The organism is Streptomyces sp. DT190 (genome assembly GCF_049846985.1).
In the GTDB taxonomy this organism is placed as follows: Bacteria; Actinomycetota; Actinomycetes; order Streptomycetales; family Streptomycetaceae; genus Streptomyces.
Window position 1 is genome coordinate 1 of record NZ_JBNCNM010000027.1, and the last position, 56,388, is coordinate 56,388.

The 56,388-nt window shown below is 73.5% G+C and carries 50 protein-coding genes and 3 pseudogenes (1 of these 53 only partly in view); 36 read left to right on the forward strand and 17 right to left on the reverse strand.

What is annotated here, in order from left to right:
- The 5 genes and pseudogenes from ACPXCS_RS33640 to ACPXCS_RS33660 all read left to right on the forward strand — a co-directional run.
- Window positions 1-911 (forward strand): annotated as a pseudogene (locus ACPXCS_RS33640) (alpha-1,4-glucan--maltose-1-phosphate maltosyltransferase); the annotation flags it as partial.
- Window positions 908-2,626 carry a maltose alpha-D-glucosyltransferase gene (gene treS / locus ACPXCS_RS33645; RefSeq protein WP_425951305.1) on the forward strand — a complete coding sequence of 573 codons (1,719 nt, stop codon included), beginning with the start codon at window positions 908-910 and terminating at the stop codon, window positions 2,624-2,626. The pseudogene ACPXCS_RS33640 and the gene treS, both read left to right, overlap by 4 nt.
- A gap of 28 nt (window positions 2,627-2,654) precedes the next feature.
- Window positions 2,655-4,025 carry a maltokinase N-terminal cap-like domain-containing protein gene (locus ACPXCS_RS33650; protein WP_425951306.1) on the forward strand — a complete coding sequence of 457 codons (1,371 nt, stop codon included), beginning with the start codon at window positions 2,655-2,657 and terminating at the stop codon, window positions 4,023-4,025.
- A 3-nt stretch (window positions 4,026-4,028) separates the two neighbouring features.
- Window positions 4,029-6,236 (forward strand): 1,4-alpha-glucan branching protein GlgB, encoded by a 2,208-nt coding sequence (gene glgB, locus ACPXCS_RS33655; protein ID WP_425951307.1) that lies wholly within the window; start codon window positions 4,029-4,031, stop codon window positions 6,234-6,236.
- Between the two features lie 109 nt (window positions 6,237-6,345).
- Entirely contained in the window at window positions 6,346-7,434 is a 1,089-nt protein-coding gene (locus tag ACPXCS_RS33660) for a glutamate--cysteine ligase 2 (RefSeq protein WP_425951308.1), read from the forward strand.
- Between the two features lie 25 nt (window positions 7,435-7,459).
- Here ACPXCS_RS33660 and ACPXCS_RS33665 read toward each other — a convergent pair whose 3' ends face one another.
- Window positions 7,460-7,693, reverse strand: a complete 234-nt coding sequence (locus ACPXCS_RS33665) for a DUF6480 family protein (RefSeq protein ID WP_425951309.1) — start codon at window positions 7,691-7,693, stop codon at window positions 7,460-7,462.
- A 151-nt stretch (window positions 7,694-7,844) separates the two neighbouring features.
- On the opposite strand from ACPXCS_RS33665, the gene ACPXCS_RS33670 reads away from it, so the two are divergent.
- Both ACPXCS_RS33670 and ACPXCS_RS33675 read left to right on the forward strand, forming a co-directional pair.
- Window positions 7,845-9,743: an AMP-dependent synthetase/ligase gene (locus tag ACPXCS_RS33670; protein WP_425951310.1), complete on the forward strand. Its 1,899-nt coding sequence runs from the start codon at window positions 7,845-7,847 to the stop codon at window positions 9,741-9,743.
- Window positions 9,744-9,860: 117 nt separating this feature from the next.
- On the forward strand, window positions 9,861-10,295 hold the full coding sequence (locus tag ACPXCS_RS33675; RefSeq protein ID WP_425951311.1) for an ATP-binding protein: 435 nt from the start codon (window positions 9,861-9,863) through the stop codon (window positions 10,293-10,295).
- Between the two features lie 64 nt (window positions 10,296-10,359).
- Here the strand turns inward: ACPXCS_RS33675 and ACPXCS_RS33680 are convergent, their stop codons facing one another.
- On the reverse strand, window positions 10,360-10,731 hold the full coding sequence (locus ACPXCS_RS33680) for a PRC-barrel domain containing protein (RefSeq protein ID WP_425951312.1): 372 nt from the start codon (window positions 10,729-10,731) through the stop codon (window positions 10,360-10,362).
- Window positions 10,732-11,066: 335 nt separating this feature from the next.
- Between ACPXCS_RS33680 and ACPXCS_RS33685 the strand changes: the two genes are divergently transcribed.
- From ACPXCS_RS33685 to ACPXCS_RS33725, 9 genes and pseudogenes are all read left to right on the forward strand, one after another.
- Window positions 11,067-11,459 carry an STAS domain-containing protein gene (locus tag ACPXCS_RS33685; RefSeq protein ID WP_425951313.1) on the forward strand — a complete coding sequence of 131 codons (393 nt, stop codon included), beginning with the start codon at window positions 11,067-11,069 and terminating at the stop codon, window positions 11,457-11,459.
- A 274-nt stretch (window positions 11,460-11,733) separates the two neighbouring features.
- Window positions 11,734-12,621: an STAS domain-containing protein gene (locus ACPXCS_RS33690; RefSeq protein WP_425951314.1), complete on the forward strand. Its 888-nt coding sequence runs from the start codon at window positions 11,734-11,736 to the stop codon at window positions 12,619-12,621.
- Window positions 12,618-13,037, forward strand: coding sequence for an STAS domain-containing protein (locus ACPXCS_RS33695; protein ID WP_425951315.1), 420 nt, complete (start codon window positions 12,618-12,620; stop codon window positions 13,035-13,037). Before ACPXCS_RS33690 ends, ACPXCS_RS33695 begins: the two co-directional genes overlap by 4 nt.
- Complete coding sequence (locus tag ACPXCS_RS33700; RefSeq protein WP_425951316.1) at window positions 13,037-13,477, forward strand: anti-sigma regulatory factor; 441 nt, start codon at window positions 13,037-13,039, stop codon at window positions 13,475-13,477. Before ACPXCS_RS33695 ends, ACPXCS_RS33700 begins: the two co-directional genes overlap by 1 nt.
- Window positions 13,477-13,899 (forward strand): annotated as a pseudogene (locus ACPXCS_RS33705) (ATP-binding protein); the annotation flags it as partial. The gene ACPXCS_RS33700 and the pseudogene ACPXCS_RS33705, both read left to right, overlap by 1 nt.
- Window positions 13,900-14,127: 228 nt before the next feature.
- Window positions 14,128-14,955: pseudogene (locus ACPXCS_RS33710) on the forward strand (PP2C family protein-serine/threonine phosphatase); the annotation flags it as partial.
- The gene (locus tag ACPXCS_RS33715; protein WP_425951317.1) at window positions 14,952-16,676 is read left to right on the forward strand and encodes a PP2C family protein-serine/threonine phosphatase; all 1,725 of its coding nucleotides are present in this window, start codon (window positions 14,952-14,954) and stop codon (window positions 16,674-16,676) included. The pseudogene ACPXCS_RS33710 and the gene ACPXCS_RS33715, both read left to right, overlap by 4 nt.
- Before the next feature lie 215 nt (window positions 16,677-16,891).
- Window positions 16,892-18,262, forward strand: coding sequence for an NAD(P)/FAD-dependent oxidoreductase (locus tag ACPXCS_RS33720; protein WP_425951318.1), 1,371 nt, complete (start codon window positions 16,892-16,894; stop codon window positions 18,260-18,262).
- 87 nt (window positions 18,263-18,349) lie between these two features.
- A complete protein-coding gene (locus ACPXCS_RS33725; protein ID WP_425951319.1) occupies window positions 18,350-20,593 on the forward strand; it encodes an FUSC family protein in 2,244 nt (747 codons plus the stop codon).
- A gap of 30 nt (window positions 20,594-20,623) precedes the next feature.
- Here ACPXCS_RS33725 and ACPXCS_RS33730 read toward each other — a convergent pair whose 3' ends face one another.
- From ACPXCS_RS33730 to ACPXCS_RS33755, 6 genes are all read right to left on the reverse strand, one after another.
- A complete protein-coding gene (locus ACPXCS_RS33730) occupies window positions 20,624-21,058 on the reverse strand; it encodes a hypothetical protein (RefSeq protein WP_425951320.1) in 435 nt (144 codons plus the stop codon).
- 28 nt (window positions 21,059-21,086) lie between these two features.
- On the reverse strand, window positions 21,087-21,920 hold the full coding sequence (locus ACPXCS_RS33735) for a DUF1206 domain-containing protein (protein WP_425951321.1): 834 nt from the start codon (window positions 21,918-21,920) through the stop codon (window positions 21,087-21,089).
- Window positions 21,921-22,064: 144 nt separating this feature from the next.
- The gene (locus ACPXCS_RS33740; RefSeq protein WP_425951322.1) at window positions 22,065-22,925 is read right to left on the reverse strand and encodes an ANTAR domain-containing protein; all 861 of its coding nucleotides are present in this window, start codon (window positions 22,923-22,925) and stop codon (window positions 22,065-22,067) included.
- Between the two features lie 120 nt (window positions 22,926-23,045).
- Entirely contained in the window at window positions 23,046-23,312 is a 267-nt protein-coding gene (locus ACPXCS_RS33745) for a DUF5133 domain-containing protein (protein WP_425951323.1), read from the reverse strand.
- Between the two features lie 27 nt (window positions 23,313-23,339).
- The gene (locus ACPXCS_RS33750) at window positions 23,340-24,203 is read right to left on the reverse strand and encodes an RNA polymerase sigma factor SigF (RefSeq protein WP_425951324.1); all 864 of its coding nucleotides are present in this window, start codon (window positions 24,201-24,203) and stop codon (window positions 23,340-23,342) included.
- A 210-nt stretch (window positions 24,204-24,413) separates the two neighbouring features.
- A complete protein-coding gene (locus ACPXCS_RS33755; protein ID WP_425951325.1) occupies window positions 24,414-24,848 on the reverse strand; it encodes an ATP-binding protein in 435 nt (144 codons plus the stop codon).
- 274 nt (window positions 24,849-25,122) lie between these two features.
- Here ACPXCS_RS33755 and ACPXCS_RS33760 point away from each other — a divergent pair, with 274 nt between their 5' ends.
- The 3 genes from ACPXCS_RS33760 (at window position 25,123) to ACPXCS_RS33770 (ending at window position 27,590) form a co-directional block, all read left to right on the forward strand.
- Window positions 25,123-25,344, forward strand: coding sequence for a hypothetical protein (locus ACPXCS_RS33760; RefSeq protein ID WP_425951326.1), 222 nt, complete (start codon window positions 25,123-25,125; stop codon window positions 25,342-25,344).
- 45 nt (window positions 25,345-25,389) lie between these two features.
- Entirely contained in the window at window positions 25,390-26,871 is a 1,482-nt protein-coding gene (locus ACPXCS_RS33765; protein WP_425951327.1) for an aminotransferase class I/II-fold pyridoxal phosphate-dependent enzyme, read from the forward strand.
- Window positions 26,872-27,134: 263 nt separating this feature from the next.
- Window positions 27,135-27,590 (forward strand): cyclic nucleotide-binding domain-containing protein, encoded by a 456-nt coding sequence (locus tag ACPXCS_RS33770; protein WP_425951328.1) that lies wholly within the window; start codon window positions 27,135-27,137, stop codon window positions 27,588-27,590.
- 13 nt (window positions 27,591-27,603) lie between these two features.
- Here ACPXCS_RS33770 and ACPXCS_RS33775 read toward each other — a convergent pair whose 3' ends face one another.
- Both ACPXCS_RS33775 and ACPXCS_RS33780 read right to left on the reverse strand, forming a co-directional pair.
- Window positions 27,604-28,896, reverse strand: coding sequence for an MFS transporter (locus ACPXCS_RS33775; RefSeq protein ID WP_425951329.1), 1,293 nt, complete (start codon window positions 28,894-28,896; stop codon window positions 27,604-27,606).
- 82 nt (window positions 28,897-28,978) lie between these two features.
- Complete coding sequence (locus ACPXCS_RS33780; protein ID WP_425951330.1) at window positions 28,979-29,596, reverse strand: LysE/ArgO family amino acid transporter; 618 nt, start codon at window positions 29,594-29,596, stop codon at window positions 28,979-28,981.
- A gap of 70 nt (window positions 29,597-29,666) precedes the next feature.
- Here ACPXCS_RS33780 and ACPXCS_RS33785 point away from each other — a divergent pair, with 70 nt between their 5' ends.
- Entirely contained in the window at window positions 29,667-30,566 is a 900-nt protein-coding gene (locus ACPXCS_RS33785; RefSeq protein ID WP_425951413.1) for a LysR family transcriptional regulator ArgP, read from the forward strand.
- Here the strand turns inward: ACPXCS_RS33785 and ACPXCS_RS33790 are convergent.
- Complete coding sequence (locus tag ACPXCS_RS33790; protein WP_425951331.1) at window positions 30,532-31,305, reverse strand: TetR/AcrR family transcriptional regulator; 774 nt, start codon at window positions 31,303-31,305, stop codon at window positions 30,532-30,534. The two genes, ACPXCS_RS33785 and ACPXCS_RS33790, sit on opposite strands and share 35 nt — an antisense overlap.
- Before the next feature lie 126 nt (window positions 31,306-31,431).
- On the opposite strand from ACPXCS_RS33790, the gene ACPXCS_RS33795 reads away from it, so the two are divergent.
- Both ACPXCS_RS33795 and ACPXCS_RS33800 read left to right on the forward strand, forming a co-directional pair.
- Entirely contained in the window at window positions 31,432-32,649 is a 1,218-nt protein-coding gene (locus ACPXCS_RS33795; RefSeq protein WP_425951332.1) for a saccharopine dehydrogenase family protein, read from the forward strand.
- Between the two features lie 113 nt (window positions 32,650-32,762).
- Window positions 32,763-33,014 carry a WhiB family transcriptional regulator gene (locus tag ACPXCS_RS33800; protein WP_425951333.1) on the forward strand — a complete coding sequence of 84 codons (252 nt, stop codon included), beginning with the start codon at window positions 32,763-32,765 and terminating at the stop codon, window positions 33,012-33,014.
- Between the two features lie 106 nt (window positions 33,015-33,120).
- Here ACPXCS_RS33800 and ACPXCS_RS33805 read toward each other — a convergent pair whose 3' ends face one another.
- Window positions 33,121-33,564 carry a DUF6098 family protein gene (locus tag ACPXCS_RS33805; RefSeq protein WP_425951334.1) on the reverse strand — a complete coding sequence of 148 codons (444 nt, stop codon included), beginning with the start codon at window positions 33,562-33,564 and terminating at the stop codon, window positions 33,121-33,123.
- A gap of 145 nt (window positions 33,565-33,709) precedes the next feature.
- On the opposite strand from ACPXCS_RS33805, the gene ACPXCS_RS33810 reads away from it, so the two are divergent.
- On the forward strand, window positions 33,710-34,060 hold the full coding sequence (locus ACPXCS_RS33810; protein WP_425951335.1) for a DUF488 domain-containing protein: 351 nt from the start codon (window positions 33,710-33,712) through the stop codon (window positions 34,058-34,060).
- Between the two features lie 24 nt (window positions 34,061-34,084).
- On the opposite strand, the gene ACPXCS_RS33815 is transcribed toward ACPXCS_RS33810, so the two are convergent.
- On the reverse strand, window positions 34,085-35,758 hold the full coding sequence (locus ACPXCS_RS33815; RefSeq protein WP_425951336.1) for an FAD-binding dehydrogenase: 1,674 nt from the start codon (window positions 35,756-35,758) through the stop codon (window positions 34,085-34,087).
- A gap of 16 nt (window positions 35,759-35,774) precedes the next feature.
- On the reverse strand, window positions 35,775-36,416 hold the full coding sequence (locus ACPXCS_RS33820; protein WP_425951337.1) for a TetR/AcrR family transcriptional regulator: 642 nt from the start codon (window positions 36,414-36,416) through the stop codon (window positions 35,775-35,777).
- 112 nt (window positions 36,417-36,528) lie between these two features.
- On the opposite strand from ACPXCS_RS33820, the gene ACPXCS_RS33825 reads away from it, so the two are divergent.
- The 3 genes from ACPXCS_RS33825 to ACPXCS_RS33835 all read left to right on the forward strand — a co-directional run bounded on the left by ACPXCS_RS33825 (window position 36,529) and on the right by ACPXCS_RS33835 (window position 39,308).
- The gene (locus tag ACPXCS_RS33825) at window positions 36,529-37,161 is read left to right on the forward strand and encodes an alpha-ketoglutarate-dependent dioxygenase AlkB (protein ID WP_425951338.1); all 633 of its coding nucleotides are present in this window, start codon (window positions 36,529-36,531) and stop codon (window positions 37,159-37,161) included.
- A gap of 126 nt (window positions 37,162-37,287) precedes the next feature.
- Window positions 37,288-38,034: an MBL fold metallo-hydrolase gene (locus ACPXCS_RS33830; protein ID WP_425951339.1), complete on the forward strand. Its 747-nt coding sequence runs from the start codon at window positions 37,288-37,290 to the stop codon at window positions 38,032-38,034.
- Window positions 38,035-38,075: 41 nt separating this feature from the next.
- Window positions 38,076-39,308 (forward strand): DUF4032 domain-containing protein, encoded by a 1,233-nt coding sequence (locus ACPXCS_RS33835; protein ID WP_425951340.1) that lies wholly within the window; start codon window positions 38,076-38,078, stop codon window positions 39,306-39,308.
- A 1-nt stretch (window position 39,309) separates the two neighbouring features.
- Here the strand turns inward: ACPXCS_RS33835 and ACPXCS_RS33840 are convergent, their stop codons facing one another.
- On the reverse strand, window positions 39,310-40,203 hold the full coding sequence (locus tag ACPXCS_RS33840; protein ID WP_425951341.1) for a universal stress protein: 894 nt from the start codon (window positions 40,201-40,203) through the stop codon (window positions 39,310-39,312).
- Window positions 40,204-40,394: 191 nt separating this feature from the next.
- On the opposite strand from ACPXCS_RS33840, the gene ACPXCS_RS33845 reads away from it, so the two are divergent.
- From ACPXCS_RS33845 to ACPXCS_RS33865, 5 genes are all read left to right on the forward strand, one after another.
- On the forward strand, window positions 40,395-42,071 hold the full coding sequence (locus ACPXCS_RS33845; RefSeq protein ID WP_425951342.1) for an FAD-dependent oxidoreductase: 1,677 nt from the start codon (window positions 40,395-40,397) through the stop codon (window positions 42,069-42,071).
- Window positions 42,068-43,513 carry an ATP-binding protein gene (locus tag ACPXCS_RS33850; RefSeq protein ID WP_425951343.1) on the forward strand — a complete coding sequence of 482 codons (1,446 nt, stop codon included), beginning with the start codon at window positions 42,068-42,070 and terminating at the stop codon, window positions 43,511-43,513. Before ACPXCS_RS33845 ends, ACPXCS_RS33850 begins: the two co-directional genes overlap by 4 nt.
- Window positions 43,510-43,866, forward strand: coding sequence for a UBP-type zinc finger domain-containing protein (locus ACPXCS_RS33855; protein WP_425951344.1), 357 nt, complete (start codon window positions 43,510-43,512; stop codon window positions 43,864-43,866). Before ACPXCS_RS33850 ends, ACPXCS_RS33855 begins: the two co-directional genes overlap by 4 nt.
- Window positions 43,867-43,949: 83 nt before the next feature.
- Entirely contained in the window at window positions 43,950-46,883 is a 2,934-nt protein-coding gene (locus tag ACPXCS_RS33860) for a helix-turn-helix transcriptional regulator (RefSeq protein ID WP_425951345.1), read from the forward strand.
- Window positions 46,884-47,034: 151 nt separating this feature from the next.
- The gene (locus ACPXCS_RS33865) at window positions 47,035-49,242 is read left to right on the forward strand and encodes an RICIN domain-containing protein (protein ID WP_425951346.1); all 2,208 of its coding nucleotides are present in this window, start codon (window positions 47,035-47,037) and stop codon (window positions 49,240-49,242) included.
- 6 nt (window positions 49,243-49,248) lie between these two features.
- Here ACPXCS_RS33865 and ACPXCS_RS33870 read toward each other — a convergent pair whose 3' ends face one another.
- Window positions 49,249-50,490: an SGNH/GDSL hydrolase family protein gene (locus ACPXCS_RS33870; RefSeq protein WP_425951347.1), complete on the reverse strand. Its 1,242-nt coding sequence runs from the start codon at window positions 50,488-50,490 to the stop codon at window positions 49,249-49,251.
- Between the two features lie 38 nt (window positions 50,491-50,528).
- Entirely contained in the window at window positions 50,529-50,792 is a 264-nt protein-coding gene (locus ACPXCS_RS33875; protein ID WP_425951414.1) for a glycoside hydrolase family 95-like protein, read from the reverse strand.
- A 32-nt stretch (window positions 50,793-50,824) separates the two neighbouring features.
- Here ACPXCS_RS33875 and ACPXCS_RS33880 point away from each other — a divergent pair, with 32 nt between their 5' ends.
- The 5 genes from ACPXCS_RS33880 to ACPXCS_RS33900 form a co-directional block, all read left to right on the forward strand.
- Window positions 50,825-52,192, forward strand: coding sequence for a CAP domain-containing protein (locus tag ACPXCS_RS33880; protein WP_425951348.1), 1,368 nt, complete (start codon window positions 50,825-50,827; stop codon window positions 52,190-52,192).
- 80 nt (window positions 52,193-52,272) lie between these two features.
- Window positions 52,273-52,950, forward strand: a complete 678-nt coding sequence (locus ACPXCS_RS33885) for an AIM24 family protein (RefSeq protein ID WP_425951349.1) — start codon at window positions 52,273-52,275, stop codon at window positions 52,948-52,950.
- A gap of 216 nt (window positions 52,951-53,166) precedes the next feature.
- Window positions 53,167-54,222 carry a tetratricopeptide repeat protein gene (locus tag ACPXCS_RS33890; RefSeq protein WP_425951350.1) on the forward strand — a complete coding sequence of 352 codons (1,056 nt, stop codon included), beginning with the start codon at window positions 53,167-53,169 and terminating at the stop codon, window positions 54,220-54,222.
- 242 nt (window positions 54,223-54,464) lie between these two features.
- Window positions 54,465-55,490 carry a polyprenyl synthetase family protein gene (locus ACPXCS_RS33895; RefSeq protein WP_425951351.1) on the forward strand — a complete coding sequence of 342 codons (1,026 nt, stop codon included), beginning with the start codon at window positions 54,465-54,467 and terminating at the stop codon, window positions 55,488-55,490.
- 126 nt (window positions 55,491-55,616) lie between these two features.
- Window positions 55,617-56,388: the 5' portion of a threonine/serine dehydratase gene (locus tag ACPXCS_RS33900; RefSeq protein ID WP_425951352.1), read on the forward strand. 188 nt of this gene lie beyond the right edge of the window; only the first 772 of its 960 coding nucleotides appear in the window; its start codon is at window positions 55,617-55,619; its stop codon lies off the right edge, out of view.

The window sequence follows — 56,388 nt, forward strand, 5'->3', positions numbered from 1 at the left end:
CCGAGACCTGCCGGGTGCTGCGGCACTGGATGGACTGCGGGGTGCGCATCTTCCGGGTCGACAACCCCCACACCAAGCCGGTGGTGTTCTGGGAACGGGTCATCGCGGACGTCAACCGCACCGACCCCGACGTGATCTTCCTGGCCGAGGCCTTCACCCGCCCGGCGATGATGCACACCCTGGCCCAGATCGGCTTCCAGCAGTCCTACACCTACTTCACCTGGCGCAACACCAAGGAAGAACTCACCGAGTACCTCACGGAACTGTCCGGTGAGACCGCGAGCTACATGCGGCCCAACTTCTTCGCCAACACCCCCGACATCCTGCACGCCTACCTCCAGCACGGCGGCCGGCCCGCCTTCGAGGTCCGCGCCGTCCTGGCCGCCACCCTCTCACCCACCTGGGGCGTCTACTCCGGCTACGAACTGTGCGAGAACACCCCGCTGCGCGAAGGCAGCGAGGAGTACCTCGACTCCGAGAAGTACCAGCTCCGCCCCCGCGACTGGGAACGCGCCGAACGCGAGGGCCGCACCATCGCCCCCCTGCTCACCCGGCTCAACACCATCCGCCGCGCCCACCCCGCGCTGCACCGGCTCAGGAACCTGCGCTTCCACCACACCGACAACGACGCGCTCATCGCGTACAGCAAGCGCACCGGTTCCGACGTCGTCCTCGTGGTCGCCAACCTCGACCCGCACCACGCCCAGGAGGCCACGGTCTCGTTGGACATGCCGCAACTCGGCCTGGACCGGCACGAGTCGGTGCCGGTGCGCGACGAACTCACCGGCGAGACCTACCACTGGGGCCGGAACAACTATGTGCGCCTGGAGCCGGGGCGGGCTCCGGCGCACGTGTTCCACGTCCAGTCGCCGCCCGCCGCGCAAGGGAACGGAGGGGCAGGAACGTCATGACCGTGAACGAGCCCGTGCTGGACACCTTCGAGGACACTCCCGTCAGGGACCGCGACCCCGAGTGGTTCAAGCGCGCCGTCTTCTACGAGGTGCTGGTCCGATCCTTCCAGGACAGCAACGGCGACGGCGTCGGTGACCTGAAGGGCCTGACCGCCAAGCTCGACTACCTCCAGTGGCTCGGCGTCGACTGCCTGTGGCTGCCGCCCTTCTTCAAGTCGCCCCTGCGCGACGGCGGCTACGACGTCTCCGACTACACGGCCGTGCTGCCGGAGTTCGGCGACCTGGCCGACTTCGTGGAGTTCGTCGACGCCGCCCACCAGCGCGGCATGCGCGTGATCATCGACTTCGTCATGAACCACACCAGCGACCAGCACCCCTGGTTCCAGGAGTCGAGAAAGGACCCGGACGGGCCCTACGGCGACTACTACATGTGGGCCGACGACGACAAGGGCTACCCGGACGCGCGGATCATCTTCGTCGACACCGAGACGTCGAACTGGACCTTCGACCCGGTGCGCGGCCAGTACTTCTTCCACCGCTTCTTCTCGCACCAGCCCGACCTCAACTACGAGAACCCGCGCGTCCAGGAGGAGATCCTGGCCGCGCTGAAGTTCTGGCTGGACCTGGGCATCGACGGCTTCCGGCTGGACGCCGTGCCGTACCTCTACGCGGCCGAGGGCACCAACTGCGAGAACCTGCCCGCCACCCACGCCTTCCTGAAGCGGGTCCGCCGCGAGATCGACGCGCAGTACCCGGACACGGTGCTGCTCGCCGAGGCCAACCAGTGGCCCGAGGACGTCGTCGACTACTTCGGCGACTACGCCGCCGGCGGCGACGAGTGCCACATGGCGTTCCACTTCCCGGTCATGCCGCGCATCTTCATGGCCGTCCGCCGCGAGTCCCGCTACCCGGTCTCCGAGATCCTGGCCAAGACACCGGCGATCCCGTCGAACTGCCAGTGGGGCATGTTCCTGCGCAACCACGACGAGCTGACCCTGGAGATGGTCACCGACGAGGAGCGCGACTACATGTGGGCCGAGTACGCCAAGGACCCCCGCATGCGCGCCAACATCGGCATCCGGCGCAGGCTCGCCCCGCTGCTGGACAACGACCGGCACACCATCGAGCTGTTCACCGCGCTCCTGCTCGCCCTGCCCGGCTCGCCGATCCTGTACTACGGCGACGAGATCGGCATGGGCGACAACATCTGGCTCGGCGACCGCGACGCGGTGCGGACCCCGATGCAGTGGACGCCGGACCGCAACGCCGGGTTCTCCACCTGCGACCCGGGCCGCCTCTTCCTGCCGGCGATCATGGACCCGGTCTACGGCCACCAGGTGACCAACGTCGAGGCGTCGATGTCGTCGCCGTCGTCGCTGCTGCACTGGACCCGCCGCATGATCGAGATCCGCAAGCAGAACCCGGCCTTCGGCCTCGGCTCCTACACCGAACTGCCCTCCTCCAACCCGGCGGTGCTGGCGTTCCTGCGGGAGTACGAGGACGACCTGGTGCTGTGCGTGAACAACTTCGCGCGGTTCGCCCAGCCGACCGAACTCGACCTGCGCGAGTTCGCCGGCCGGCACCCGGTGGAGCTGTTCGGCGGGGTCCGCTTCCCCGCCATCGGTGAACTTCCGTATCTGCTGACGCTCGGGGGCCACGGCTTCTACTGGTTCCGGCTCACTCGAGTCGCATCCCGCATCGGCAGGCGACTGTGAGCATGCGCCGACGAAAGGAGGCGTGACCATGCCGAAGACCGCATCCCTCCGCCCGGACCTCACGCGCCTGGCCGAGCCCATGGAGTCGCTCGGCGGGCTCCTGCGCGACTGGCTGCCGCGGCAGCGCTGGTTCGCGGGCAAGGACCGGCCCGTCACCGAGCTCGGCCTGCTGTCGATGACCGAGCTCTTCCCGGGCTGTCTGCACCTGCTCGTCCACGCCGGCCACGCGGGCCACACGGGGGTGCCCTCCCCCGGCGGGGCGCCCCCGGCCGGCGACTGCTACCAGCTGCTGCTCGGCGTACGGGAGCACCCGGCGCCACGGCTCGGCCGGGCGCTGATCGGGCGGGTGCAGGACGGGCCGCTGGCCGGCCTGACCGTCTACGACGCGCTGCACGACCCGCGGTCGGCCCAGTTGCTGCTGGACCGGCTGCGGCACCCGGGCACCGCCGGCCCCCTGCGCTTCGAGTGCGACCCGGACCAGCGGGTGCCCGGCGGGCTGGTACCGCGCCTGCTGGACGCCGAGCAGTCCAACTCCTCGCTGGTGTACGGCGACGAGTACATCCTGAAGGTGTTCCGGCGCATCCAGCCCGGCGTCAACCCGGACCTGGAGGTGCCGGGGGCGCTGGCCCGGCAGGGCTGCCACCGCGTCCCGGCGCCCGTGGCCTGGTTCCAGACCAGGCATCCGTTCCAGGCCACCCTCGGGGTGCTCCAGCCGTACCTGCGGGACGCCTCCGACGGCTGGACGCTCGCGCTGCACGCGCTGGCCGCCGGTGACGACTTCACGGCCCAGGCGCGGGCGCTGGGCGCGGCCACGGCGGAGGTGCACCTCGCGCTGGCCTCGGCCTTCCCCGTCGGCGCCCCCGGCGAGAACGGGCGCACGGCCTCGGCCATGGTCGAGCGGCTGGACGCCGCGGCGCACTGCGTCCCCGCGCTGCAGCCGTACGTGCCGGGCCTGCGGGCCGCGTTCGCCGCGCTCACCGGCTGCGACGCCGGGCCGCCCGCCCAGCGCATCCACGGCGACCTGCACCTCGGTCAGGTGCTGCGGGCCGGGCGCGACTGGTTCGTCATCGACTTCGAGGGCGAGCCGTCCCGGCCGCTCTCCGAACGGCGCAGCGCCCACTCCCCCGTGCGGGACATCGCCGGGATGCTGCGCTCCTTCGACTACGCCGCCCGGCAGCGCCGCCCCTGGCGCCCGGAGTGGGCGCGGCGCTGCCGCGAGGCCTACTGCGCGGGCTATGCCGCCCGCGCCGGCTGGGACCCCCGGAAGAAGCACGGCCTGCTCCGCGCCTACGAGACGGACCGGGCCGTGTACGAGGTGCTGTACGAGGCACGGCACCGCCCCGACTGGCTGCCTGTACCGATGGCGGCGATCGAGCGCCTCGCCGTGAGAGGAGACTGAGCCGTGGCCCTGCGAGACACCTCAATCCCGGAGCCGTCCGGCCCGGTCCCGAGCCCGACCGCACCCGCCCTGAGCCCGGAGGACCGCGGGCGCCTGCTGGCGGGCGCCCACCACGATCCGCACGCGCTGCTGGGCGCCCACCCGGTCCCGGGCGGGGTCGTGTTCCGGGCCCTGCGCCCGTTCGCCCGCGCCGTGAGCGTGGTGATCGACGGGCGGCGCACGGCCCTGGTCTCGGAAGGCGACGGCCTCTTCTCGGGCGTGCTGCCGCTGACGGAGATCCCCGCGTACACCCTGCACATCGTCTACGCGGAGGGCGAGCAGGAGACGCCCGACCCGTACCGCTTCCTGCCCGCGCTCGGCGAGCTCGACCTGCACCTGATCCGGGAGGGCCGGCACGAGCAGCTGTGGCAGGCGCTCGGCGCGCAGCCCATGACCCACGAGGGCGTGCCGGGCACGCGCTTCACGGTGTGGGCGCCGAACGCGCAGGGCGTGCGGGTGGCCACGGACTTCACCCACTGGGACGGGACGCAGTTCCCGATGCGCTCGCTCGGCGCGTCCGGTGTGTGGGAGCTGTTCCTGCCGGGTGTCGGTGAGGGCACCGCGTACAAGTTCGAGATCCACTCCCGGTACGGGCACCGCTTCCTCAAGGCGGACCCGATGGCCCGCCGCACCGAGGAGCCGCCCAACACGGCGTCCGTCGTGACGGCCTCGCACTACGAGTGGGGCGACACGGAGTGGATGGCGCACCGCGCGGACCGGCCGGTGCACGAGGCGCCGTTCTCGGTCTACGAGGTGCACCTGGCGTCCTGGCGGCCGGGGCTGACCTACCGGGAGCTCGCCGAGGAACTGCCGAAGTACGTCAAGGACCTGGGCTTCACCCACGTCGAGCTGATGCCGGTCGCCGAGCACCCCTTCCACGGCTCCTGGGGTTACCAGGTCACCGGCTTCTACGCGCCCACGGCCCGTCTCGGCACGCCCGACGACTTCCGCTTCTTCGTCGACGCCTGCCACCGCGCGGGCCTCGGCGTGATCATGGACTGGGTGCCGGCCCACTTCCCGAAGGACGACTGGGCACTGGCCCGGTTCGACGGGGAGCCTCTCTACGAGCCCGGTGACGACCGGCGTGCGGAGCACCCCGACTGGGGCACCTACGAGTTCGACTTCGGCCGCACCGAGGTGCGCAACTTCTTGGTCGCGAACGCCGTGTACTGGTGCGAGGAGTTCCACATCGACGGGCTGCGGGTGGACGCGGTCGCCTCGATGCTCTACCTCGACTACTCGCGCGAGGACGGCCAGTGGGAGCCCAACGCCCACGGCGGCCGAGAGGACCTGGCGGCCATGGCGTTCCTGCAGGAGATGAACGCCACGGTGTACCGGCGGACGCCGGGCGTGGTCACGATCGCGGAGGAGTCCACCGCCTGGGGCGGGGTGACCCGGCCCACCGACACCGGCGGGCTCGGCTTCGGGCTGAAGTGGAACATGGGCTGGATGCACGATTCGCTGGAGTACATCTCCCACGAGCCGGTGCACCGCAAGTACCACCACCACGAGATGACGTTCTCGATGGTGTACGCCTACAGCGAGAACTACGTCCTGCCGATCTCCCACGACGAGGTCGTGCACGGCAAGCAGGCGCTGGTGACGAAGATGCCGGGCGACTGGTGGCAGCGGCGGGCGAACCTGCGGGCCTACCTCGGCTTCATGTGGGGCCACCCGGGCAAGCAGCTGCTGTTCATGGGGCAGGAGTTCGCGCAGGGAGCCGAGTGGTCGGTGGAGCACGGCCCGGAGTGGTGGCTGCTCGACGAGGGCTACCACTCGGCGGGCGACCACCGCGGTGTGCGCGACCTGGTCCGCGACCTGAACACGGCCTATCGGGCGACGCCGGCGCTGTGGCAGTACGACACCCGCCCGGAGGGCTTTCGTTGGGTGGCGGTGGACTCGGCCGACGACAACGTCTACGCGTTCCTGCGCTACGACGCCGAGGGCAACCCGCTGCTGGCGGTGTCGAACTTCTCCCCCGTGGTCCGCGAGGACTACGGCCTGTGGGTGCCGGGCGACGCCGTCGCCTGGCAGGAGGTCCTCAACACCGACGACACCCGCTACGGCGGCAGCGGCGTGACCAACCCGGACGCGGTCAAGCCGGAGGACGGCATGGTCCGGATCACCCTGCCGCCGCTGGCCACGGTGTGGCTCACGCCGTCCGTGGGGTGATGTCCGCTCGTCGCACCAGGTGTCCGACCGGCCTGTGAGGGGCACTGGGGGTCTACCCCCGGGAAAACCCGGGGGTCGACGCTTCGGAGTCTTGGAAGGCGGGCATCAGGTGCGGACCGTGGGAGTGGAGGAGGAACTCCTCCTGGTCGATCCGGAGTCCGGGGAGCCGCGGGCACTGTCCGCGGCGGTCCTGGCGCGGGCGGCTCAGGACGACGCTGGTCAGGACGTGTTCGAGAAGGAACTCCACGAGCAGATGCTGGAGTTCGCGACGCATCCCCAGTCGTCGATGGAGGAGCTGCACGCGGAGATCGTCCGCTGCCGCAAGGAGGCCGCCCGGCACGCCGGGGAGATCGGCTGCACGGTGGCGGCGCTCGCCACGTCGCCGCTGCCGGTGAGCCCGGCGGTCGGGCTGAACCGGCGCTACCAGTGGATGGCGGACCAGTACGGCATCGCCACCCAGGAGCAACTCGTCCTGGGATGTCATGTGCATGTGTCGGTGGAGTCGGACGAGGAGGGTGTCGCCGTCGTCGACCGGCTGCGGCCCTGGCTGCCGGTGCTCAGGGCGATCAGCGCGAACTCGCCGTTCTGGCAGGGCAAGGACACGGGGTACAGCAGTTACCGCAGCCGCGTGTGGCTGCGGTGGCCGTCGGCCGGCCCCACCGAGCTCTTCGGCTCGCCCGAGCGGTACCACCGCCAGATCGCGGACATGGTGGCCACCGGGGCCCTCCTCGACGAGGGGATGATCTACTTCGACGCGCGGCTGTCCCCGCGCTACCCGACGGTGGAGCTGCGGGTCGCGGACGTCTGCCTGCACGCCGGGACGGCCGTGCTGATCGCCAGCCTCGTGCGCGGACTGGTCGAGACGGCCGCCCGTGAGTGGCGCGAGGGCCGGGAGCCGCTGGACCACGGCGTCAGCCTGCTGCGGCTGGCGGACTGGCAGGCCGCCCGCTGCGGGCTGACGGGCGAGCTGCTGCACCCCACGACCATGCGGCGCATGCCCGCCGAGTCCGTCCTGCGGGCGCTGCTGGACCACGTCGAGGAGGCCCTCGACGGCACCGGCGACCTGGACCGGGTCCGGGTGGCCTGCGAGGAGCTGCTGCGCGACGGCAACGGCGCGCAGGTGCAGCGCGAGCTGATGGAGCGCACGGGGAGCCTGCGGGACGTCGTCACCGAGTGCGTGCGCCACACGCAGGGCTGAGACGTCCCGGGGTGTCGTCGCCTCCTCAGAGGATCAGGACGAGGGCGTAGGCCAGGAAGAAGGCCGCGATCAGCACCGTCAGGACGATGATCACGGCCATCGGCGCCTTGGCCCAGCCCTTGGTCGGGCTGTGGGGCTCCCGCGGCAGTGCCTCGGGCATGCTGCTCTCCGCGGGCGGGGTCTCGCCCGGCGGCACACCGCCGCCGGGCTCGAGACCGGTGCTGCGCTCGGGCTCGGGATCCGGACTGTAGTGACTCATGTCTGCCGGGTCCCCCGATCGCGTCGAGATCATCAGCGGACCCACTTCCGTATTTCCCGACCCCGAAGGGTCCCGACTCGACTACATTCGAGCACCGCCGATGACGGTGGCCGTCGGCAGCGTCACCCCCCGTACATGTCAGGAGCAGTGCATGCGCGACCTCGCCCTCGCTCCACCGGCCGTCTCGCCCCTGACCGGCGGGCTCGCCGACAGCGTCTTCGAGACGGCGGACCGGGAACCGGCCCGGCCGGTGCTCGCCCGCCGCGCCGACCCGGCCTCCACCGTCTGGGAGGAGGTCACGGCGATCGAGCTGCGCGACGAGGTGGTGGACGTGGCGAAGGGCCTGATCGCCGCCGGGATCGCGCCGGGCCACCGCGTGGCGATCATGGCGCGCACCCGCTACGAGTGGACGGTCCTGTGCTACGCGCTGTGGGCGGTGGGGGCCGAGGTCGTGCCGATCTACCCGACCTCCTCGCGCGACCAGGTCGAGTGGATCCTGCGGGACGCCGGCTGCGTGGCCGTGGTGGTCGAGGACGAGCAGGGCGTCATGACCGTCGGCTCGGTGTGCGCCTCGCTGCCGTTGCTGGGCCACGTCTGGCAGCTGGACGCGGGCGCGCTGCGGGAGCTGGCGGTGCGCGGCCAGGACGTGCCGCTCGCCACGGTCGACTCCATGCGCCGCATCGTGCTGCCGGACTCGACGGCCGTGATCGCCTACACCTCCGGTACGACCGGCCACGCCATGGGTTGCGCCCTGAGCCACCGCAACCTCGCCGGCACCTGCGACACCCTGCTGGCGGGCTGGGGACACACGGCCGCACCGCGCGGCGAGCAGGGCTCGGTGCTCGCGTTCCTGCCCTTCTCCCATGTGTACGGGCTGATGATCCAGGGCCTGTGCGTACGCGGCGGACTCCTCATGGGGCACCAGGCGGACCTCGGCGCCGAGGCGCTGTCGGCGGCGCTGCGCTCCTTCCGGCCCACGTACTTCTACGCGGTCCCCTCGGTCTTCGAGAAGATCTACAAGAACTTCCTGCGCACGGCGCAGCAGGGCGGCCACGGCGGACTCTTCGAGCGGGCCGCCGGGACCGCCCGGGACTTCGCCGCCGCCCTGGAGCGCCAGCGGCTGGGCCGGGGCCGCGGGCCCGGCCTCGACCTGCGGTTGCAGCACGCCCTGTACGAGCGCACGGTCTACCGCCGGCTGCGGGCCGCGCTCGGCGGCCGGGTGCAGCGGGCGACGTCCGGCGGCTCGCCCCTCAGCCGCGACCTGTCGCTCTTCTACGAGGGCATCGGCATCTACGTGCACGACGGGTACGGCCTGACGGAGACCTCCGGCGGGGTGACGATGCAGCCGCTGGGCCGGGAGAAGTCGGGCACCGTCGGGAAGGCGCTGCCGGGCACGGAGATCCGGGTGGCCGAGGACGGCGAGATCCTGGTGCGGGGGCCGTCGGTGTTCCAGGGCTACGTGGGCGACGAGGCGGCCACCCGGGCCGCGCTGCGCGGGGGCTGGCTGGCCACCGGTGACCTCGGCCGGCTGGACTCCGAGGGCTACCTCACGATCACCGGCCGCAAGAAGGACATCATCATCACCAGCAGCGGCAAGAGCGTCGCCCCGGCCGCGCTGGAGCAGCGGCTGCGGATGCACCCGCTCATCCACCAGGCCGTGGTCGTGGGTGACAACCGGCCCTGTGTGGGTGCCCTGATCACGCTGGACCCGGAGTTCCTGGCGCACTGGCGGGCCGCGCTGGCCCTGCAGGGCGAGATGCGGGAGGCCAGGGAGGAGAACGCGCTGCGCGAGGAGGTCGCCCGGGCCGTGGCCGCGGCCAACAGCGCCGTGTCGCCGTCGGAGTCGATCCGGGTGTTCCGGGTGCTACCGGAGCCGTTCGACGTGACCAACGGGCTGCTGACCCCGTCCATGAAGCTGCGCCGCGACGAGATCGTGCGCCACTGCGCCGGCGAGATCGACGCGATGTACGCCACCCGCAGGCGTCCTGGGCGGCCGAGCACGCCGGACGAACCCTCGCATTGGGACGATTCGGACAGTGTGTTCCGTTGAGCACGCCACCGGACGCGTAGGCCTCGCCCCCTCGGGAACACGCAACAGTGGCGACGCAAGAGAAAGGACGACAGCCCTGACGACAGCTCTAGCTGACGCCCGGGCCGGAAAGGCGATATGTCAACCGAGCCGCGTGGGGACGACGCCCTGACCTCCGAGGAGATCCCGAGCCGCACGAACAGCTTCGTGGGCGAGCCGCATGACGTCACGGGTGCGCGGCTGGCCGCGGAGGAGTTCCTGCGTGACCTGGCACGCTCCGCACCGCCCTCCGCCCCCGAGTACTGGGACGACATCCTGCTGGTGGTGACGGAACTGGCCGCCAACGCGGTCCAGTACGCGCCGGGACCTTTCGCGCTGCGGATGCGCCGCACCTTCGACGGCGTGCACGTGGTCCTGCGCGACACCAGCACCACCGAGCCCGCCCCGCGGCCCTTCGATCCGCGCAGCGGTGGCGGCGGGATCGGCTGGCACCTGATCCACACCCTGTGCGACCAGGTGAGCGTGGTGACCGACGAGCGGGGCAAGGACGTCCACGTCTTCCTGCCCTGGTGAGCCGCGAGCGGCACGGGCGCGGTACACCCGTGCCGCCGGCATCGGCGACCTCGGACCCCGGTTCTCAGACCGGGGTCGTCTCGCGTGGGGGCAGCCTGTCGTAGTAGTCCCCCACGGTCCGCAGGTACTGCTGGTCCCGCGTCTCGCTGTCGGTCTGGAAGCGGGGGGCGGCCTTGGCGTCCGCCCTCGTGCAGGCCAGTGTGACCTTCCGGGCCTGCGTGTCGATGCCGGTGACGACCCCGGCCGGCACCAGCACGCTGCGGCCGAACACCCAGACGCCGGTGTCGACGACCAGGTGCCGCAGGCCGTGCGGAGCGGCCTCCCGGTCCACGTGCCCGATGGTGCCGTCGGCCGCGGCGACGGCGAAACCGGTCAGGTCCTGCCCCTCGACGTGACCGCTGTCCGGCGCGTACGACCAGATTCTGTCGATGGTCACGCTGCTCCATCCTCCCTGACGGTGTGCGGATCGCTCGAGCCCGGCGGACGACTCGCCGCCCGCCCCGCTCCCCAGCCAATTACCCCTCTGTCGCACGCGCATTCGGCGTACCCGTGTACCAGCGCCCGGGAACACGATCCGGGCGGGATCCAGATCGGGGGGAATGGAGGGCGGTTTCCGGGGTAATCGCGGGGGCGCGGTGGAAACGGAGCCCGGCAGCGAAGGGAGGCACATGACAGACGGCAGTCGAGCCCGCGACACGACCGGCATCGCCCCGCACCGCGGTCATCCCCAGAGGTGACCAGCCCAGGCCGTAGCACTTGTTGGAGGTACCCGTGCCCCTCGCCCAGAACCCGCTGTCCGTGGAAGTCGAACTCCCCCGGGAGGACGTGGCCCTGATCACGGTCGACGGCTACCTGGACGTCGACACCGCGACCGAGTTCCAGGCCCATCTGGCCAACCAACTCCACCACGGCCGACGACACTTCCTGCTCGATCTCTCGTCCGTCCCGTTCATGGACTCCTCGGGCATGAACATCATCCTGCGCGTCTACCAGGAGACCCGGGGCGACGGCGGCAGCGTGCACGTCATCCGGCCGACTCCGGCCGTGCGCCGCATCCTCGACCTGACCGGCGTGAGCATCACGGTGCCGATATCGGAGAACGTGGAGGAGGCGCTGGCCCGCGTCGACGCGGGCCCGGTGGTTCCCGAGGAGCCGGAGGCGTAGGGCGCCCGACCCACGGGCGACCCTGGGCCCGGCGCCGGTGGGAACCGGTCGGCCGGGGCCCGGCTTCGCCCTGCCCGAACGGTGGTTCACCCCCCGCGCACGCCGGAGACGGCGGTGCCCGACCGCCGTCGCCCGGGACCGGGCCGCCTGCACCGGATCCGGTGTCGTACGAGGTCGGCGCATGGTTAGAGTTGTCGCCCGGCAAGTGTCACATCGCCGTTCTCGTTGCCAGAAGCGGGCTCGGTCGACGCAACGCGGATGAGGAGAGAACCAGGTGCCGGAGCACGAAGCGGACGGACAGCTCGCCACGCCGACGCACGAGGTGCGGGACTTCCTGCACCGACGGCGTGAGCAGATCGCCCAGCGGTGGGCGGACGAGCCCCTGTTCCGCACCGTGTTCACCGTCTCGCGCGACGAGGCGGTGGAGGCGGGCAAGGCCGTCGTCGACGCGCTGGCCCAGGTGGCCGACTCGGATCAGGTGGAGGACCCGGACGCCGCGGGCTTCAGCGGGGTGCGCGAGCAGCTGGCCCGCATGGGCGCGGCCCGCTCCCGCGCCGGGCTGTCCAACACCCAGGTCTCCAGCGAGCTGGCCGCCCTGAGGCCGCCCGTGGAAAATCTTTTGGCCTCCGATCTCGAGCAGGCCCCGCCCGAGCATCTGCGCGCGTGTTCCACCGCGCTGACGGTGCTGATGGGCACCCTGCGCCTGGTGGCCATGCAGACGGCACTGAGCGAGTGGCAGGCGCTCAGCGACCGGCAGCGCATGCAGCTGCTCGAGGTGGCGACGCCGGTCATCAGGCTGTGGGACGGCATCGTGGCCGTGCCCCTGATCGGGACGCTCGACAGCGCCCGCAGCCAGGTGGTGATGGAGACGCTGCTGAACGCCGTCGTCGACCAGCACGCCCGGTTCGCCATCCTGGACATCACGGGTGTGCCGACGGTCGACTCGCTGGTGGCGCAGCACCTGATGAAGACGGTGGCGGCGGCGCGGCTGATGGGCGCCGAGTGCATCGTCTCCGGCATCCGGCCGGCCATCGCACAGACCATGGTCCATCTGGGTCTCGACCTGGACGTCCTCACCCGCGCGAGCCTCTCGGACGCGCTGGGGTACGCGCTGCACCAGCTCGGCGCGGACATCGTGAACCCGGGTGCGGGTCACCGGTGAGCGACACACACCCCCGACCCGTCCCGGGCCACGTGCCGGTGCTCCGGCTCGGTGACGTCCTGCTGGTCACGCTCCAGGGGGACCTGCACGACACCACGGCGCAGCAACTGCAGCAGGACCTCGCGGAGACCATCTCCCGCACCGGCGTCCGCGGTGTCCTCATCGACATCTCCGGCGTGGAGATCGTCGACTCCTTCCTGGGGCGGGTGCTGGCCGAGATCGCCGCGCAGGCCAAGCTGCTGGCCGCACGGACGGTGGTGGCCGGCATGCGCCCGGCCGTCGCCATCACCCTGGTGGAACTGGGCCTGACGCTGCCGGGCCTGAGGACCGCGCTCAGCACGGAGGCGGGCATGGAGCTCCTCTCCCCGCACTCGCCGGTGACCCGAGCCCGCGGCCCGCGTCTGGAGAGTCCGTGATGCACACTGCCGCGGGCGTCGAGGCCTGCCTGCCCATCCGGTCCGACATGGACCTGGTGTGGGTGCGCCAGCACGTACGGCAGGCCGCTGCCCAGCTCGGCTTCGGCCTGGTGGAGCAGACCAAGCTGGTCACCGCCGCCAGCGAGCTGGCCCGCAACACCCTCGTGCACGGCGGGGGCGGACAGATGGAGGCGACCCGCGTCCGCAGCGGCGCCGTACAGGGGCTGCGGCTGTCCTTCAGCGACGAGGGGCCGGGCATCGCCGACCTCGACCAGGCGCTCAGCGACGGCTACACCTCCGGCGGCGGGCTGGGGATGGGGCTGAGCGGTGCCCGGCGCCTGGTGCACGACTTCGACATCGACAGCACGCCCGGCTCCGGCACGACGGTGCGGGTCACCTGCTGGGTGGCCCAGCCGCCGCGGCCCCGCGAGGAGGCCTGATGCCGCGCGTGTGGGACATCCCGGTGCGCGACTCGACCCGGGTGCGCGACGCACGGGTGGCCGCGGAACAGGCGGCCGCGCTGGCCGGTCTCGACGAGCGCCGCGCGGCGGCCGCCGCGCTGGTCGCCACCGAGCTCGCCACGAATCTGCTCAAGCACGCGGAGGGCGGGCAGGTGCTCATCGACATCGTCGCCCCGCCCGTGCTGCTGGGCGGTGGCGATGAGTCCCGCGTCGTGCAGATCGCCGCGATCGACCACGGCCCCGGCATCCACGACGTCCCCGCGGCCGTGCGCGACGGTTTCTCGACGACCCGCTCGCTCGGCGCGGGCCTCGGCACGTGCCGGCGTCTCGCCGACGACTTCGGCCTGCACAGCACGCCCGGCCGCGGCACGGTGGCGGTCGCACGCGTCGGCGCCACGCCCCGGGGCGGTGCCGAGTCCACCGCTGCGGCGGCCTCCGCGTGGGCCGACGGAGCCACTGGTGCCGCCGGCCCGGACGCCGGCCCCTGGACGGGGCCCGGAGACTCGGCCTCCCAGGACGGGCCGGGGGCGGGCGGCGCCCCGTCCACGGCACCGTCTCCGCTCGCGGCCATGGCGTGCGGCGGCCTGACGGGGCACGCGGCGGCCCGCACCGACACGCCCGGCCCCGCCGGGCCGGGTGACGCCACCGCGCGGGACGCTCTCCGGAACGGTCCGGCACCGGCCGGCTCCGCCATCGGCCCCGTGGGGCCCTCCGCGCCGGCCGGTGTGCCGGGCGGGGAGGCCCCCGGGCGTCCCGGCGGGCCGGGCCGGGTGCCGGCCGGTGGTGGCACCGTGGAACGCGCGACGCGGGAGGTGTCGGCGCGTGACCGCTCCGGGCCGCTCGCCGGGGTACGGGCCGGCGGTGTGAACATCCCCTACGGCGGGGCGGAGTACTCGGGTGACGCCTGGACCTGGGCGCGGTCCGGGGACCGGGTGACCCTGATGCTGGCGGACGGGCTGGGGCACGGGCCGGAGGCCGCCCGGGCCTCGTCCGCCGCGGTCACGGCGCTGCACCGGTGGGCCCACCTCTCCCCCGCCGAGGCGCTGCGGCACCTCCACGACGCGCTGCGGGGCACCCGCGGCGCCGCCGTCGCCCTGGCCCAGCTCGACCTGCGGGCCGGGCGGCTGAGGTTCGCCGGCATAGGGAACGTGGGGGCGCGGCTGCGCGCCGACGGCACCTGGCGGCACCTGCTGTCGCGGCCCGGCATCGTCGGCGTCCACCGACCCACCACCCTCCGCGAGGAGGAGGCGGGCTGGGCGGACGACCGGCTGCTCGTCCTGCACTCGGACGGGCTGCCCAGCCGCTGGGCACCGCCGTCCGACGACCCCGGCGCGCCCGCGGCCGACCCGGCCGTGACGGCCGCCGTGACGATACGCGACGCGAGCAGTCCCGCCCGGCCGGTGCGGGACGACATCGCCGTGGCCGTGCTGACTCCCACCCCGCCGGAACGCCCATGATGCGCACTTGGCAGATCACCACCCTCACCGACGCCGCACGCGCCCGGATCGCCGTCGCGCGGCTGGCCGCCGCCTACGGTGTGCCGACCCTCGAACGGACCCGGCTCACCGCCGGCCTCAGCGCCCACCTGCGGCAGTGCCTCACCAAGGGCGGCACCTGGCTGCTCACCCTCAACCTCGCCGGGTCGCCCGCCGAGGAGGGGCTGCTGCACGCCGTGGTGACCCCGCCGCCGGAGGCGAGCGCCGCGGGGGAACCGCCCTGGGAGGTCACCGTCACCTGCCCCGAGGCGGCCGAGGCCACCGAGGCCGGCACGGTCTCCGAGGACCCCGCGGCCCTCGCCGAGGCACTGCTCGGCGCCGACGAGGACACCGGCGTGGTCCTGGACAAGCTCACCGAGCAGGAGGACCTGGTCGCCTTCCACCGGGAGGAGCTGCACCAGACCAACCAGGGCGTGCTGGCCCTGCACGCCGAGCTGGACGCGGCAGGCCGGGCCCAGCGTGAGGCCTTCGCCGCCGAGCGCAGCGCCCGCAACGAGGCGGAGAGCGCCCGCCGCAGGCTGACGTTCCTCGCGGACGCGAGCGCCGTGCTGACGGCCTCCCTCAACCACGAGGAGATCGTGCGCCGGCTGCCCGAGCTGCTGGTGCCGGAGTACGCGAGCAGCGTCGACGTCTGGCTGTTCGACGAGGACGACAAGCACCGGTCGACGCCGCACGCGGCCGCCGCGGTGCTCGCGGCGCGGACCGGGCGGCCCCAGTACGCGGCCGACCACCCGGGCAGGCTGCCCGGCGTCGACGACCAGCCGCCGTCGGCGCTGCACCCCGGTACGCCGCTGCTGTGCGTGCCACTGCCGACGCGGCGGGCGCCGCTGGGCGTGCTCACGCTGTCGCCGCCCGGTGCGCGCTGGGACCCGGACGACGCGGTGATGCTGATCGAGCTCACCCGGCGGGCCAGCATCGCCATCGACAACGCCCGGCGCTTCGAGCACAACCGCGACATCGCCGAGACGCTGCAGCGGGCCCTGCTCACCGACCTGCCGGCCACGCCCGGCCTCAGCCTGGCCGCGCGCTACCTGCCGGCCACGCACGGGCTGAACATCGGCGGTGACTGGTACGACGCCTTCCCCCAGCGCGACGGCGGCCTCATCACCGTCATCGGCGACGTGACCGGGCACGGGCTGCACGCCGCGGTCATGATGAGCCAGCTGCGCACCGCGCTGCGGGCGTACGCCGTCGACGGCGACAGCCCGGGCCGGCTGCTGACCCGGCTGCACCGGTTCCTGCACCACCTGCAGCCGGATCTGTACGCCACGGCCGTCATCGCCCGGTTCCACCCCGACGAGCCCACGCTGACCTGGGCCGCAGCCGGTCATCCGCCGCCGGTGCTGCGCCTGGCCGACGGCACCGTGCGCACCCTCGACGCCAAGCCCGGCGCGATGCTCGGCATCCCCCTGACCCAGGAGATCCACGACCACACGGTGCAGTTGTCGCCCGGTTCCACGCTCGCGCTGTACACGGACGGGCTGGTGGAGCGGCGTGCGCAGGGCATAGACCCGGGGATCGAGCGGCTCGCCGCGGCGCTGGGCGGATTCGGTTCCGCGGAACTCGACGCGGATCTGGAGGGCGCGGCGGACCGGATCCTGCATCCGCTGCTGAGCGACTCCGAGCGCGACGACGACGTGTGCCTGCTGCTGTGTCACGTCCGGGGGGACGCCGCGTCCTGACGGCCGGTCCCCCGCCCGGTGTGCACGCCTTCTTCACTCCCGGCCGGTGCTTTTCGGCCACCGCGCGGGCATGGTGGTGATCGACGGGTTCGTCTGCCTGCCACGTCCGACTGGCGTCCCGGCCGCACACCAGGTGGGATCAAGAGGGTGCGAACCGGCGATCCAGGGGCAGTCGGAAGGCGTTCGAGGCAGACCGCCTGGAGCCGCAGAAAGGGATGAACACCGTGACACGACCCAGGATCCTGGTGGTGGGCGCAGGCTTCGCCGGCGTGGAGTGCGTCCGCCGTCTGGAACGGAAACTCTCCCCGGACGAGGCCGACGTCACCCTGGTGACGCCGTTCGCCTACCAGCTCTATCTTCCGCTGCTCCCCCAGGTCGCCTCCGGCGTGCTGACGCCGCAGTCGATCGCCGTGTCCCTGCGCCGCAGCAAGAAGTACCGCACGCGGATCATCCCGGGCGGCGCCATCGGCGTCGACCTGAAGGCGAAGGTGTGCGTCATCCGCACCATCACCGACGAGACCGTCAACGAGCCGTTCGACTACATCGTGCTGGCGCCCGGCAGCATCACCCGGACCTTCGACATCCCGGGCCTGACCGAGCACGCCTTCGGGATGAAGACCCTCGCCGAGGCTGCGTACATCCGGGACCACGTCATCTCCCAGCTGGACCTGGCCGACGCGAGCCAGGACCCGCAGGAGCGGGCTTCCCGGCTGCAGTTCGTGGTGGTCGGCGGCGGCTACGCGGGCACCGAGACCGCGGCCTGCCTGCAGCGTCTGACGCACGCCGCCGTCAAGCGCTACCCGCGGCTGGACCCGGGCCTGATCAAGTGGCACCTGATCGACATCGCGCCGAAGCTCATGCCGGAGCTCGGCGAGAAGCTGGGCAGCAGCGCGCAGGAGATCCTGCGGCGCCGCGGCATCGAGATCTCCCTGGGCACGTCCATCGCGAAGGCCGGCCCGGAGGAGGTCACCTTCACCGACGGACGGGTGATCCCGACCCGCACGCTCATCTGGACCGCCGGTGTCGTCGCCAGCCCGCTGATCGCCACGCTGGGCGCGGAGACCGTCAAGGGCCGTCTCGCGGTCGCCCCCGAGATGAACCTGCGGGGCAGCGACGGCGTGTTCGCGCTCGGCGACGCGGCCGCCGTGCCCGACCTGGCCAAGGGCGACGGGGCCATGTGCCCGCCCACGGCGCAGCACGCGCTGCGGCAGGGCAGGCACGTCGCCGACAACGTCATCGCCTCGCTGCGGGGCCGGTCGATGGCACCGTACGTCCACAAGGACCTGGGGCTGGTCGTGGACCTCGGCGGCACCGACGCGGTGTCCAAGCCGCTGGGCATCGAGCTGCGCGGCCTGCCCGCGCAGGCCGTCGCCCGCGGGTACCACTGGTCGGCGCTGCGCACCAACGTCGCCAAGACCCGGGTGATGACCAACTGGCTGCTCAACGCGGTCGCCGGCGACGACTTCGTGCGCACGGGGTTCCAGGCCCGCAAGCCGGCGCGGCTGAAGGACTTCGAGTACACCGACGCCTATCTGACGCCGGACCAGGTGCGGGCGCACGTCGAGGCGGCCGGACGGCAGGAGTAGCACCCGGCCCGGGCGGGGGCCGCCGCGCATGGCATGACATGCTGAGGTGCGGATCTTGGTGTGCGAGTCGGGAGAGAGTGCGGCGGCGTGAAGGCAGCGGGACACTCGGTGCGGACGCGGCTGCGGGACCGGATCGCCGCGTCCGACCCGGGGCTGCTGCGCCTGACGGCCGGGCTGCGGACGGTCGGCGCGATCGCCCTCACCCTGGCCGTGCTCGCCCTGTTCGGGACGGACGTGCCGCACCTGGTGGCGGGGGCCATGGCGGCCATGGTCGCCACCTTCGCGATCCGGGAGAAGCAGCCCGGCGCCCAGGCGGTGACGCTGGCGCTGGGGCTGCCGGTGGCGCTGGCCTCCGTGAGCCTGAGCGCGGTGCTGGGCGAGCGTCGCGTCGTCGGTGACGCCTTCTTCGTCGTCCTGATCTTCTGCGCGGTCTACGGCCGCCGGTTCGGTGACCGGGGCACCGCGCTCGGGCTGATCGCCTTCCAGGTGTACTTCCTGTCGCTGTTCGTGGGCGCCACCGTCTCCTCGCTGCCCGCGCTGTACGGGGCCATCACCCTGGCGTTCTGCTCCAGTGCCGTGCTGCGGTTCGCGGTGGTGCCCGCGACGCCCGCGGGCGTCCTGGTGCGGCTGCGCCTGGCCTTCCGGGCCCGGCTGGCCCAGCTGGTGTCGGCGCAGCTCGACCTCCTCGACGCCGGCGAGGACGACATGGACAAGGCGCTCGCCGCCGTGCGCGAGGGCACCGCGCGGCTGCACGAGACCGCCATGATGATCCAGGGGCGGCTGGAGGAGGGCACCCCGGACGAGTCGGCGGCGCGGCTGGTGCAGCGCCGGATCGCGGACGCCGAGATCGCCGCCGAGCGGCTCGGTCTGCTGCTGCTGTCGGCCCGCAGCGCCGAACGGGCCGACACGCTCACCCTGCACCTGCCCGGTGCGCCCGCCCCGTCGGTGACCGTGCCGGCCGTGCCCGACGAGTCCACCGCCGTCCTGCGGCGGGATCTGCGGGCGCTGCACACGCTGGTGCTGCGGGCCGGCGGCGGCGACTCGGGCACCGGGCTGGCGCACGTGCGCAACCGGCTGCTCGGCTACCGGGACGAGGAGAACCTGCCGCCCGCCTCCGCCGCCGTGCAGGACGTCTTCCGGGGCATCGGTGAGGCGGCCCGCGCGGTGCTGGGGCTGCGGATCGCCCTGGACGGCCCGCAGGACGAGTCGGACGACTCCCCCGCCACCGCCCGCTCCCGCGAGGAGCTGGACGCCGAGGAGGCCGCGCTCGACGGCGGCGCCGAGGAACCGGCCCAGGACGAGCAGACGGGGCTGCGGCGCCCCACCACGCGCGCGGCCGTGCAGGTCGCGGTCGGTTCCTCCCTGGCCATCGCGGGCGGGGAGCTGCTGTCCACGCAGCGCTGGTACTGGGCGGTGCTGACGTGCTGGATCGTCTTCATCAACACCTCCTCGACGGGCGAGATCCTGGTCAAGGGCTACCGGCGGCTGCTGGGCACGGTCTTCGGCGTCGTGGCCGGGATCGCGCTGGCGGGGCTGGTCGGGCAGCACACGGTGACGGCGTTCGCGCTGGTGCTGGTGCTGATCTTCGCGATGTTCTACGTGGCGCCGCTGTCGTACACGCTGATGTCGTTCTTCGTCACGGCGATGCTGGGACTGCTGTACACGCTGCTGCACACCTACAGCCTGGACGTGCTGGTGCTGCGCATCGAGGAGACGGCCATCGGCGCCGTCTGCGGGGTGGTCGCGGCGGCGCTGGTGCTGCCGGTGCGGACGGACCGGCGGACGAACGAGCTGCTGGGGACCGTGCTGGACCGGCTGGGCGACGTCGCGCAGGCCGCGGTCGGGCAGCTCAGCGGCGGACCGGCGGACGAGCTGCTGGACAAGGCACGCGACCTGGACCAGGCGCTGGCCGACCTGCGGGCCGCCACCCAGCCGCTGACCCATCCGGTCACTCCGCTGCGGGCCCGGCGGGACACCGCCCGGTACGTGGTGGCGCTGCTGGAGACGTGCGCGTACCACGCGCGGACCCTGGCGGCCACCGCCGAGCTGCTGCCGACGCATCCGTCGATCGCGGCGGACCCGCGGCTGCGCGGGGCGGCGGCGCGCACGGTGCGCAACATCGAGGCCATCGCGGCCCGGGTCGCCGACGAGCACGCCGAGGTGAGGGTCGAGACCGGCCCGAGCATCGCCGCACTGCTGGGCTCCGACGCCGGCACCCCGCGCTACGGCCGCATCACCGATCGCGTGCTGCGGCATCTGGAGCGGCTGGACGAGGCCGTGCTCGGTCTCGCCCGGCCGCTGGGCGTGCCGGTGGAGACGCCTCGGGGGTGAGGCGCCTCACGGGCCCGCGGGGCCGCCGGTTCAGAAGTCGGTGGGCAGTCCGCTCACCTCGGCGATGCCCCGCAGTTCCTCGGTCTGCCGGTGCCGTTCCTTGATGTAGTCGGCTATCTCGCCGAGCCGGACGGGGTCGGACGCGGTGGTCGCGTCGGTGACGATCCGGACCGGGCCGGTGTCGTCGACGTCGAGTTCGATCACTTCGTTGTCCAGGCGGCCGGTGACGGCGGTGGCGATGACGAGGGCCACCTCGTCACGGACCTCCTGAGGCAGTTCGTCGTCGCCCCCGGAGTCGAGCGCGAAGTCGAGGCTGGACAGGCGTTCCTCGTCGATCGCCTCGAGGACGGGTTCCACCACGCGCATCAGGAGGCGGTAGTCCTCCGTGTCCATCCGGATGCGCAGGAGGTCCAGGTACACGTCCACGGGCCGGCCGTCGCCATGCGGGATCTCGGGATCGCTCATCCGTCCCGTGTTCCCCGCCGGACGCGGCTCAGACACGCCGCCAGCGAGCCATGGCGAAGGAGAACACCCCGAAGAGCACCAGCCCGGCCGCCACGCAGGCCAGCAGCCAGGGGCCGAGCGGGGTCTCCGCGAGGCTGCGCAGGGTGTCGTCCAGCCCCTTGGCCCGGTCCGGTGCGTAGTCGATCGCCGCGCGGACGGCGAAGACACCGGCGACGGCGAAGACCAGCCCGCGGGCGGCGCCGCCGGCCACGCCCGTGACGTCGACCAGCCGCCGCGTGCGATGGCTCATCTGCCCGAGCCGCAGCTTGTCGTGGAACTTGCGCCGGATCGCGCGCACGGCGATCCAGCCGCCGGCCACGACGATCCCCAGCCCGGCGGCGCCGACCAGCCACTGACCGGCGGGGATCTCCAGGACCCTGGCCGTGGCGTCCCGGGACTGCTGGTCGCTGGAGCCGCTCTGGTGGCCGCCGGCCGCGAACGACAGCACGGAGTAGGCGACGAAGACGTAGAAGACGCAGCGGGCCGCCGCCATCAGGCGCTTGCGGGGGCTGCGGCCGTCCTTGCCGACCGAACCGAAGATCACCTCGGACAGCCGCCACAGGGCCATGCCGACGAGCCCGACGCCCAGGGCCCACAGCAGCACCGCGCCGAACGGCTGCTGCGCCAGTTCCTGCAGGGCTCCGCCGCGGTCGGCCTGCCGGCCGGTGCCGCCGAAGGCGATCTGCAGGGCCAGTGCCCCGACGAGCAGATAGATCACGCCCCGGGCGGTGAAGCCCGCCCGTGCCGCCCCCTCGGTCACCGAGCCCCGCGCCACGCGCCGGGCCCGGAAACGACCGCTCTGTGCCATCGCACTCGTGTTCATGTCGACCTCCCGGGACTGCGGATGCCCCCGGTCGGCCGCGGCACACCCCGCGCACGCCGCGGACCAGCGAATTCCGCTTGCGCCGGGCCCGAGCGCCGGGGGGACAGCCCTCAGCGGCGCGGCGGCGCCCCGCGGGACACGGGCTCAGGACCGCCGCAGCCTGGCGCCCCGCCGGGCGCGCCCGAGGGCGTGCAGGTACTCCAGGGCGTCCAGGACCACCGTCCGGTCGTGCCACGCCAGCCAGCGGCCCGCCTCGGCGCCCACGGTGTCGAGGGTTCTGGTCTGGGTCTGCGTCAGTGCGCGCAGAGGCCGGTCCATGTGGGCCGAGACCATGCCGATGCACACTCCGGACGAGGTCGTCAGCGGGACGCTGTGGCAGGCCCTGCTGCCCGCCGCGAGGATGGCGTGCCGGGCCGGCTCGGTGAACACCGGGTCGCTCTCCACCTCGTGGACGGTGACCTGGGCGACGTCCCGGGCGGCCTGCGCGCAGGACGTGCCGTCCTCCCCGACGTGGGCGAAGAAGTCGACGAAGTCCGGCGTGAGCCCGGTGTGCTCCTCGATGCGCAGGCCGCCGCGCGCCCGGTCGGTGAGCTGGACGTTGCCCATGCCGGTCTCCGTCACCGTCAGGGTGCGGTGCAGTACGGCCTTCAGGACGGCGCCGCGGCTGCCGGATCCGGACTCGTGGGCGGTGGTGAACGTGAGAGGGGGTTGCGGCCGGCGGACGCGCCGCGGGAACCACAGCTGTTCCCGGCCGTCCGGGCGCGGCGCGGTGACCAGGACGTTCGCCAGGGTGCGCAGCTTGACGTTGTACCGCTGGGAGGCCTTCTGCAGCAGCGCGAAGGCGCTCTCCCCGTCGGCCAGCGCGTACCGCTCCTGCAGCAGGCCCTGGGCCTGCGAGATCAGCGGGTACACGCGCGCCCGGGCGCGCAGGTCGCGTACCTCGGCGCGCAGCCGCTCCAGCTCACCGTCGTCGTCTGCGGCCGCCGGGCGTCCCGGTGCGGACATGGATCTCCCTGGTGTGTGCCGGGGCGAGGGGGGACACCGAGGGTCCGGCCGGCGGCTGTCGCCGCCGGCCGGACCCTCGGTGTCGTTCGCCTTCCCCGTCGCGTCTCGCGCACACCGCCGTCAGGCGGGTTCCGTGGCCGCCATCCGCTGCTCGGTGACCAGGGTGACGGTCTCGCGGGCCGGTGCGGGTGCGGCCGCGAGCCACTGGTGAGCGGCGTCCAGGGCGTGCCGGACGTCCCTGGTGCCGGTGGACACGCACAGCGTGTACGCCAGGTCACGGGTCCGTGCACTCACCTCGGCCGTCGCGCGGCCGGCCTCGGTGGTCGCCGACAGCGCCTCGTACTCCTCGACGAGACGGCGCAGTACGGCGGGATGGGGCCTCAGCATGTCGTTCGCTCCTTGGGGGTCGGGTGGTCAGGCCGTCGCGGAGGGACCGCCGCTGCCCCGGGTCCCGGGCTTCTGCCCCAGGACCTCGTCCCGCACGCGGGCGCAGCTGCGGCTGATGAGACGGGAGACGTGCATCTGGGAGATGCCCAGCCGGTCGGCGATGCGGCTCTGGGTCATGTCCTCGAAGAAACGCATGTAGAGGATGGCCCGTTCGCGTTCCGGCAGCCGGCGCAGGCCCTCCTTGGCGGACTCGCGGTCGATCACGGTGTCGTAGGACGAGTCCGACGCGCCGAGGGTGTCCGCGAGGCTGTAGCCGTCGTCGTCGGCGGACAGCTCGGCGTCCAGCGACAGCGTGCTGAAGCTGTCGAGCGCCTCCAGTCCGGCGTTGACCTCTTCCTCGGTCAGGCCGGTGTGGGTGGCGATGTCCGCCACGGAGGGCTCGGGGCTGCCCGGGTTCTGGGTGAGTTCACGCCGTGCGACACGCACCTTGTTGCGCAGTTCCTGCACGCGGCGGGGAACCCTCAGGGCCCACATGCGGTCCCGGAAGTGGCGCTTGACCTCGCCGGTGATGGTGGGGACGGCGTAACTCTCGAAGGCTCCCCGGCTCGGGTCGAACCGGTCGATGGCCTTGACGAGCCCCAGAGCGGCGACCTGCCGGAGATCCTCGATCGACTCTCCGCGGTCGCGGAAACGACCGGCGATGCGGTGGGCCATGGGCAGCCAGAGCGTGACCAGCTCGTCGCGGACGGCTTCCCGCTCGGGGCCCTCCTCGAGCTCCGCCAGCCGGGCGAAGAGAGCGGCGGTGTCGGGCGCGTCGTCGTGACGCCGCTTGGTGGCGGTGGTCGTCGTTTCGGGCGTGCCGGGACGGTTGGTGGGCGTTTCGATGAGCATGCGGATTCGCTCCTGAACGGTGGTTTCAGGGATTTACCGCGGGACGGTCGCTGCCCGGATCGACCTGGAGGGCCTCCGGAGCAGCCATACCGCTCCCGCTGGCGCGCCTCCGGTCCGAAGCACGAAACTGCGTCTGCCCTGCACCCGGTGGAACAAACTCCGCTTTGCTGTGCAATCTCCGGGAACCGTCTCGGCACCGGTCGCACCAGCTCAGGACAGGGGAACCACAGCGGTGATGCACTTGCCCCCGGCGGGCAGGTCCGACACCCGGACGTCGCGGGAGAGCCGGCAGACGATGGGCCAGCCGTGGCCGCCGTGCCGCGTCCGGCCCTGCGGGTCGGTGCGGGGCGCGGTCACCGGGAGCCGGTCACTGCGGTCGCTGACCGAGACGCGGACGCCGGGACCGTCGATGTCGACGTGGAAGTCGGTGACTCCCCCGCCGTGCAGGATCGCGTTGGTCGTCAGCTCCGAGGCGACGAGCAGCGCGTCGGACAGGGCGTCGGCGTCGCACGAGGTACGGGTGGCGCGGCAGCGTTCGGCCACGGCCCGCTCCACGGCCCGGCGCGCCTCGGCCGGATGGCTCGGCCGGACCCCGTTCGCACCGGGCGGTTCGAAGACGGATTCGATCATGCGCTCCTCGCACATCCTTCTGCTCCCCTGGTCGGTCGGGACGGAAGGACGGATCCGGATCGCGTTCCACGGCCGCTCGCACGGGCACGTCCCGGGTTCGCGGACCCGTTGCCTCCTCCAACGTGCCGCGGCGATCCGATCGCGTACCTCGCGAGCGCCGCGGGCTTCCCTTCTTCGGCTCACCTTTCGCCGCACCTGCAAACCTCCGGGGCACCCGCACGGCTCGAAAAGCGCACGGACGGCCGTGATCCACTGCCATCTCCGGGCGCTGCCGGGGTACGCGGTGCTCATGACCGATGTGGTGGATTCCGACGAACTACTGCGCCGCATCCAGCGCGCGAGGTCCTGCGCGCTGCGGGAGGAGCAGGCGTGGCAGACCAGGAGCGAACAGTTGGGCGCGACGGACCCCCAGGGCGCCCGGGACGCGACCGTGCGGCGCATGTCCTACGAGGCGGTCCGCACGGTGCTGGACGAGATCCTGTCCCCGGGCACCCACACGACACAGGGGTGAGCGCCCCGGCGGCATGGTCGTGGCCGGGTCGGGAACTCGATGCGCATGACAGTCGACCACACCCGTGCACCGGTTCTGGAGGCCCTCGACGCATATCGGCGCAAGGGGCATCTGTCGTTCACGCCGCCGGGGCACAAGCAGGCCCGCGGTGCCGATCCGGAGGCCCGGGAGATCCTCGGGGACGCCGTGTACCTCGGGGACGTGCTGGCCTCGGGCGGTCTGGACGACCGGCTCACCCGGGGGCGGGTGCTGCAGCGGGCGCAGGAGCTGATGGCCGACGCGGTCCACGCCGACCACACGTTCTTCAGCACGTGCGGCAGCTCCCTTTCGGTGAAGGCCGCCATGCTGTCGGTCGCGGGTCCGCACGAGAAGCTGCTGATCGGGCGGGACGCCCACAAGTCCGTGGTGTCGGGCCTGATCATCTCCGGCATCGAGCCCGTCTGGGTCGAGCCGAGGTGGGACGCCGAGCGGCACCTCGCCCATCCGCCGTCCGCCGAGGAGTTCGACCGGGCCTTCGAGGCCCACCCCGACGCCCGCGGTGCCCTGGTCACGAGCCCCACCCCCTACGGCGGCTGCGCGGACCTGCGGGCGATCGCCGAGGTCTGCCACCGCCGCTCGCGGCCGCTGATCGTCGACGAGGCCTGGGGCGCGCACCTGCCGTTCCACCCCGACCTGCCGTCCTGGGCGATGGACGCGGGCGCGGACATCTGCGTGACCAGCATCCACAAGATGGGCAGCGGCCTGGAACAGGGCTCGGTCTTCCACCTCCAGGGCGACCTCGTCCCGCCCGCCCTGCTCGGGATGCGCGCGGACCTGCTCGGCACCACCAGCCCGTCGGTGCTGATCTTCGCGGGGCTGGACGGCTGGCGCCGCCAGATGGCGCTGCACGGCCAGGAGCTGATGGGCGGCGCGCTGGAGCTGGCGGCGGAGGTGCGCGCCGCCATCGAGGAGATCGACGGACTGCACGTCAACGACCGCGACGACTTCTGCGGCCCGGGGCTGTCCGACGACTTCGACCCGCTGCCCGGTGTCATCGACCTCGGCGGCCTCGGCATCTCCGGTTTCCAGGCGGCGGACTGGCTGCGCGAGCACCGGCAGATCGACGCGCATCTGGTGGACCACCGCCGTATCGGGGCCCAGCTCACGCACGGCGACGACCGGGAGACGACCGGGGAGCTGCTGTCGGCGCTGCGGGACCTGGCCCGGGTCGCGCGGGACCTGCCCGAGGCACCCCGCGTGGCGGTGCCCTCGCCCGCCGAGCTGCGGATGGAACAGGCGGTGCTGCCGCGTGACGCGTTCTTCGGCCCGGCCGAGGACGTGCCGGTGGCCGAGGCGGCCGGACGGGTCGCGGCCGAGATGATCACCCCGTATCCCCCGGGCATCCCGGCGGTCCTGCCGGGTGAGCTGCTGACCGAGCCGGTGCTGGCCTACCTGCGGACCGGGCTGGAGGCGGGCATGCACCTCCCCGACCCGACGGACCCCGAGCTGCGGACGGTCCGGGTGGTCGCCGAGAGCCCCGGGAAGTGAAACGGGTCACGCAACCCGCTCTCGGGTACGCGAACGCCCCCTGAATGGTTTACCGTTCACTCATACGTGGCGACGGAGTCGACCTCTGTCCTCCGCGCCACCGCTTACGGCCCTGGCTGGTTTCCCCCGTCCAGCCAGGGCTTTTTCATGCCCGGACGGCGCCGCTGAGGAAGTCGCGTACGCCGAGGTGCTCAAGGCCCCGGCAGCGGCTGAAATGGGCGTAGGGACCGCACCGCAGTCGACCGCCCGGCGAGGAGCCCCGCATGACCAAAGCGATCAAACTCCTGACCGCCCTGCCGCCGCCCCAGCGACAGCGTCTGATGTCGCTCGCCCGGGAGGTGTCCTTCCCCGAGGACGCCCGGATCTTCGAGGCGGACGGCAGGGCCGACCGCTTCTGGGTCATCCGCTCCGGCGCCGTCTCCCTGGACCAGCAGGTGAACTCCCTGCAGCGGGTGACCGTGGCCAGCCTCGGCGCGGGCGACCTGCTGGGCTGGTCCTGGCTGTTCCCGCCGTACACCTGGGACTTCGGCGCGGTGGCCTTCAGCCCGGTGCGGGCCTACGAGTTCGACGCGCGGGCCGTGCTGGACCTGTGCGAGGAGGACCCCGGCCTCGGTCTGACGCTGGTGCGCAACGTGGCCGAGGTGCTCGCGCACCGGCTGGAGATGACCCGGGGCAAGCTGATGGAGCAGTACACGCTGCACCGGCGCGGAGCGCTGTGAGGCGCCGGTTCCGTCAGATGCGGTAGCGGCGCAGCGCCGGCACCGCGGCGGCCAGGACCAGCATGACCGCGACGACCAGCAGCCCGCCGCCCGCGACGGCGGTGCGGGGGCCGAAGGCGGAGCCCGCGGTGCCGTGCAGCACGTCGGCGAGGCGTGGGCCGCCCGCCACGACGACGGTGAAGACGCCCTGCATGCGCCCGCGCATCTCGTCGGTGGCGGCGGACAGCAGGATCGCGCCGCGGAAGACCATCGAGACCATGTCGGCCACCCCGGCGACGGCGAGGAACGCCACCGCGAGCCACAGGTCGGCGCTCAGCCCGAAGCCCGTGATGGCCGCGCCCCAGACGACGACCGCCCAGATGACCATCCAGCCGTGCCGGCGGGCCCGGGAGAAGGTCCCGGAGAACAGCCCGCCGAGCACCGCGCCGATGGGGATCGCCGCGAACAGCAGGCCGAGCGCGAGTCCCTCACCGTAGGGGGCGTAGGTCTCGGCGGCGAGCTGCGGGAACAGGGCCCGGGGCATGCCGAGGACCATGGCGACGATGTCGGCGAGGAAGGACAGCAGGAGCACCGTGTGTCCCCAGATGTAGCGGAAGCCCGCGGCGATCTCCTTCACGCCCGCGCGTCGCACGGCCGTACCGGCCAGGGGCGGCAGGGACGGCAGCCGGTGGACGGCCCACACGGTGACGCACAGAGCCAGGGCGTCGATGAGGTAGAGCTCGGGCAGCCCGATCACGGGGATGAGGGCCCCGGCGAGCAGGGGCCCGGCCACCTGCCCGGTCTGCATCACCGTGGAGCCGAGGGCGTTGGCGGCGGGCAGTTCGTCCTCGGGGACCAGACGGGCGATGGAGGCGCTGCGCGCCGGGGCGTTCAGTCCCCAGAAGGCCTGCTGCAGCGCCAGCAGCAGCATGAGCGCGGCCACCGACTCCAGGCCCGCGAAGGCCTGGAGCCAGAACAGCAGCGAGGTGACGGCGATGCCGGTGTTGGTGATCAGCAGCAGCTTGCGCCGGTCCATGGTGTCGGCGATCGCCCCGCCCCACAGGGCGAACACGATCAGGGGTACCAGGCCCGCCAGGCTCGCGGCGCCCACCCACGCCGAGGAGCCCGTGATGTCGTAGATCTGCTTGGGCACGGCCACGGCGGTGAGCTGGCTGCCGACGGCCGTGACGATGGTGGAGGCCCACAGGCGCCGGTAGGCGGGGCGGCGCAGCGGGCGTGTGTCCATGGCCCAGCGGCGCCAGCCGCGCCGCCGGGGTGTCTCCGGCCGGGGCCCCGGTCGTTCGGTCGTGCTGTCGGTCGTGTCCACGCGCCCCCGCTTTCTCGATGGCCGCTACATCTTTCAGGCGGGATCACTATCGCACCGGCCGCCGGCCGGCCGGCGGCCGACGTCAGCTTCCGGCGATGAGCAGGACGCCGAGCACGATCATGACGACGGCGACCAGGCCGTCCAGGACGCGCCAGGCGGCCGGTTCGGCGAGGAACCGGCCGAGCAGCCGGGCGCCGAACCCGAGGGCGGTGAACCAGCACAGGCTGGCCAGCACCGCACCGAGCCCGAACGTCCAGCGCAGCGGGCCGTGGTCGGCGGCCACGGAGCCCAGCAGGAAGACCGTGTCCAGGTAGACGTGCGGGTTGAGCCAGGTCATCGCCAGGCAGGTGAGCACGGCCCGGCGCACCGAACCGGCCGCCTCCCCCTCCGTGCGCAGCGCGCCGCCGTCCGGCCGGAACACCCGGCGGGCCGCCAGGGCGCCGTAGCCCAGCAGGAACGCGCCGCCGATCCAGCCGACCGCCGTCAGCGCGCCCGGCCAGGTCACCACCACCGCGCCGACGCCGCCCACCCCGAGCGCGATGAGCAGCGCGTCGGACAGCGCGCAGATGGCGACGACGGCGAGGACGGCCTGGCGGCGGACGCCCTGGCGCAGGACGAAGGCGTTCTGGGCGCCGATGGCGACGATGAGGGACAGTCCGGTGCCGAAACCGGCGGCGCCGGCGGTGAGGGTGCTGGTCATGGCGTCGACGCTACGGACGGGACCGGAGCGCGGTCCAGCTAAGGATTCTTACCTATCATTAGCCGATGTGATGATGCCGGATCTCCCGCTGGACCAGCTGCGGACGCTGCTGGCGGTCGTGGACGAGGGGACGTTCGACGCGGCGGCCGCCGCGCTGCACGTGACGCCGTCGGCCATCAGCCAGCGCGTGAAGGCGCTGGAGCAGCGCACGGGGCGGGTCCTGCTGATGCGCACCAAGCCGGTGCGGCCGACCGAGTCCGGCGAGGTGCTGGTGCGGCTGGCCCGCCAGATGGCGCGGCTGGAGCGGGACGCGTATGCCGAGCTCGGACTGAGCGGCACGGGCGAGCCGACCCGGGTGTCCGTCGCGGTCAACGCGGACTCGCTGGCCACCTGGTTCCTGCCCGTGCTCAGCCGGGTGCCCGAGGAACTGCGGCTCTGCTTCGAGCTGCGCCGGGAGGACGAGGACCACACGGCGGCGCTGCTGCGGGAGGGGGCGGTGATGGCCGCGGTGACGTCGTCGCCGGATCCGGTGCCGGGCTGCTCGGTGCGTTCGCTCGGGCGGATGCGGTACCTGCCCGTCGCCGCGCCCGGCTTCGCCGCACGCCGGCTGGCCGGGCCGCCGGCGCAGACGCTGCCCGAGGTTCCGGTGGTGGTCTTCGACCGGCGGGACGACTTCCAGGACGGCTTCGTCCGCCGGCTCACCCGGGGCCGGAGCGGCGCGAGCGCGCTGCGCCACTACGTGCCCACCTCGGAGGGGTTCGTCGAGGCGGTCGCCGCCGGGCTGGGCTGGGGCCTGGTGCCGGAGGCCCAGGCAATCCCGCTGCTGCGGACGGGCCGGCTCGTCGGCATCGCCCCGGACCGGGCCGTGGACGTGCCGCTGTACTGGCAGCAGTGGAAACTCGACTCACCGGCCCTGGCCCAGGTGGCGCAGACGGTCACGACGACCGCGGCGGCCGCCCTGCGGAACTGACACCGGCGCCGCCGGGACCGCCGTCGTCCGGGCGCGGTACCACGGCCCCCAGCCGGGCCGCCGCGCTGTCCAGCAGCATGTCCAGGGCCGTCGGGTAGGCGCTGGTGACCATGCGGGTGGCGAGCAGCGGGGCCGCCTCGGCGATGCGGGGGTGCGTGGTGGCGGGCAGCCGGGCGTACGTCGAGCGCCACATGTCCTCGTCGGCGCGCAGCGACTCGCTCGGCAGGGACAGCGAGGCGGCGTCCAGGGCGGCGAAGCCCAGCGTGGTGTCGATGAAGGCGTGGTAGACGCGCACCGCCTCCGGCAGCGGGAAGCCCGCCGTGCGCAGGACGTCGAGCACCGCCTCGTCGGCCGCGAGTTCGTGGGCCCGGCCCGAGACGCGGCTCGCGGTGAGCACCGCCGCCTGCGGGTGCTCCACGTACGCGGCGTGCAGGGCCAGCCCGAACGCCCGCAGGTCCGCCCGCCACTCCCCCGTGCGCCGCCAGTCCTCCAGCGCCTGGCCGACCAGGGCGTCGCCGATGGCGAGCGTGAGGTCGTCCATGCCCCGGAAGTACCGGTAGAGCGTGCTCGGGTCGGCGTCCAGGGCCAGGCCCAGGCGGCGGGCGGTCAGGCCCGCGCTGCCGTGCTCGCGCAGCATGCGCAGCGCCGTGCGGACGATCAGCTCCTCCGACAGCACCGTGCCGCGCTTGGTGGGTCTGCGCCGGCGGCGTCTGTCCTCGGGCACGACGGGCTTGGGCATGTCGGGCTCCCTCCTCGGTCCGGTGCTGCGCGTCCTTATGCCAACGCCATTGACCTTATGTCGGAGGGCGGCGTTGTATCTCCCCCGAGGGCGCGCCACGTTCTTCGCAAAGAGGGAGTTTCTGTCATGCGTGTACTGCTCGTGGGTGCCGGTGGTGTGGGCGGAGCGATCACCCGGATCGCCGCTCGCCGGCCGTTCTTCGAGGCGATGGTGGTGGCCGACCACGACCCGGAGCGGGCCCGGGCGGCGGTCGCGGCGCTCGGCGGTGACACGCGGTTCACCGCCGAACGGGTGGACGCGGGCGACGAGGCGGCCGTGGTCCGCCTGCTGGGCGAGCACCGCTGCGACGTGCTCCTCAACGCCACCGACCCGCGCTTCGTGATGCCGCTGTTCCGCGCGGCCCGCGCCGCGGGCGCGACCTACCTCGACATGGCGATGTCGCTGTCCCGGCCGCACCCGGAGCGGCCCTACGAGGAGTGCGGGGTCAAGCTCGGCGACGAGCAGTTCGCCCGGGGCGCCGAGTGGGAGAAGGAAGGGCTGCTGGCCCTGGTCGGCATGGGCGTCGAGCCGGGTCTGTCGGACGTGTTCGCCCGCCACGCCGCCGACGAACTCTTCGACGAGATCGAGGAGATCGGCGTCCGGGACGGCGCGAACCTCACCGTCGACGGCTACGACTTCGCGCCCTCGTTCAGCATCTGGACGACCATCGAGGAGTGCCTCAACCCGCCGGTCGTCTACGAGTCGGGCCGCGGCTGGTACACCACCGCGCCCTTCAGCGAGCCCGAGGTGTTCGACTTCCCCGAGGGCATCGGGGAAGTCGAGTGCGTGAACGTGGAGCACGAGGAGGTCCTGCTGGTCCCCCGCTGGATCGACGCCCGCCGGGTCACCTTCAAGTACGGCCTGGGCCGGGAGTTCGTCGAGACGCTGCGGACCCTGCACCTGCTGGGCCTGGACCGCACCGACCCGGTGACCGTGCCGGGGCCGCAGGGCCCGGTGGCCGTCTCGCCCCGGGACGTGGTCGCCGCGTGCCTGCCGGACCCGGCGACGCTGGGCGAGCGGATGCACGGCAAGACGTGCGCGGGCACCTGGGTGCGGGGGGTGAAGGACGGCAGACCGCGCGAGGTGTACCTCTACCACGTGGTCGACAACCAGTGGTCCATGGCGGAGTACGGCTCGCAGGCCGTCGTCTGGCAGACCGCGGTCAACCCGGTCGTCGCGCTCGAACTCCTCGCCACGGGAGCCTGGTCCGGGGCGGGCGTGCTCGGCCCGGAGGCCTTCCCGGCCCGGCCGTTCCTGGACCTGCTGACGGCCTACGGATCCCCCTGGGGCATGCGGGAACAGTGAGCGGGTGTGAACGGTCCGCGGGCAAGCCGCTGTTTCACCCGGCATCGACAGGTGACCCGAAGAGGAGCAAGCCTCCGAAAGAGCACGTTTCTACTGCGATGCAGGTGACTTCGATGGACAACTGGCGAAACCACGCTGCCTGCCGGCACGAGGACCCCGAGCTCTTCTTCCCGATCGGCACCTCCGGCCCGGCCCTGATGCAGACCCAGCAGGCCAAGGCGGTGTGCCGGCGCTGCCCGGTGCAGGAGCAGTGTCTGGAGTGGGCGCTGGACAGCGGACAGTCCATCGGCGTGTGGGGCGGGACGAGTGAGGACGAGCGGCGTGCGCTCAAGCGGCGCGCCGCGGCCCGGCGCCGCTCGGGCTGAACCGGCCGGGCCGCCCCCGCCACACCGGCGCGGGCGGCCCGTTGCTCGTGCGCACGACCGCGTGGGGCCCGGGCCGTTTCCCGGCCCGGGCCCCACGCGTGTGCGGTCAGCTGCGCCGCAGCGTCCCCCAGGGCTTCTCCAGCCGCGCCACCTCGGCCTTCGCCTCGTCGATCACCTGCCGGTCGATCCAGCCCAGCGGCCGGACGTCGACGACCAGCGGCTCGTTGTCGGGCCCGCGCGCGTTCTCCTTGCCCGCCAGCACCCAGGGACGGACTCCGGGCCCCTTCTCGTGCGGCAGATGGGCGTAGTCGTACAGCCGCCGCGCCACCCACACGCGCACGGGCCGGTCCTCCCACCACGCCTCGACGTCGAGCGCGTTGGCGGACAGGCCCGGCATGGGCACACCCGTCAGTTCGTCGATGCTGGACACGTCGCGGAGATCGGTCCCCGGTCCGCGGGACCAGCGCACGTACAGACCCCGGTGCCCGTCGACCAGCCCGGCGAGTTCGTCGAGTGTGCGCACCACCGGCAGGTCGTCCGATGCACTCATGTCGTGACCTCCTCCCTCGACGTGGTCAGGCGGACGGGGTACCCGCACGTCGGCGACGGAATCGGCCGTTCGGCACGGCGTGCCGCCGGCACCCTCAGCGCGTTACGCTCGCGGCACGTCCGTCCCCCGCCGAAGGGATCCGACCGTGAGTGTCCGCGTGCGCCGCGTCTACGATCCGCCCGAGCCGCGGGACGGGATCCGGGTCCTGGTCGACCGGCTGTGGCCGCGCGGCCTGGCGAAGGACGCGGCCCGGGTGGACGAGTGGCCGAAGGCCCTCACCCCGTCGACGGAGCTGCGGCGCTGGTACCACGCGGGCGAGGGCGCGTACGAGGAGTTCGCCGAGCGGTACGAGGCGGAGCTCGCCGCGGACGAGGCGGCCGAGGCCCTGGAGCGGGTGCGGGAGCTGAGCCGCGAGGGCGACGTGACGCTGCTGACCGCGTCGAAGACGCCCGCGCACAGTCACGCCGCGGTGCTGGCCCGCCTCCTGGAGACGTAGCGAGACGGGCCGTCGCGGGCGGCGTCAGGCGGTCTGCCGGGCCGCGGCCCGGCCCGCGGCCCGGCCGGAGAAGAGGCAGCCGCCGAGGAAGGTGCCCTCCAGCGCGTTGTAGCCGTGCACCCCGCCGCCGCCGAAGCCGGCGACCTCCCCGGCCGCGTACAGTCCCTCGATCGGCGTGCCGTCCGCGCCGAGGGCCCGGGAGTCGAGGTCGGTCTGGATGCCGCCGAGGGTCTTGCGGGTGAGGATGTGCAGCTTCACGCCGACGAGGGGTCCGGCGGCCGGGTCGAGGATGCGGTGCGGGGTGGCGACCCGGCCGAGGCGGTCGCCGATGTAGCGCCGGGCGTTGCGGATGCCCTGGACCTGGGCGTCCTTGGCGTACGGGTTGGTGATCTGCAGGTCGCGCGCCTCGATCTGGCCGCGGATGCCGGCCGCGTCGAGGAGCGGCTCGCCGGTCAGCGCGTTCATCTTCTCGACGAGCTGCTCGACGTTGGGCGCGGTCACGAAGTCGGCGCCCTTGCGCAGGAACGCGTCGACCGGCCCGGGCGCGCCCTTGCCGAGGATGCGTTCCTTCAGGAAGCCGGCGCGGTCCTTGGCGGTGATGTCGGGGTTCTGCTCGGAGCCCGACAGGGCGAACTCCTTCTCGATGATCTTCCGGGTGAGGATGAACCAGGAGTGGTCGTACCCGGCGATGTCCTCGGTGGTGCGCAGGTGCTTCAGGGTGCCCAGGGTGTCGTAGCCGGGCAGGTACGGGCCGGGCAGACGGCGGCCGAGGGCGTCGAACCACATCGAGGACGGTCCGGGCAGGATGCGGATGCCGTGGCCGGGCCAGATCGGGTCCCAGTTGCGCAGGCCCTCGGTGTAGTGCCACATGCGGTCCCGGTTGACCAGGCGCACACCGGCCTCGGCGCTGATGTCGAGCATCCGGCCGTCGACGTAGGCCGGCACGCCCGTCACCATCCGGCCGGGCGGTGTGCCCAGCCGCTCGGGCCAGTGGCGGCGGACGATGTCGTGGTTCGCGCCGATGCCGCCGCTGGTGACGATGACGGCCTGGGCGGTCAGTTCGAACTCGCCGACCGCGTCGCGGTTGGAGGCGACGCCCCGGGGCGAGGGGTCCTCGGCCAGCAGCGTGCCGCGCACGCCGCGCACGGCGCCGCCCTCGACGAGGAGGGCGTCGACGCGGTGGCGGTGGTGGAAGGTGAGCAGGCCGTCGCGGGCGGCCTGCTCGGCGTACCGGACGAAGGGTTCGACGACGCCGGTGCCGGTGCCCCAGGCGATGTGGAAGCGGGGCACGGAGTTGCCGTGTCCGTGCGCGGTGAGGTCGCCGCGTTCGGCCCAGCCGACGGTGGGCAGGAAGGTGATGCCGTGCCCGTCGAGCCAGGACCGCTTCTCCCCCGCGGCGAACTCGACGTAGGCGCGTGCCCAGCGCACGGCCCAGGAGTCCTCGTCGTCCAGGCGGTCGAAGCCGGCGCTGCCCCGCCAGTCGCTCCAGGCGAGGTCGAAGGAGTCCTTGATGCCCAGGCGGCGCTGCTGCGGCGAGTCGACGAGGAACAGCCCGCCGAAGGACCAGAAGGCCTGGCCGCCGAGGTTGGCGGCGTTCTCCTGGTCGACGAGGGCGACCTTGCGGCCTTTGCGGGTCAGTTCGTGTGCCGCGACCAGGCCGGCGAGGCCCGCTCCGACGACGATGACGTCGGCGTCCATGGCGACGTTCCCTTCCTCAGTGCTTCGCGTGATCGGGGGTGCCGCTGCCGTCGGTCAGCAGGGCCGTGAGCAGTTGCTTCAGCCACGCCCGGGCGTGCTCGACGTCCCGGTCCAGCAGCAGTTGCGTGGTGACGCCGTCGTACGCCGCCACCACGGCGTGGGCCGCGCCGTCGGTGTCGCCGAGCACGGCGGGCAGCCGGGTGTGCCCGCGGGCGCGGGCGAGGCGGTCGGCGATCGCCTCCCGCAGCCGCGCGCGGTGCTCCAGCAGGGTGCGGGCCACGTCCGGGTCGCGGGCGGCGTGCACGAGGAAGTCCGTCTTGACCAGGAGCCAGTCCCGGTCGAGGAGCAGCACGTCGGTGACGCGGTCCACGGCGGCCGGGACGTCGAGGCCGGGTCCGTCGAGGGCGAGGGCCCCGGACACCTGCTCGGCGATCAGCTCGGCCCGCTCCCGGTAGAGGGCGAAGAACAGCTCGTCGAGGCTGGAGAAGTTGGAGTAGAAGGCGCCCCTGCTGTACCCGGCGGCCTCGCAGATCTCCTCGATCGAGACGTGCCCGAAGCCCTTGGCGGCGAAGACGGCGAACGCCGCGTCCAGGAGATTGGCCCGGGTGCGGACACGCCGTCTGGTCACACGTCCACCCGCGCTGCCGGTCCGCACCATGCCCGCCTCCGTTCGATACGGGAACGTATCCGATACAGGAATGTATCGGAAGGGGTCCGGGGGTGCCGGAGATCATTGGAACACCTATTCGAATAAGCGGTACGCTGGCGTCATGACCGCGCACCACCTCCAGGGCTCCCTCTTCGACCAGACCGAGGAGCCGCGTCCCGGTCCGCTCGACGGGATCCGCCGGATCGAGCTCGGCCTCGGGGCCTGGCTCGACGTGCTGCCCGGCTGGCTCGGCGGCTCCGACGCGCTGTTCGAACAGCTCGCCGCCGAGGTGCCCTGGCGCGCGGAGCGGCGCCAGATGTACGACCAGGTCGTCGACGTGCCCCGGCTCCTGGCGTTCTACGGCGCCGGCGAGCCGCTGCCCCACCCGGTGCTGGCCACCGCGCGGGACGCGCTCAGCGCCCACTACGGCGAGGAGCTGCGCGAGCCGTTCACCACGGCCGGCCTGTGCTACTACCGCGACGGCCGGGACAGCGTCGCCTGGCACGGCGACCGGATCGGGCGCGGCGCCCGCGAGGACACCATGGTCGCCATCCTGTCCGTCGGAGCCCCCCGGGACCTGCTGCTGCGGCCCCTGGGCGGCGGGCGGGACACCGTGCGCCGCCCGCTGGGCCACGGCGACCTCGTCGTGATGGGCGGATCCTGCCAGCGCACCTGGGAACACTCCGTCCCGAAGAGCACCCGCGCGGCCGGACCCCGCATCAGCATCCAGTTCCGCCCGCACGGGGTGCGCTGACCGCCGTCCCGGACTCCCCGCCACGCGCGGGCGCCCGGCGCGGACCCGGCGGTTCCGTCCGGCGCCGGGTCTGCTTTCCTTCTCCCGTCGGGAGCGGGAGCGGGACCACAACAACGCGGGGCGATCATGCGGGCAGGCGTACAGCACGTCGCGGACGGCACCTACCTGGTGCACGGCTCGAACACCAACTGGGTGATCCTCACGGAAGGGGACGCCGTCACGCTGATAGACACCGGCTACCCCGGTGACCGGGAGCAGCTCCTCGCCTCGCTCGCCGAGGTGGGCAGCGCCCCGGAGGCGGTCGCGGCCGTGCTGATCACCCACGCGCACAACGACCACCTCGGATCCGCCGAGTACCTGCGGGCCGCGTACGGCACGCCCGTGTACCTGCACGAGGCCGAAGTGCCGCACGCGCGGCGGGACTTCCTCCAGCAGGTGACCGTCGGGACGGTGCTGGGGAACGCCTGGCGCCCCGGGGTGCTGGCCTGGACCGTGCACGTGCTGCGGTCCGGCGGCACCCGGCACAACCCCGTCACGGCCCCCGAGCCGTTCCCGGCGGCCGGCGCCCTGGACCTGCCCGGCCGTCCCGTGCCGGTGCACACCCCGGGGCACACCGACGGGCACTGCGCGTACCACCTGCCGGGCAAGGGTGCGCTGATCTCCGGCGACGCCCTGGTCAGCGGGCACGCCACCTCACGGATCGACGGGCCGCAGCTGCTGCCCGACATGTTCCACCACGAGCGGCCGCGCGCCGTGGCCTCGCTGGACGTCCTCGCCGGGCTGGAGGGCGAGTTGCTGCTGCCCGGGCACGGCCCGGTGCACCGCGGTCCGGTGCGCGACGCCGCACACCGGGCCCGGGAGCGCGCCCTTTAGAGTGAGGCGACGATCGGCGGCGAGACAAGGACACCCGGCGCATGGCACTGCAGATCAGCGCGACGAACCCGGAGCACCCCGCGCTCCTGCTGGAACTGCCGTGGGACGTGCCCCTGGAGGACTGGCCCGAGGAGTACCTCGTCCCGCTGCCGCGCGGCATCTCCCGGCACGTGGTGCGCTACTCCCGCGCCGGGGACGAGGTGATCGCCGTCAAGGAGCTGGCCGAGCGGCCCGCGCTGCGCGAGTACGAGCTGCTGCGCGACCTGGACCGCATCGGCATCCCGGCGGTGGACCCGCTGGCCGTGGTCACCGGCCGCACCGACGCGGACGGCGCCCCGCTGGAAAGTGTCCTGGTCACCCGGCACCTGGGCGGCTCGATGCCGTACCGCTCGATGTTCGAGACGACCATGCGCCCGGCCACCATGCACCGGCTGATGGACGCGCTCGCGGTGCTCCTGGTCCGGCTGCACCTGGCCGGGTTCGCCTGGGGCGACTGCTCGCTGTCCAACACCCTCTTCCGGCGCGACGCGGGCGCCTACGCGGCCTACCTGGTGGACGCCGAGACCGGTGACCTGCACCCGCAGCTCAGCCAGGGGCAGCGCGAGTACGACCTCGATCTGGCCCGGGTGAACATCAGCGGGGAGCTGCTCGACCTGGAGGCGTCCGGGGCGCTGCACCCGTCGGTGGACCCGATCGAGTTCGGCATGGAGATCTGCGCCCGCTACCGCGGCCTGTGGGACGAGCTGACCCGCACGTCCGTCTACCCGGCGGGCAAGCACCACTACATAGAACGCCGGATCCGCCGCCTGAACGAACTCGGCTTCGACGTCGCCGAGATGCAGATCGAGCACGCCTCCCACGGGGACACGGTCACCTTCGTGCCCAAGGTCGTCGACGCCGGCCACCACCAGCGGCAGTTGCTGCGGCTGACCGGTCTCGACACCGAGGAGAACCAGGCCCGGCGGCTGCTGAACGACCTGGAGAGCTGGATGGCCACCCAGGACGACTACGCGCCCGGCGATCCTCTCGGTGCCCGCCCCGAGGTGCTGGCCCACCGCTGGGTGCGGGAGGTCTTCCGGCCGACCGTGCGGGCCGTCCCGCCCGAACTGCGCGGTTCCATGGACCCGGCGGAGATCTACCACCAGCTCCTCGAACACCGCTGGTACCTGTCCGAGCGGGCTCAGCACGACATCGGCCTCGACACGGCGGTCGAGGACTACATCCGGAACATCCTGCCGAAGGCGCGCAAGACGCTGCAGCCGACGGCGGAGTGAGCTACTGCGCCCGCGGGGCGTGCGGCACGACCACCACGGGGCAGTCCGCGTGGTGCAGCACCCCGTGGGCCACCGAGCCGATCCGCGCCCCGACGGCCGTGCGGTGGGCGCGGCGGCCCACGACCATCAGCTGGGCCGTCCCGGCCACCGACAGCAGCACCTGGCCGGCGCTGCCCATCTCCACGTGCTCCTCCACCGGCACTCCGGGGAACTGCTCCCGCCACGGCCTGACAGCGGCGGCCAGGGCCTTCTTCTCGTAGGGCTCCAGGCCTCCGGCCTCGTCGAGCAGCTTCAGCGAACCGGGGCTGTAGGCGAACACGGGCGGCAGGGTCCAGGCCCGCACGACCCGCACGGTGGCCCCGCGCGCGGCGGCCGTCTCGAACGCGAAGCGGAGCGCCTCGGCGCTGTCCTCCGGGTCGCCCTGCTGGCCCACGACGACCTCGCGCCCCGCGGCCTCGCCCGTGGGCTGGTCGCCGGCCCGGACGAGTACCACGGGCCGGGTGGCGCCGGCGATGACCTGCTGGCCCACCGAACCGAGCAGGAAGCCCACGATCGGCCCGTGCCCGCGCGAGCCGAGCACGAGCAGCTCGGCGTCGTCGGCCGCGGCGATCAGGGTGTCGACGACCGGGCCCTCCACGACGTCGGTGGTCACCGCCAGCTCGGGGTGCCGCTCGGTGAGGGTCGTGACGGCCTCGGTCACGGCGCCGTGCACCCACTCGGCCTGGCTGTCCGCGTCCCCTTCGATCCCCGCCGCGAGGGCCTCCCGCGGCTGGAGCTGCCAGGCGTGCACCACGCGCAGCGGCCGGTCGCGCCGCACCGCCTCGCGGGCCGCCCAGCCGAGCGCCGCGAGGCTCTCCTGCGTTCCGTCGACCCCTGCGGTGATCGGGCGTGTCATGCGGCTGCCTCCTTGTGTGGATCACGGGCGAGGGTGATCAGTCTCCCCCACCCTCCGCGCACGCCGGGCACCGCGGGGTGATGATCACCGTCTCCGGGCGTTCCGCGGCGATCGAACATACGATGGGCGGAGGTCGGCGCGGCGCCCCGGGACGCCGTGCCGTGAGTCGACCGCCCGGTGTGGGGGACGTAATGGCACAGGCCGCCGACACGGCGCGGACCGTCATCATGACCGTGGACGACGACCCGGGGGTCTCCCGGGCCGTGGCCCGGGACCTGAGGCGGCGGTACGGCGCGTCGTACCGGATCGTGCGGGCCGAGTCCGGCGAGTCCGCCCTGGACGCGCTGCGGGAGCTGAAGCTGCGCGGCGACCTCGTGGCGGTGATCCTGGCGGACTACCGGATGCCGCAGATGAACGGCATCGAGTTCCTCGAACAGGCCCTGGACGTCTACCCGGGCGCGCGGCGCGTGCTGCTGACCGCGTACGCGGACACCAATGCGGCGATCGACGCGATCAACGTCGTCGACCTCGACCACTACCTCCTCAAGCCCTGGGACCCCCCGGAGGAGAAGCTGTACCCGGTCCTGGACGACCTGCTCCAGGCGTGGCGCACCAGCGACTTCCGGCCGGTGCCGGCCACGAAGGTCGTCGGGCACCGTTGGTCGGCGCGCTCCTCGGACGTGCGGGAGTTCCTCGCCCGCAACCAGGTGCCCTACCGCTGGTACTCCTCCGACGAGCCGGAGGGGCGGCGGCTGCTGGCCGCGGCCGGCGAGGACGGGATGCGGCTGCCGGTCGTGGTCACCCCGGACGGGACGCCGCTGGTCGAGCCCGAGGCCGTCGACCTCGCCGCCCGGGTGGGCCTGGCGACCACCCCGACCGCGGACTTCTACGACCTGGTCGTGATCGGCGGCGGCCCGGCCGGGCTCGGCGCGGCCGTCTACGGCGCCTCCGAAGGGCTGCGGACCGTCCTGGTGGAGCGCTCGGCGACCGGCGGGCAGGCCGGGCAGAGCTCGCGCATCGAGAACTACCTGGGCTTCCCCGACGGCGTGTCCGGGGCGCAACTGACCGACCGCGCGCGGCGGCAGGCCGCGAAGTTCGGCGCCGAGATCCTCACCGCCCGCGAGGTGACGGCCCTGGAGGTCAGCGGCGCCGCCCGGATCGTGCGGTTCTCGGACGGCTCGGCGGTCGCCGCGCACAGCGTGATCCTGGCGACCGGCGTGAGCTACCGGCAGCTCCAGGCGCCCGGCTGCGAGGACCTGACCGGCTGCGGGGTCTACTACGGGTCCGCCCTGACGGAGGCCCCCGCCTGCCAGGACCAGGACGTGTACATCGTCGGCGGTGCCAACTCCGCCGGGCAGGCGGCGATGTACCTGTCCCGGGGCGCCAAGTCGGTGACGCTGCTGGTGCGCGGCGAGTCGCTGACGGCGTCGATGTCGCACTACCTGATCCAGCAGATCGAGGAGTCCCCCAACATCCGGGTGCGCGCCCGCACGGTCGTCGAGGAGGCGCACGGTGACGGCCACCTGGAGCGGCTCACCCTGCGGGACGTGGACACCGGCGAGACCGAACAGGTCGACGCGCAGTGGGTGTTCGTGTTCATCGGCGCCGCGCCGCTGACCGGCTGGCTGGACGGCACCGTGCTGCGTGACGGGCGCGGGTTCATCCTCGCCGGGCCCGATCTGACCACCGACGGCCGCCCGCCCGAGGGCTGGGAGCTGGACCGGCCGCCGTACCACCTGGAGACCAGCGTGCCCGGCGTGTTCGTGGCGGGCGACGCCCGCTCCGAGTCCGCCAAGCGGGTCGCGTCCGCCGTCGGAGAGGGAGCCATGGCCGTCATGCTCGTCCACCGGTACCTGGAGCAGTCGTGAGCGCCCAGTGCCTGCCGTGCAGCCCCGAGGAGATCGGGTCGCTGTTCCTGTTCGAGAAGCTCACGCCCGAGCAGCTCGGGCGGCTGTGCGCCGAGGGGCGCGTGGAGCGGTTCGAGCCCGGGCCCGTCTACACCGAGGGCGACCCCGCGACCTGCTTCTACGTGATGCTGGAGGGCACGGTGGTGCTGTACCGCCGAGTCGGCGGGGACGACGTGGAGGTGAGCCGCACCTCCCAGCGCGGGGTGTACGCGGGGTCCATGCAGGCCTACCTGGGCGACCGGGTGCGGCAGGTCTACAACAACTCCATGCGCGTGACCGAGCCCACGCGCTTCTTCGTGCTGCCGGCGGACACCTTCGCGCAGATCATGCAGGAGTGGTTCCCGATGGCGGTGCATCTGCTGGAGGGACTGTTCTTCGGTTCGAAGAACATGCAGCGGGCCGTCGGGCAGCGCGAGCGGCTGCTCGCGCTCGGCTCGCTGTCGGCGGGGCTCACGCACGAGCTGAACAACCCGGCCGCCGCGGCCGTGCGGGCGACCGCGACCCTGCGCGAGCGGGTCGGGAAGATGCGCCACAAGCTGGCGGTCATCGCGCAGGGTTCGTACTCGCCCGAGGTGATGGCGAACCTCATCGACATCCAGGAGCGCACCGCCGAGCGCGTCGCCAAGGCGCCCGTGCTCAGCCCCCTGGAGGCCTCCGACCGGGAGGACGCGCTCGCCGACTGGCTCGACGACCACGGCATCCAGGACGGCTGGCGGATCGCGCCCACGTTCGTCCAGGCCGGTCTGGACGTGGACTGGCTCGACCAGGTCGCCGCCGCCGTCGACGAGGAGATGCTGCCGAGCGCGATCGGCTGGCTCAGCTACACCGTCGAGACCGAGCTGCTGATGGACGAGATCAACGACTCGACCACGCGCATCTCCCACCTGGTCGACGCGGCGAAGCAGTACTCGCAGCTCGACCGGGCGCCGTTCCAGAACGCCGACGTGCACGAACTCCTCGACAGCACGCTGCTGATGCTGTCGGGCAAGATCGGCCCGCAGATCAAGGTCGTCAAGGACTACGACCGTGCGCTGCCGAGGATCCCGGCGTACCCGGCGGAGCTCAACCAGGTGTGGACCAACCTGATCGACAACGCGGTATCGGCGATGAACAGCGCCGGTGGCGAAGGCACGTTGACCGTACGCACGGCACGGGAGCACGACCGGCTGCTGGTGGAGTTCCGGGACACGGGCGTCGGCATCCCGGCGGACGACCGGGGGCGGATCTTCGACCCGTTCTTCACGACGAAGCCGGTCGGCGAGGGGACCGGGCTGGGGCTCGACATCTCCTGGCGGATCGTGGTCAACAAACATCACGGGAACATCCAGGTGGAGTCGGAGCCGGGAGACACGCGGTTCCAGGTGCTGCTGCCGCTGACGGCGGCCGAGGAGGAGTCGGAATGAGTGGCGAGAACGGAATCGACCCGAGTGTGCCGCCGAGCGGCAGCGGGTGCGCGGAGTGCGACGCGGACGGCGGCTGGTGGTTCCACCTGCGGCGGTGCGCGCAGTGCGGGCACGTGGGCTGCTGCGACAGCTCGCCGGCGAAGCACGCCACGGCGCACTTCCGGCAGACGGGGCACCCGTTCGTGCAGAGCTACGAGCCGGGTGAGAGCTGGTTCTGGAGCTATGAGACCGACGAGCTGTACGAGGCCGGGCCCGAGCTGGCCGCGCCGGTGAGCCATCCCGAGGACCAGCCGGCGCCGGGGCCCGCCGGGCGGGTGCCCGCCGACTGGGCCAAGGTGGTGCGGGCCCGGTAGCCCGGCACGCGCCGCTCGTCGGCGGCTGCGGGTCGTTCATGGCGGATCGCGCGGCTCCGCGCCGCTGAGAAGAAGGTTGGACAGTGCCGCAGGCTTCGTTCATCGCACCGGTCGTCGGCAGGGAGGCCGAACTCACGCGGCTGTCCGAGGCGCTGCACCGTGCGCGCGAGGGTGAGGCGCGCGCCGTGCTGCTCGCCGGGGACGCCGGTGTCGGCAAGACGCGGGTGCTCGACGAGGCCGGGAAGCGGGCCGCCGGGGCCGGGACGACCGTGCTCGTCGGGCACTGCGTCGATCTCGGCGACGTCGGCCTGCCCTATCTGCCGTTCACCGAGATCCTCGGGGCGCTCGCCGCCGACGAGCGGTTCTCGGCTGCCGTGGCCGGGCATCCGGTCGCCGAGCGGCTGCTGGGGGCCGGGACGGACGCCGTGCGGGACGTGGACGGGCGGCTGCGGCTGTTCGAGGGGATCGCCGGGCTGCTCGCCGAGGTGGCGGACGTGGCGCCCCTGCTGCTCGTGCTGGAGGACCTGCACTGGGCCGACCAGTCGTCGCGGGACCTGCTGCGGTTCCTGCTCACCCGGGGCGTCCTGCGGCGGCGCCTCGCGGTGTTCGCCTCGTACCGGGCGGACGACCTGCACCGCCGCCATCCCCTGCGGCCGCTGCTGGCCGAGCTGATACGGCTGCCCGTGGTCGAACGTCTGGAGCTGCGGCCGCTCGCCGACGCCGACGTGGCCCGGCTCGTCCGCTCCCTGGAGCGCCGGCCGCTGCCGGAGGCCACGGTGCGGCGCATCGTGGAGCGGGCCGAGGGCAACGCCTTCTACGCCGAGGAGTTGCTCGCCGCCACGGACAGCGGGGCCGGCGGTGTGCCCAGCGGGCTCGCCGACGTGCTGCTGATCCGCTTCGAGCAGCTTTCCGACACCGCCCAGCAGGTGCTGCGGACCGCGGCCGTCGCGGGGCGCCGGGTCGAGCACGACCTGCTGCGCGAGGCGGTCGGGCTGCCGGAGGAGGAGCTGGAGTCGGCGCTGCGCGAGGCGGTGGGGCGGCAGTTGCTGGTCGCCGGGGACGGCGACACGTACTCCTTCCGGCACGCGCTGGCCCGCGAGGCCGTCTACGCCGATCTGCTCCCCGGGGAACGGGCCCGGCTGCACGGGGCGTTCGCGCGGCTGCTCGCCGGGCGCGGGCACCGGGCCGAGAGCGCCGCCGAGCGTGCCCACCACTACCGGGAGAGCCACGACCTCGCCGAGGCGCTGGCCGCCTCGCTGGAGGCCGCCGACCACGCCCAGCGGGTCGGGGCGCCGGCCGAGGAGCACCGCCATCTCGAAGCGGCCCTGGACCTGTGGTCGGCGGTGGCCGCCGACGCGCGGCCCGCGGGTGCGGGTGCCGACCGGGTGACGCTGACGCTGCGGGCCTCGGCGGCGGCCGCGCACGCCGGTGAGCTGCACCGGGCGGTCTCGCTGACGCGGTCGGCGCTGACCCGGCTGGGCCAGGACGCCGACTCCGAGCTCGCCGCCCGGGTGCGCTACACCCTCGCCGGGAACCTGCTGAGCGTGGACAGCCTCACCGCGGCGTTCGCCTACAGCACCGAGGCGCTGGCGATGATCCCCGAGGAACCCCCGTCGCGCACCTGGGTGTGGGCGGCGGCCACGCACGCCATGGCCGCGCGCCAGGTCGGGGAGAACGAGACGGCTCTGCGGGTCGCCCGTCGGGCGCTGACCGTGGCCGAGGAGCTGGGGGTGGCCGACGCCCAGGCGGATCTGCTGATCTCCCTGGCCGTCTTCGACGCGGGCGGGCGGCGCGGCCCCGAGGGGCGTGAGCGGCTGCGGCGCGCCCGGGAGCTGGCCCGCGGCAGCGGCAACGCGGCCGTGGAACTGCGGGCGCTGTTCAACCTGGCGATGGGCTGCTACGAGTCGGGGGCGCTGGCGGAGTGCGTGCCCTGGCTGACGGAGGGGCTGGACCGGGCCCGGCGCGCCGGGCTGCTGTCGTCGCCGTACCCGCTGGAGATGCGGTATCTGCGGCTGCTGGTGCTGCAGGTGCTGGGCCGCTGGGACGAGTGCGTGGAGGCCGCGGCGGCCGACGCGGAGGTCCTTCCGGCGGCCGGCGGGTACACCGTCGGACCGGCGCTGTACGTGGCGCTGGCCCGCGGGGACGGCACGGCGGCGGACCGGGCGCGCGCCCTGCTGGAGGGGCCGTTCGACTGGATGGCCACCCTGGTCGCGGGCATCGTCCTCACCGACGCGGCGGCGCTGCGCCGTGACCCCGGGGAGGCGGTGCGGTGGATGCGCGCCACGGTCGCGGCCCTCACCGACGAGGCGGGCACCCGTCCCGACGTGACGGTCCGGCTCGCCGCCCTGGCGCTGTCGGCGGTGGCCGACGCGGCCGTCGAACTGCGGCTGTCCGGCGACGAGCCGGGGGCCCGCCGCTGGACGGACACGGCGGCCGAACTGGTGGAGCTGGCCCGGGACACCGCCACGCGCGGCGAGGACGGCGAGCCGCAGGGCCCGGAGGGGAAGGCGTGGCTGGCCCGTGCCGAGGCCGAAGGGGTCCGGGCCGTCTCGGGGCCGGACGCGGCGGCCTGGGCCGAGGCGGTGGCGGCGTTCGGCTACGGCGACGTCTACGAGCGGACCCGGTGCCGGTTGCGGTACGCCGAGGCCCTGGTCGCGGCCGGGCGTCGCGAGGAGGCGGCGGCCGAGGCCCGTACCGTGCGGGAGACCGCCGACGGGCTCGGCGCGGCGCCGCTGCGCGAGCAGGTGGACGCCCTGGTCCGCCGCGCACGGCTGGCGGACGCCCCGGCGGCGGGCGAGCGCGCCGCCGTGCTCACCGCGCGCGAGCAGGACGTGCTGCGGCTGCTCGCCCTGGGGCGCAGCAACCGGCAGATCGGCGAGGAGCTGTTCATCAGCGGCAAGACGGCGAGCGTCCACGTCTCCAACATCCTCGCCAAGCTGGGCGCCTCCAGCCGCGGCGAGGCGGTGGCGATCGCCTACCGCGAGGGTCTGATCACCCCGGAGCCCTCGGCGTCCTGAGGACCGCCTGACCTGCCCGGAGGCCAACGTACGCCCCCTTGCTTCAGACCTTGTCTTACATCTTGACGTAGCTGGTACGGACCTTTAGGTTCACCGGTCACCACGTCACCTCGGCACCACCCCCGACCCCCCACCCCCACGGGAGAGTTCCGTGCTCTCAAGTCCCCCCGGCGGCCGACTGCGGCCGCTGCTCCTCGCCTTCGTGCTCGCGGCCACCGGAACCGGTGCCGCGGTCGCGCTCCCCGCCGCCTCGCAGGCAGCCGAGGCGGCCGCCCTGCCCACGAGCTGGGCCACCGTCGTCAACAAGGGCAGCGGCAAGTGCGTCGACGCGCGCGCCGCCGCCACCGCCGACGGCACGGCCGTGCAGCAGTACGCCTGCAACGGCAGCCAGGCCCAGCAGTGGCAGTTCCAGGACTCCGGTTCGGGCCGGGTCCGGGCCGGCAACCGCAACGACCCGGTCAAGGTCTGGGACGTGACCGACGTGTCGGCCGCCGACAGCGCGCCCGTCCAGCTGTGGACCTACGGCGGCGGGGCCAACCAGCAGTGGCAGGCGGTCGCGGAGGCCGACGGGGCCTACCGCTTCGTAAACCGGCACAGCGGCAAGTGCCTGGACGTCCCGGCCGCCTCCACCGCCGACAGCGTCCGGCTCCAGCAGTACACCTGCAACGGCTCGGCCGCCCAGTCGTTCTACGTGAACCCGGTGGCCGGCCAGCAGCCGCCCGGGACGCCCGACCTGGGCCCCAACGTCACGGTGTTCGACCCGTCGACCCCGGCCGCGACGATCCAGAGCGCCCTCGACGCGACCTTCGCCCAGCAGGAGACCAGTCAGTTCGGCAGCGCCCGCAAGGCCTTCCTGTTCAAGCCGGGCACCTACGACGCCGACGCCAACATCGGCTACTACACGCAGATAGCGGGTCTCGGCCTCTCCCCCGACGACGTGACCGTCCGGGGCGCGGTGCACGCGGAGGCGGACTGGTTCCAGGGCAACGCGACGCACAACTTCTGGCGTTCGGCGGAGAACCTGTCGGTCGCCCCGGTCTCCGGCACCGACCGCTGGGCGGTGTCGCAGGCGGCCCCGTACCGGCGGATGCACCTGCGGGGCAACCTCCAGCTGGACGACGGCGGCTGGTCCAGCGGCGGCTTCATGGCCGACACGGTGGTCGACGGGCAGGTCCGGTCGGGTTCGCAGCAGCAGTGGCTGACCCGCAACTCCCGGCTCGGCAGCTGGACCGGCTCGAACTGGAACATGGTCTTCGTGGGCAGCACGGGCGTGCCCGGCACGAGCTTCCCCAACCCGCCGTACACGACGGTGGCGCAGAGCCCGGTCGTCCGGGAGAAGCCGTTCCTGTACGTCGACTCCGCCGGGGCGTGGAAGGTGTTCGTGCCGGCCGTGCGGACCAACTCCTCGGGCGTCTCCTGGGCTTCGGGCGCTCCGGCGGGCAGCTCGCTGCCGCTGTCGGACTTCTTCGTCGTCAAGCCGGGCGCCACGGCCGCGCAGATGGACGAGGCGCTGGCCGCCGGAAAGCACCTGCTGGTCACGCCCGGGGTCTACCACCTGGACCGGACCCTGCGGGTGACCCGGCCGAACACGGTGGTCCTGGGTCTCGGCCTGGCCACGCTGATCCCCGACAACGGCATCACCGCGATGACCGTCGCCGACGTGGACGGCGTCAAGCTGGCCGGGCTGCTGATCGACGCCGGCACCACCAACTCGGCGCAGCTGCTGGAGATGGGGCCGAGCGGCTCGTCCGCCGACCACGGCGCCAACCCCAGCTCCCTGCACGACGTGTTCTTCCGGGTCGGCGGGGCCGCCGTGGGCAAGGCCACCACCAGCCTCACGATCAACAGCGACGACGTGATCGGCGACCACCTGTGGATCTGGCGCGCCGACCACGGCAGCGGCGTCGGCTGGAACACCAACACCGCGGACACCGGTCTGGTCGTCAACGGTGACGACGTCACGATGTACGGCCTGTTCGTCGAGCATTACCAGAAGCACCAGACGGTGTGGAACGGCAACGGCGGGCGGACGTACTTCTACCAGAACGAGATGCCCTACGACCCGCCCAGCCAGGCGGTCTGGATGGACGGCTCGACGCAGGGCTACACCGCCTACAAGGTGGCGGACTCGGTGACCCGCCACGAGGCGTACGGGCTCGGCAGCTACTGCTTCTTCAACGTCGACCCGAGCGTGACGGCCGAGCGGGCCGTCCAGGCACCGAACCGGCCGGACGTGCGCTTCCGGAGCATGGTGACCGTCTCCCTCGGCGGCAACGGCACGATCCGGCACGTGATCAACGACCGGGGCGGGCCGTCCGACTCCTCGACCAACGTGGCGAACCTGGTCGCGTATCCCTGACCCGGGCTAGCCGGATTCGCAGTCCACATCCCTGAGATCGACGGCGTCGGCCATCGCCTGCATCCCCTTGTCGTTGGGGTGCAGGTGGTCGCCGCCGTCGAAGACCGGCAGGATCCGCTCGGGGTCGTAGGGGCTGCGCAGCACGCGGTCGAAGTCCGTGACGGCGTCGAAGGCACCGCTGCCGCGGATGAAGGCGTTGACCTTCCGCCGGACCGCCTCCCCTTCGGCGTCCCACTCCTGCCAGCCCTTGTAGGGGGCGATCGTGGCGCCGACCACGCACTTGCCGGCCGCGTGCACCCGGTCGATCAGGGTCCGGTACCCGGCGATCAGCTCGTCGGCCGTGGGCGCCGGTTCGGCCTTGATGTCGTTGACGCCCTGGAAGAGGAAGACCGTGCGCACGCCCGGCAGCGAGAGCACGTCCCGGCTGAGGCGGTTCAGGGCGCTCTGCCCCGGGTCGTCGGTGAGGACCTTGTTGCCGCTGAGGCCTTCGTTGGCCACGCCCTCGATCGTGGTTCCGGTGTCCTCGGCCAGCCGGCGGGCGAGGTAGTCGGGCCAGCGGCGGTTCACGTCGGTGGTGGACTGCCAGCCGTCGGTGATGGAGTCGCCGAGGGCGGCCACGGCACCCGTTCCCGCGCGGGGCCGCACGGTGACGGCGTCGAGGTAGAACCAGGACCCGACGCGCTGCTTCCAGGGGGCGGCGCTCTCCTCGGCGCCGTGGTCGCCGTCGCTGGTGTACGAGGTCTGCATCGCCATCCAGTGCCCGGTGAGCGCGCCGCCCGCCCGGGCGACGTGGAAGCTGACGGCGAGTGTGCTGGCGGCGGGGACGTGGCCGGGCAGCGGGTCGCTGTAGACGATGCCGCCGGGCGGCAGGGTGACGGTGCGCGCGCCGTCGAAGGTCAGGCGCCGGTTGCTGCCGGGGACGAGGGCGGCGCCCCGCCGTTGCAGTCCGGCGTGCACGTTGTCGAACGTCACCGGCCGGTCGCCGAAGGCGTTCGACAGCCGCACCCTCAGGCCGCCGCCGCCGACGCTGGTGCGCACCATCAGCCGGTAGCTGCGGTCGTCGGCGGCCTCGCCGACGCGGTCGGCGGTGGTGGCCCAGGTGACCACGCCGTACCCTGACCCCGTCGGCGCGGTGGGCGGCGGGGCCGGCTGGTCCCCCGGGGACGTCCCGGTCCCGCAGCCCAGCGCGACGCAGGAGGACAGGGCGGCCAGGGCGGCAGGGCCGCGGGGGCGTGCGGTGCGGGGCATCGGCGCTCCTTCGGCCGGTCGGTGACGTACGGGCGGGGTCACGGCGCGAGGTCGCGCAGGGTCATGGAGCCGCCGGGCGCGAGGCGGACCTCGCGGGTCGTCCCGGCGTGGGCCACGGTAGTGGCGCGACCGCCCACGCTGCGCAGGGTGGCCTCGACGGGCCGGCCGTGCCGCCGGCTCAGGTCGAGCACGAAGCCGCCCCGTACGCCGGCGCCCCGGACGCTGCCCTCGTCCGCCCAGGCCTCGGGAAGGACGGGCAGCAGGCCCGGCGGGGAACTCGGGTGCGGGCGCGGGCGTCTCAGTAAGGGGCGGTGCGACGACGGCGGGGGGCGTGATGAGCGAGTTGGTTCCCGGCGGGAACCTGGCGCTGCCGGGCGGTGCGGTGACCGTCCGGGTGCCGGGCCCGTTCGACGTGTCCGCGCTGGTCACGGATGACACGGGGACCGTCCGTGACGACGGCGACTTCGTCTTCTACAACCAGCCAGAGGCGCCCGGAGCGCGCCTGCGGGGCGACACGCTCGTCGTGGACCCCGCGGGCCTGCGCCCGGGGGCGACCCGGGTCACCGTGGCCGTCAGTCCCGCCGAACCCGGGGCCGTGCTCGGCACCCTGCCCTCCCCCACCCTCCAGGTCACCGACGCCCGCGGCCGCGGGCTCGCCCGCTTCACGCCGCCGCGCCCCGACCGGGAGACGGTGCTGCTCCTCGCCGAGCTGTACCGGCGCGGCGACCGCTGGAAGCTGCGCGCCCTGGGCCAGGGCTACGCGGACGGACTGGCGGGGCTGGCACGGGACTTCGGGGTCGAGGTCACGGACGACGCACCGGACGGCGGGCCGGGCGCGGTGTCCCCCTCGGGGCACCCGGGGCGCGCGTCGGGCGCCGGCGCCACCCTCGCCTCCGGCTCGCCGTCCGCCGCACTCGCCGGCTCCGCTCCCGACGGTTTCCTGGCCCTGGTCAACTCCGCCCGGGCCGAGTCCGGTTCGGCACCGGTCACCCTCGACGACCACCTGGCGGCGGCGGCCCGGGAGCATGCCGCCGCGATGGCCGCGGCCGGTCGTCTGGGGGTCGAGACCCGGGACGGCGTCTCCGTCTACCAGCGCGTGCTCGACGCCGGGTACGCGTATCTCGCGATCGGCGAGCACCTGGTGTCCGGCCCGCGCACGGCCGCCGAGTTCGTCGCGTACTGCCTGCGCGCGGACGCGCCCGGCCGTGGTGTGCGGGAGCCCGCGTTCCGTCACGCCGGGGTGGCCCACGTCCGCGACGGCCGCTCCGGCGACGTCTACTGGACCGCCCTGTGGGCCGCACCGCTCACACCGGCGGGTCTCGAGCGCACGGCGGCGACCGTCACCGACCTCACCAACCGGGCCCGGGCAGGGGCCGGTCTGCCTCCCCTGGCCGTGGACCCGGTCCTCACCGCCGCCGCCCAGGCGCACAGCGCCGACATGGTGGCCCGCGCGTTCTACGCGCACACCGCGCCCGACGGCAGCCGGCCGTGGGACCGGGCCGCCGCGGCGGGCTCCACCCGGCGTGCCATCGGCGAGAACATCGCCTGCGGCCAGCGCTCCCCGGCGGACGTGGTGGAGGGCTGGATGAACAGCCCCGGCCACCGGGCCAACATCCTCAGACCGGACTTCACCCACATCGGGATCGGCTTCGCGGGCGGCGGCCGGGCGGGCACGTACTGGACGCAGATGTTCGGCGGCTGATCCCCCGCTCCCGCGCGCTCCGCTCCCCCGCCGCAGGCGCGATCTTGGCGGAGGGGAGCACTCCGGGCGAGGATGCCCGGATGAAGGGTGACCTCTTTTCCAGCGAACACATGGCACAGCCGGCCGTCGCGGCGGGCCTGGCGATCGAGAACGCCAAGTGCGTCCGGTACACGGTGAACGGCGAGATGCTCGCACGGCAGGGCGCGATGATCGCCTACCGCGGCGACCTCCAGTTCGAACGCAAGGGCCAAGGCGTGGGCGGCATGCTCAAGCGCGCGGTCACCGGTGAGGGACTGCCGTTGATGGCGGTGCGCGGCCAGGGCGAGGCCTGGTTCGCGCACGAGGCGCAGAACTGCTTCATCGTCGAGGTCGAACCCGGCGACGAGTTCACGGTCAACGGCCGCAACGTCCTGTGTTTCGACGCCACGCTGGCGTACCGCATCGCCACCGTGAAGGGCGCCGGCATCACGGGCGGCGGCCTGTTCAACAGCGTCTTCACCGGGCACGGCAGACTGGGCCTGATCTGCGAGGGCAACCCGATCGTCATCCCGGTCTCGCCGCAGTACCCGGTGTACGTGGACACCGACGCGATCGTCGGCTGGACCGCGGGCCTGCAGACCTCCCTGCACCGCTCCCAGTCCATCGGCTCGATGCTGCGCGGCGGTTCCGGCGAGGCCGTGCAGCTGATGCTCCAGGGCGAGGGGTACGTCGTCGTCCGGCCGAGCGAGGCGACCCCGCAGAAGCCCGGCCAGCACTGAGCCGGCCCTGACGCGGCACTGCCGCAGCCCCGGTACCCCCTGAGGCATCGTCAGGTGATCTGCGCCTCACAGGCAACCCGGTCCGTTCCGCCGACGTCTTGATCGGCAACAGGTGATGCCCTGGCCCTTGGTGGCCAGGGCAGGATTCCATCCTGCTATACACACCGTGTATACGCAGTGCGTAGAGATCGTGTGTATACGGACCGAAAGGCATCGATGTACGGCAAGGCATTCGCTCCCGAGTACCAGGGCGCGCTCACCACCCTGTCCGTCAACTCCTCCCTGACCGACGTCCTGGCCGCCGGGACCGAGCAGCTGAGAGCGGCCGAGCGCGCGGGCGAGCCCGGGGAGGTGGCGCGTTCCGGGCTGGCCGTGGCCGAGGCGCACCGCCGGCTGGGCCGGGTCGAGGACGCGGACCGTGCCTGGAAGGCGAGTTACCGCGCCGCCCGGCAGGCCGCAGACATGGCGGCGATGGCCTGGGCGCTGTGGAGCGGCGGCACCCTGGCCCGGCAGCGCGGCGCGTTCCCGCTGGCCCGCAGGCTGCTGCAGCTCGCGGCCGACCTGGGCGAGCGTGGCGGGGACGTCGTCGTCCGCGGCTACTCGCTCGCGGGGCTCGCCGAGACCGGCCGTATCCAGGGCGACTACGAGGCCGTCGGACGGCTGCACGAGCAGCTCCTCGCCGAGGCCCGGCGGCGCGGGGAGGCCCGGCACACCGTGTGGGCGCTGGAGGGCATCGCCCAGATGCACCGCAACACCGGCGACTACGACAGGGCCTACGAGCTGTTCGAGGAGGCCGCCGGGATCGCCGCGGGCGCCGACGACCGGCGGGGCCACGCCTGGGCGTTGCGCGGCCTGGCCGATGTCGTCTCGGTGCGGGACGGGGACACCGAGCGGGCCCTGGAGCTGCTGACCGAGGCGGAGGCGACCTGCCGCGCGATGCGGTTGTCCAGCGCGCTGGCCTACAACCACAAGATGCGCGGCAACGTGCTGTACCGGGCCGGGCGTCACGCGCAGGCGCGGGCGCTGTACGAGCAGGCGCTCGCGGAGTTCCGCGAGATGAGCGAGCCGCGCGGTGAGGCGCTGTCCCGCCTCGGTCTCGCCAAGTCCCTGGCCCGGCTGGGCCGCGACCACGCCGAGACGGCGGCCGAACTGGCCGATCTCGCGGCCACGCTGGAGCGGATCGGCCTCCGGCACGCCCACGCCATGGTGGCCCGGGCCTACGAGGAACTCGGCATACCGGCGGACACGAGGGCGACGGAGGCGGCACGGTGACGGCACTGCCGACGGCGACGACCGGGTCCCCCCGTCGCGACCGGGGCCCGTCCGGCCCGGACGCGGGGACGGCGGGCCCCGGCACCACGCCTCCGGGCCCGGACCCACGGACACACGGACGGACCGCGGCACCGCCCCGCCCGGAGAACTCCGCGCCCCCTGGGGGACACGTCGCGACAGCTCCGGCAGCGGACCCGCCCGGGCCGGTGAGCCGGGGCGCGGTGGCGGACGGCCGGCGGTCCGTGCCCGGGAGCGCCCTGGAGGATCCCGGCGACGCCCCCGGGATCCTGGACCGCTGCCGCGCCCTGGTCCGGCCCGCCCTCGTCGAGGCCGTGGAGCGGCTGCACCCCTGGGTCGCCGAGATGGCCGGCTACGCGTTCGGCTGGTGCGAGGCCGGCGGTGCCCCCGCCGTCGCCTCCGGCGGCAAGGGCGTACGGCAGGCCCTCGCGGTGCTCGGGGCGGAGGCGGCCGGTGCGCCCGGGCGGGCCGGAGTACCCGCGGCCGTCGCCGTGGAACTGGTGCACACCTTCTCCCTGCTGCACGACGACATCATGGACGGCGACACCGAGCGCCGCCGCCGTCCGACGGTGTGGAAGGCCTACGGCGCCGGTCCCGCGGTCCTCGCCGGCGACGCCCTGTTCGCGCTGGCCGTCGAGACGCTGGCGGCGCAGCCCGGCGGTTCCGGAGCGGTCCGGGCCCTGTCCGCGACCCTGGGCGACCTGGTGCGCGGCCAGGCCGACGACCTGCTGTTCGCCGACCGTCCCTGGACGGGGCCGCAGCGGGTGCGGCCGGAGGAGTACCGGGCGATGGCGGAGCACAAGACGGGCGCGCTGCTCGGCGGCGCCGCCGCGCTGGGCGCCCTGCTGGGCGGCGCCCCGCCCGCGACGGCCGCCGCACTCGACCGGGCCGGCCGGCACCTCGGGATCGCCTTCCAGATCGTCGACGACGTGCTGGGCATCTGGGGTGACCCGCGGGTCACCGGCAAGCCCGTCCACGGCGATCTGCGGGAGCGGAAGAAGACGTTCCCGATCCTGGTGGCGCTCGACTCGCCGAGCGGTGAGCGGCTCGCCGCGCTCCTCCGCTCAGGGAACGAGCCCGAAGCGGCCGCGGCGCTGATCGAGGAGGCGGGCGGCCGTGCGGCGGCCCTGACGGAGGCCCGGCGGCATCTCACCGCCGTCGAGACGACCCTGGCTCACGTGCCGCTGGCGCCGGGGGCGGCCGGTGAGCTGCGCGCGCTGCTCGCCTTCCTGGTGCGGCGCGACCTGTGAGCCGCCGCGGCGGGTCGCGCGGACCGCTCGGATCCCCCGTGCGGACCCGGCGTTGACCTGGGGCCCCTCGCCGGGTGAGGGTGCCGGGGGCGCGTTCCACGACCCCGCGCCGGGAGGAGGGCTGCCGTGATCGGCATCTCGGAGATCGAAGCCACGGCCGAACGGATCGCCGGGCACGTGGTGCGCACCCCGACCGTGCCCAGTCCGGGGCTGTCGGCGCTGCTCGGCGCCCCGGTCACCGCGAAGCTGGAACTGCTCCAGCGCACCGGCTCGTTCAAGGCGCGCGGGGCGACCGCCAAGCTGCTGTCGCTGAGCGAGGCCGAGCGGGCCGCCGGGGTGGTGGCGGTCAGCGGCGGCAACCACGGGATCGCCCTCGCGGTCATGGCCGCCGCGCTCGACGTGAAGGCCACGGTGGTGATGCCCCGCTCGGCGCCCGCCCGGGCCGTGGAGATCGCCGAGGACGCCGGCGCGTCGGTGCGGCTGACCGACGACATGGACGGCGCGTTCACGCTCACGGCCCGGCTCCGGCAGGAGGGGCTGACGCTGGTCCACCCCTTCGACGACCCGGTCGTCATCGCCGGGCAGGGCACCGTCGGGCTGGAGTTCGCCGCGGACGCCCCGGACCTCACCGACGTGCTCGTCAGCGTCGGGGGCGGCGGGCTGATCGCCGGGGTCGCCGCCGCGTTGCGGGCGCACCGGCCCGGGGTGCGGGTGTGGGGCGTGGAGACCGAGGGCGCGCAGGCGATGTCCGAGGCGCTGGCTGCGGGCGGCCCGCGACCGGTGGAACTGTCGTCGATCGTCTCCACGCTCAGTGCGCCGTCGGTCTCGCAGCTGACGTACGACCATGTCTCCGCCCTGGTGACCGAGGTGCTCGTGGTTCCGGACCGGGAGGCCGTGC

Coding starts and splice junctions, on each gene's coding strand:
- ACPXCS_RS33870 (WP_425951347.1), bottom strand. CDS start 50,490: ATGCCCCGCACCGCACGCCCCCGCGGCCCTGCCGCCCTGGCCGCCCTG.
- ACPXCS_RS33755 (WP_425951325.1), bottom strand. CDS start 24,848: ATGTGCGAGGAGCGCATGATCGAATCCGTCTTCGAACCGCCCGGTGCG.
- ACPXCS_RS33700 (WP_425951316.1), top strand. CDS start 13,037: ATGCACACTGCCGCGGGCGTCGAGGCCTGCCTGCCCATCCGGTCCGAC.
- ACPXCS_RS33790 (WP_425951331.1), bottom strand. CDS start 31,305: ATGCCCAAGCCCGTCGTGCCCGAGGACAGACGCCGCCGGCGCAGACCC.
- ACPXCS_RS33890 (WP_425951350.1), top strand. CDS start 53,167: ATGTACGGCAAGGCATTCGCTCCCGAGTACCAGGGCGCGCTCACCACC.
- ACPXCS_RS33745 (WP_425951323.1), bottom strand. CDS start 23,312: ATGCTGAGGCCCCATCCCGCCGTACTGCGCCGTCTCGTCGAGGAGTAC.
- ACPXCS_RS33815 (WP_425951336.1), bottom strand. CDS start 35,758: ATGGACGCCGACGTCATCGTCGTCGGAGCGGGCCTCGCCGGCCTGGTC.
- ACPXCS_RS33800 (WP_425951333.1), top strand. CDS start 32,763: ATGGACAACTGGCGAAACCACGCTGCCTGCCGGCACGAGGACCCCGAG.
- ACPXCS_RS33855 (WP_425951344.1), top strand. CDS start 43,510: ATGAGTGGCGAGAACGGAATCGACCCGAGTGTGCCGCCGAGCGGCAGC.
- ACPXCS_RS33780 (WP_425951330.1), bottom strand. CDS start 29,596: ATGACCAGCACCCTCACCGCCGGCGCCGCCGGTTTCGGCACCGGACTG.
- ACPXCS_RS33740 (WP_425951322.1), bottom strand. CDS start 22,925: ATGTCCGCACCGGGACGCCCGGCGGCCGCAGACGACGACGGTGAGCTG.
- ACPXCS_RS33835 (WP_425951340.1), top strand. CDS start 38,076: ATGGCACTGCAGATCAGCGCGACGAACCCGGAGCACCCCGCGCTCCTG.
- ACPXCS_RS33665 (WP_425951309.1), bottom strand. CDS start 7,693: ATGAGTCACTACAGTCCGGATCCCGAGCCCGAGCGCAGCACCGGTCTC.
- ACPXCS_RS33765 (WP_425951327.1), top strand. CDS start 25,390: ATGACAGTCGACCACACCCGTGCACCGGTTCTGGAGGCCCTCGACGCA.
- ACPXCS_RS33735 (WP_425951321.1), bottom strand. CDS start 21,920: ATGAACACGAGTGCGATGGCACAGAGCGGTCGTTTCCGGGCCCGGCGC.
- ACPXCS_RS33880 (WP_425951348.1), top strand. CDS start 50,825: ATGAGCGAGTTGGTTCCCGGCGGGAACCTGGCGCTGCCGGGCGGTGCG.
- ACPXCS_RS33825 (WP_425951338.1), top strand. CDS start 36,529: ATGACCGCGCACCACCTCCAGGGCTCCCTCTTCGACCAGACCGAGGAG.
- ACPXCS_RS33675 (WP_425951311.1), top strand. CDS start 9,861: ATGTCAACCGAGCCGCGTGGGGACGACGCCCTGACCTCCGAGGAGATC.
- ACPXCS_RS33750 (WP_425951324.1), bottom strand. CDS start 24,203: ATGCTCATCGAAACGCCCACCAACCGTCCCGGCACGCCCGAAACGACG.
- ACPXCS_RS33795 (WP_425951332.1), top strand. CDS start 31,432: ATGCGTGTACTGCTCGTGGGTGCCGGTGGTGTGGGCGGAGCGATCACC.
- ACPXCS_RS33715 (WP_425951317.1), top strand. CDS start 14,952: ATGATGCGCACTTGGCAGATCACCACCCTCACCGACGCCGCACGCGCC.
- ACPXCS_RS33840 (WP_425951341.1), bottom strand. CDS start 40,203: ATGACACGCCCGATCACCGCAGGGGTCGACGGAACGCAGGAGAGCCTC.
- ACPXCS_RS33830 (WP_425951339.1), top strand. CDS start 37,288: ATGCGGGCAGGCGTACAGCACGTCGCGGACGGCACCTACCTGGTGCAC.
- ACPXCS_RS33885 (WP_425951349.1), top strand. CDS start 52,273: ATGAAGGGTGACCTCTTTTCCAGCGAACACATGGCACAGCCGGCCGTC.
- ACPXCS_RS33805 (WP_425951334.1), bottom strand. CDS start 33,564: ATGAGTGCATCGGACGACCTGCCGGTGGTGCGCACACTCGACGAACTC.
- ACPXCS_RS33670 (WP_425951310.1), top strand. CDS start 7,845: ATGCGCGACCTCGCCCTCGCTCCACCGGCCGTCTCGCCCCTGACCGGC.
- ACPXCS_RS33760 (WP_425951326.1), top strand. CDS start 25,123: ATGACCGATGTGGTGGATTCCGACGAACTACTGCGCCGCATCCAGCGC.
- ACPXCS_RS33785 (WP_425951413.1), top strand. CDS start 29,667: ATGATGCCGGATCTCCCGCTGGACCAGCTGCGGACGCTGCTGGCGGTC.
- ACPXCS_RS33720 (WP_425951318.1), top strand. CDS start 16,892: ATGAACACCGTGACACGACCCAGGATCCTGGTGGTGGGCGCAGGCTTC.
- ACPXCS_RS33650 (WP_425951306.1), top strand. CDS start 2,655: ATGCCGAAGACCGCATCCCTCCGCCCGGACCTCACGCGCCTGGCCGAG.
- ACPXCS_RS33730 (WP_425951320.1), bottom strand. CDS start 21,058: ATGAGCGATCCCGAGATCCCGCATGGCGACGGCCGGCCCGTGGACGTG.
- ACPXCS_RS33845 (WP_425951342.1), top strand. CDS start 40,395: ATGGCACAGGCCGCCGACACGGCGCGGACCGTCATCATGACCGTGGAC.
- ACPXCS_RS33770 (WP_425951328.1), top strand. CDS start 27,135: ATGACCAAAGCGATCAAACTCCTGACCGCCCTGCCGCCGCCCCAGCGA.
- treS (WP_425951305.1), top strand. CDS start 908: ATGACCGTGAACGAGCCCGTGCTGGACACCTTCGAGGACACTCCCGTC.
- ACPXCS_RS33820 (WP_425951337.1), bottom strand. CDS start 36,416: ATGGTGCGGACCGGCAGCGCGGGTGGACGTGTGACCAGACGGCGTGTC.